General features: G+C 53.7%; 59 protein-coding genes, 1 tRNA gene and 1 other RNA gene. 33 read left to right on the plus strand and 28 right to left on the minus strand.

The annotated features are described in order from the left end of the window. Window positions 1-126 precede the first annotated feature (126 nt). From yqjA to ABK821_RS09365, 9 genes are all read left to right on the plus strand, one after another. Window positions 127-789, plus strand: coding sequence for a DedA family general envelope maintenance protein YqjA (gene yqjA, locus ABK821_RS09325; RefSeq protein ID WP_138362457.1), 663 nt, complete (start codon window positions 127-129; stop codon window positions 787-789). An 8-nt stretch (window positions 790-797) separates the two neighbouring features. Beyond that, on the plus strand, window positions 798-1175 hold the full coding sequence (gene mzrA, locus ABK821_RS09330) for an EnvZ/OmpR regulon moderator MzrA (protein WP_171034932.1): 378 nt from the start codon (window positions 798-800) through the stop codon (window positions 1173-1175). Window positions 1176-1323: 148 nt separating this feature from the next. Continuing rightward, entirely contained in the window at window positions 1324-1692 is a 369-nt protein-coding gene (locus ABK821_RS09335; RefSeq protein ID WP_343177968.1) for a DUF1090 domain-containing protein, read from the plus strand. A 44-nt stretch (window positions 1693-1736) separates the two neighbouring features. Then, the gene (locus ABK821_RS09340) at window positions 1737-2042 is read left to right on the plus strand and encodes a YqjD family protein (protein ID WP_138362454.1); all 306 of its coding nucleotides are present in this window, start codon (window positions 1737-1739) and stop codon (window positions 2040-2042) included. Window positions 2043-2044: 2 nt separating this feature from the next. Further along, the gene (locus tag ABK821_RS09345) at window positions 2045-2443 is read left to right on the plus strand and encodes a phage holin family protein (protein ID WP_138362453.1); all 399 of its coding nucleotides are present in this window, start codon (window positions 2045-2047) and stop codon (window positions 2441-2443) included. Beyond that, entirely contained in the window at window positions 2440-2739 is a 300-nt protein-coding gene (locus tag ABK821_RS09350) for a YqjK-like family protein (protein WP_138362452.1), read from the plus strand. The genes ABK821_RS09345 and ABK821_RS09350 overlap by 4 nt, the downstream gene beginning before the upstream one ends. A gap of 356 nt (window positions 2740-3095) precedes the next feature. Next, window positions 3096-3488, plus strand: a complete 393-nt coding sequence (locus ABK821_RS09355) for a DoxX family protein (protein ID WP_138362451.1) — start codon at window positions 3096-3098, stop codon at window positions 3486-3488. 65 nt (window positions 3489-3553) lie between these two features. Further along, window positions 3554-4540, plus strand: coding sequence for a glutathione S-transferase family protein (locus tag ABK821_RS09360; protein WP_343178048.1), 987 nt, complete (start codon window positions 3554-3556; stop codon window positions 4538-4540). A 126-nt stretch (window positions 4541-4666) separates the two neighbouring features. Then, entirely contained in the window at window positions 4667-5035 is a 369-nt protein-coding gene (locus ABK821_RS09365) for a DUF805 domain-containing protein (protein WP_138362450.1), read from the plus strand. A gap of 37 nt (window positions 5036-5072) precedes the next feature. Here ABK821_RS09365 and ABK821_RS09370 read toward each other — a convergent pair whose 3' ends face one another. After that, window positions 5073-5969, minus strand: a complete 897-nt coding sequence (locus tag ABK821_RS09370; protein ID WP_138362449.1) for a LysR family transcriptional regulator — start codon at window positions 5967-5969, stop codon at window positions 5073-5075. 104 nt (window positions 5970-6073) lie between these two features. Here ABK821_RS09370 and ABK821_RS09375 point away from each other — a divergent pair, with 104 nt between their 5' ends. Together ABK821_RS09375 and ABK821_RS09380 are read left to right on the plus strand one after the other, a co-directional pair. Further along, a complete protein-coding gene (locus tag ABK821_RS09375; RefSeq protein ID WP_138362448.1) occupies window positions 6074-6775 on the plus strand; it encodes a pirin family protein in 702 nt (233 codons plus the stop codon). A gap of 24 nt (window positions 6776-6799) precedes the next feature. Next, a complete protein-coding gene (locus ABK821_RS09380; protein ID WP_343177967.1) occupies window positions 6800-6961 on the plus strand; it encodes a hypothetical protein in 162 nt (53 codons plus the stop codon). A gap of 933 nt (window positions 6962-7894) precedes the next feature. Here the strand turns inward: ABK821_RS09380 and rnpB are convergent. From rnpB to garP, 5 genes are all read right to left on the minus strand, one after another. Continuing rightward, window positions 7895-8273: RNase P RNA component class A (gene rnpB / locus ABK821_RS09385), an RNA gene on the minus strand. A gap of 32 nt (window positions 8274-8305) precedes the next feature. Continuing rightward, entirely contained in the window at window positions 8306-9451 is a 1146-nt protein-coding gene (gene garK / locus ABK821_RS09390; RefSeq protein ID WP_343177966.1) for a glycerate 2-kinase, read from the minus strand. 65 nt (window positions 9452-9516) lie between these two features. Beyond that, window positions 9517-10407 (minus strand): 2-hydroxy-3-oxopropionate reductase, encoded by an 891-nt coding sequence (gene garR / locus ABK821_RS09395; RefSeq protein ID WP_343177965.1) that lies wholly within the window; start codon window positions 10405-10407, stop codon window positions 9517-9519. A 152-nt stretch (window positions 10408-10559) separates the two neighbouring features. Beyond that, window positions 10560-11330, minus strand: a complete 771-nt coding sequence (gene garL, locus ABK821_RS09400) for a 2-dehydro-3-deoxyglucarate aldolase (protein ID WP_308560535.1) — start codon at window positions 11328-11330, stop codon at window positions 10560-10562. A gap of 28 nt (window positions 11331-11358) precedes the next feature. Continuing rightward, window positions 11359-12726, minus strand: coding sequence for a galactarate/glucarate/glycerate transporter GarP (gene garP, locus ABK821_RS09405; RefSeq protein WP_343177964.1), 1368 nt, complete (start codon window positions 12724-12726; stop codon window positions 11359-11361). Between the two features lie 387 nt (window positions 12727-13113). Between garP and garD the strand changes: the two genes are divergently transcribed. After that, entirely contained in the window at window positions 13114-14685 is a 1572-nt protein-coding gene (gene garD, locus ABK821_RS09410; RefSeq protein WP_343177963.1) for a galactarate dehydratase, read from the plus strand. A gap of 50 nt (window positions 14686-14735) precedes the next feature. On the opposite strand, the gene ABK821_RS09415 is transcribed toward garD, so the two are convergent. Both ABK821_RS09415 and ABK821_RS09420 read right to left on the minus strand, forming a co-directional pair. Then, a complete protein-coding gene (locus ABK821_RS09415; RefSeq protein ID WP_343177962.1) occupies window positions 14736-15683 on the minus strand; it encodes a sugar kinase in 948 nt (315 codons plus the stop codon). Window positions 15684-15693: 10 nt separating this feature from the next. Next, complete coding sequence (locus ABK821_RS09420) at window positions 15694-16488, minus strand: DeoR/GlpR family DNA-binding transcription regulator (protein ID WP_343178047.1); 795 nt, start codon at window positions 16486-16488, stop codon at window positions 15694-15696. A 352-nt stretch (window positions 16489-16840) separates the two neighbouring features. Between ABK821_RS09420 and ABK821_RS09425 the strand changes: the two genes are divergently transcribed. The 10 genes from ABK821_RS09425 (at window position 16841) to ABK821_RS09470 (ending at window position 26477) form a co-directional block, all read left to right on the plus strand. Continuing rightward, window positions 16841-17695: a tagatose bisphosphate family class II aldolase gene (locus ABK821_RS09425; protein WP_343177961.1), complete on the plus strand. Its 855-nt coding sequence runs from the start codon at window positions 16841-16843 to the stop codon at window positions 17693-17695. A gap of 24 nt (window positions 17696-17719) precedes the next feature. After that, window positions 17720-18634, plus strand: a complete 915-nt coding sequence (gene pfkB, locus ABK821_RS09430; protein ID WP_343177960.1) for a 1-phosphofructokinase — start codon at window positions 17720-17722, stop codon at window positions 18632-18634. 10 nt (window positions 18635-18644) lie between these two features. Further along, complete coding sequence (locus tag ABK821_RS09435; RefSeq protein ID WP_343177959.1) at window positions 18645-20057, plus strand: PTS fructose transporter subunit IIBC; 1413 nt, start codon at window positions 18645-18647, stop codon at window positions 20055-20057. A gap of 10 nt (window positions 20058-20067) precedes the next feature. Next, window positions 20068-20883 carry an HPr family phosphocarrier protein gene (locus ABK821_RS09440; RefSeq protein ID WP_343177958.1) on the plus strand — a complete coding sequence of 272 codons (816 nt, stop codon included), beginning with the start codon at window positions 20068-20070 and terminating at the stop codon, window positions 20881-20883. A 176-nt stretch (window positions 20884-21059) separates the two neighbouring features. Continuing rightward, the gene (gatZ, locus tag ABK821_RS09445) at window positions 21060-22331 is read left to right on the plus strand and encodes a tagatose-bisphosphate aldolase subunit GatZ (RefSeq protein WP_343177957.1); all 1272 of its coding nucleotides are present in this window, start codon (window positions 21060-21062) and stop codon (window positions 22329-22331) included. Between the two features lie 14 nt (window positions 22332-22345). After that, window positions 22346-22813 (plus strand): PTS galactitol transporter subunit IIA, encoded by a 468-nt coding sequence (gene gatA, locus ABK821_RS09450; protein ID WP_343177956.1) that lies wholly within the window; start codon window positions 22346-22348, stop codon window positions 22811-22813. 26 nt (window positions 22814-22839) lie between these two features. Continuing rightward, window positions 22840-23124 carry a PTS galactitol transporter subunit IIB gene (gene gatB / locus ABK821_RS09455; protein ID WP_343177955.1) on the plus strand — a complete coding sequence of 95 codons (285 nt, stop codon included), beginning with the start codon at window positions 22840-22842 and terminating at the stop codon, window positions 23122-23124. A 5-nt stretch (window positions 23125-23129) separates the two neighbouring features. Then, on the plus strand, window positions 23130-24503 hold the full coding sequence (locus ABK821_RS09460) for a PTS galactitol transporter subunit IIC (protein ID WP_343177954.1): 1374 nt from the start codon (window positions 23130-23132) through the stop codon (window positions 24501-24503). 46 nt (window positions 24504-24549) lie between these two features. Beyond that, a complete protein-coding gene (gatD, locus tag ABK821_RS09465) occupies window positions 24550-25593 on the plus strand; it encodes a galactitol-1-phosphate 5-dehydrogenase (RefSeq protein WP_014226961.1) in 1044 nt (347 codons plus the stop codon). Window positions 25594-25703: 110 nt separating this feature from the next. Continuing rightward, window positions 25704-26477 (plus strand): DeoR/GlpR family DNA-binding transcription regulator, encoded by a 774-nt coding sequence (locus ABK821_RS09470; protein ID WP_014226962.1) that lies wholly within the window; start codon window positions 25704-25706, stop codon window positions 26475-26477. 64 nt (window positions 26478-26541) lie between these two features. Here the strand turns inward: ABK821_RS09470 and ABK821_RS09475 are convergent, their stop codons facing one another. Next, on the minus strand, window positions 26542-27543 hold the full coding sequence (locus tag ABK821_RS09475) for a Fic family protein (RefSeq protein ID WP_343177953.1): 1002 nt from the start codon (window positions 27541-27543) through the stop codon (window positions 26542-26544). Between the two features lie 4 nt (window positions 27544-27547). After that, the gene (rsmI, locus tag ABK821_RS09480) at window positions 27548-28411 is read right to left on the minus strand and encodes a 16S rRNA (cytidine(1402)-2'-O)-methyltransferase (RefSeq protein WP_343177952.1); all 864 of its coding nucleotides are present in this window, start codon (window positions 28409-28411) and stop codon (window positions 27548-27550) included. A gap of 63 nt (window positions 28412-28474) precedes the next feature. Here rsmI and ABK821_RS09485 point away from each other — a divergent pair, with 63 nt between their 5' ends. The 4 genes from ABK821_RS09485 to dolP all read left to right on the plus strand — a co-directional run bounded on the left by ABK821_RS09485 (window position 28475) and on the right by dolP (window position 32262). Further along, the gene (locus ABK821_RS09485) at window positions 28475-30553 is read left to right on the plus strand and encodes a penicillin-binding protein activator (RefSeq protein WP_343177951.1); all 2079 of its coding nucleotides are present in this window, start codon (window positions 28475-28477) and stop codon (window positions 30551-30553) included. Continuing rightward, window positions 30511-30897, plus strand: a complete 387-nt coding sequence (locus ABK821_RS09490) for a YraN family protein (protein ID WP_308560529.1) — start codon at window positions 30511-30513, stop codon at window positions 30895-30897. Before ABK821_RS09485 ends, ABK821_RS09490 begins: the two co-directional genes overlap by 43 nt. A gap of 189 nt (window positions 30898-31086) precedes the next feature. Further along, window positions 31087-31677: a DnaA initiator-associating protein DiaA gene (gene diaA, locus ABK821_RS09495; protein ID WP_138362424.1), complete on the plus strand. Its 591-nt coding sequence runs from the start codon at window positions 31087-31089 to the stop codon at window positions 31675-31677. A gap of 9 nt (window positions 31678-31686) precedes the next feature. Next, a complete protein-coding gene (gene dolP, locus ABK821_RS09500) occupies window positions 31687-32262 on the plus strand; it encodes a division/outer membrane stress-associated lipid-binding lipoprotein (RefSeq protein ID WP_138362423.1) in 576 nt (191 codons plus the stop codon). Window positions 32263-32361: 99 nt separating this feature from the next. On the opposite strand, the gene ABK821_RS09505 is transcribed toward dolP, so the two are convergent. Then, on the minus strand, window positions 32362-33402 hold the full coding sequence (locus tag ABK821_RS09505) for a permease (protein ID WP_343177949.1): 1041 nt from the start codon (window positions 33400-33402) through the stop codon (window positions 32362-32364). A 72-nt stretch (window positions 33403-33474) separates the two neighbouring features. Beyond that, window positions 33475-34122 (minus strand): NAD(P)H-binding protein, encoded by a 648-nt coding sequence (locus ABK821_RS09510; RefSeq protein WP_343177948.1) that lies wholly within the window; start codon window positions 34120-34122, stop codon window positions 33475-33477. Window positions 34123-34250: 128 nt separating this feature from the next. On the opposite strand from ABK821_RS09510, the gene ABK821_RS09515 reads away from it, so the two are divergent. Further along, window positions 34251-34769: a type 1 glutamine amidotransferase domain-containing protein gene (locus ABK821_RS09515; RefSeq protein WP_138362420.1), complete on the plus strand. Its 519-nt coding sequence runs from the start codon at window positions 34251-34253 to the stop codon at window positions 34767-34769. Here ABK821_RS09515 and ABK821_RS09520 read toward each other — a convergent pair. Further along, complete coding sequence (locus tag ABK821_RS09520) at window positions 34749-35192, minus strand: YhbP family protein (protein ID WP_138362419.1); 444 nt, start codon at window positions 35190-35192, stop codon at window positions 34749-34751. The genes ABK821_RS09515 and ABK821_RS09520 overlap by 21 nt on opposite strands. 55 nt (window positions 35193-35247) lie before the next feature. Between ABK821_RS09520 and ABK821_RS09525 the strand changes: the two genes are divergently transcribed. After that, complete coding sequence (locus ABK821_RS09525; RefSeq protein ID WP_138362418.1) at window positions 35248-35532, plus strand: GIY-YIG nuclease family protein; 285 nt, start codon at window positions 35248-35250, stop codon at window positions 35530-35532. Here ABK821_RS09525 and ABK821_RS09530 read toward each other — a convergent pair. Both ABK821_RS09530 and ABK821_RS09535 read right to left on the minus strand, forming a co-directional pair. Further along, a complete protein-coding gene (locus ABK821_RS09530) occupies window positions 35519-36022 on the minus strand; it encodes a GNAT family N-acetyltransferase (protein ID WP_138362417.1) in 504 nt (167 codons plus the stop codon). The genes ABK821_RS09525 and ABK821_RS09530 overlap by 14 nt on opposite strands. Continuing rightward, window positions 36016-36540 (minus strand): SCP2 domain-containing protein, encoded by a 525-nt coding sequence (locus tag ABK821_RS09535; protein WP_138362416.1) that lies wholly within the window; start codon window positions 36538-36540, stop codon window positions 36016-36018. Before ABK821_RS09535 ends, ABK821_RS09530 begins: the two co-directional genes overlap by 7 nt. 221 nt (window positions 36541-36761) lie before the next feature. Here ABK821_RS09535 and ABK821_RS09540 point away from each other — a divergent pair, with 221 nt between their 5' ends. The 3 genes from ABK821_RS09540 (at window position 36762) to ABK821_RS09550 (ending at window position 39836) form a co-directional block, all read left to right on the plus strand. Next, the gene (locus ABK821_RS09540) at window positions 36762-37757 is read left to right on the plus strand and encodes a peptidase U32 family protein (protein WP_138362415.1); all 996 of its coding nucleotides are present in this window, start codon (window positions 36762-36764) and stop codon (window positions 37755-37757) included. A gap of 8 nt (window positions 37758-37765) precedes the next feature. Beyond that, window positions 37766-38644 carry a U32 family peptidase gene (locus ABK821_RS09545; protein WP_138362414.1) on the plus strand — a complete coding sequence of 293 codons (879 nt, stop codon included), beginning with the start codon at window positions 37766-37768 and terminating at the stop codon, window positions 38642-38644. Window positions 38645-38828: 184 nt separating this feature from the next. Continuing rightward, entirely contained in the window at window positions 38829-39836 is a 1008-nt protein-coding gene (locus ABK821_RS09550; RefSeq protein ID WP_138362413.1) for a luciferase-like monooxygenase, read from the plus strand. 85 nt (window positions 39837-39921) lie between these two features. Here ABK821_RS09550 and mtr read toward each other — a convergent pair whose 3' ends face one another. The 12 genes from mtr to ABK821_RS09610 all read right to left on the minus strand — a co-directional run bounded on the left by mtr (window position 39922) and on the right by ABK821_RS09610 (window position 53589). Further along, on the minus strand, window positions 39922-41166 hold the full coding sequence (gene mtr, locus ABK821_RS09555; RefSeq protein ID WP_138362412.1) for a tryptophan permease: 1245 nt from the start codon (window positions 41164-41166) through the stop codon (window positions 39922-39924). 144 nt (window positions 41167-41310) lie between these two features. Next, window positions 41311-43224 (minus strand): ATP-dependent RNA helicase DeaD, encoded by a 1914-nt coding sequence (gene deaD / locus ABK821_RS09560; protein ID WP_142502743.1) that lies wholly within the window; start codon window positions 43222-43224, stop codon window positions 41311-41313. Next, window positions 43217-43297 carry a protein YrbN gene (gene yrbN, locus ABK821_RS09565; RefSeq protein WP_085903200.1) on the minus strand — a complete coding sequence of 27 codons (81 nt, stop codon included), beginning with the start codon at window positions 43295-43297 and terminating at the stop codon, window positions 43217-43219. Before yrbN ends, deaD begins: the two co-directional genes overlap by 8 nt. Before the next feature lie 100 nt (window positions 43298-43397). Next, a complete protein-coding gene (gene nlpI / locus ABK821_RS09570; protein WP_138362410.1) occupies window positions 43398-44282 on the minus strand; it encodes a lipoprotein NlpI in 885 nt (294 codons plus the stop codon). A gap of 107 nt (window positions 44283-44389) precedes the next feature. Then, entirely contained in the window at window positions 44390-46528 is a 2139-nt protein-coding gene (gene pnp / locus ABK821_RS09575; protein WP_138362409.1) for a polyribonucleotide nucleotidyltransferase, read from the minus strand. Window positions 46529-46769: 241 nt separating this feature from the next. After that, window positions 46770-47039, minus strand: coding sequence for a 30S ribosomal protein S15 (rpsO, locus tag ABK821_RS09580; RefSeq protein ID WP_004106090.1), 270 nt, complete (start codon window positions 47037-47039; stop codon window positions 46770-46772). A gap of 147 nt (window positions 47040-47186) precedes the next feature. Beyond that, on the minus strand, window positions 47187-48131 hold the full coding sequence (gene truB / locus ABK821_RS09585) for a tRNA pseudouridine(55) synthase TruB (protein ID WP_138362408.1): 945 nt from the start codon (window positions 48129-48131) through the stop codon (window positions 47187-47189). Next, window positions 48131-48532, minus strand: coding sequence for a 30S ribosome-binding factor RbfA (gene rbfA / locus ABK821_RS09590; protein ID WP_138362407.1), 402 nt, complete (start codon window positions 48530-48532; stop codon window positions 48131-48133). Before rbfA ends, truB begins: the two co-directional genes overlap by 1 nt. 91 nt (window positions 48533-48623) lie before the next feature. Beyond that, entirely contained in the window at window positions 48624-51314 is a 2691-nt protein-coding gene (gene infB, locus ABK821_RS09595) for a translation initiation factor IF-2 (RefSeq protein WP_138362406.1), read from the minus strand. Window positions 51315-51338: 24 nt separating this feature from the next. Further along, complete coding sequence (gene nusA / locus ABK821_RS09600; protein WP_138362405.1) at window positions 51339-52826, minus strand: transcription termination factor NusA; 1488 nt, start codon at window positions 52824-52826, stop codon at window positions 51339-51341. 27 nt (window positions 52827-52853) lie between these two features. After that, window positions 52854-53306: a ribosome maturation factor RimP gene (rimP, locus tag ABK821_RS09605; RefSeq protein WP_138362404.1), complete on the minus strand. Its 453-nt coding sequence runs from the start codon at window positions 53304-53306 to the stop codon at window positions 52854-52856. A 206-nt stretch (window positions 53307-53512) separates the two neighbouring features. After that, a tRNA-Met gene (locus tag ABK821_RS09610) sits at window positions 53513-53589 on the minus strand. 311 nt (window positions 53590-53900) lie between these two features. On the opposite strand from ABK821_RS09610, the gene argG reads away from it, so the two are divergent. Both argG and ABK821_RS09620 read left to right on the plus strand, forming a co-directional pair. Beyond that, window positions 53901-55244, plus strand: a complete 1344-nt coding sequence (argG, locus tag ABK821_RS09615) for an argininosuccinate synthase (protein WP_138362403.1) — start codon at window positions 53901-53903, stop codon at window positions 55242-55244. Between the two features lie 413 nt (window positions 55245-55657). Next, window positions 55658-56482, plus strand: a complete 825-nt coding sequence (locus tag ABK821_RS09620; protein WP_138362402.1) for a sugar phosphate isomerase/epimerase — start codon at window positions 55658-55660, stop codon at window positions 56480-56482. A gap of 155 nt (window positions 56483-56637) precedes the next feature. On the opposite strand, the gene ABK821_RS09625 is transcribed toward ABK821_RS09620, so the two are convergent. Then, the coding region (locus tag ABK821_RS09625; protein ID WP_395033930.1) for a hypothetical protein at window positions 56638-56826 on the minus strand (189 nt) is incomplete at its 5' end.

Below are 56826 nucleotides of genomic sequence, written 5' to 3' on the forward strand. Positions count from 1 at the left end.
GCTTGCTCCACTTTTAAACAGGGATCCGTTCAGAGCGCAGTAGCGGCCATAATCCAATAAAAAACAATGTCGCCATCTAAACACCGCGTTCAGACGTGCCGTTAACCGATGTACCAGGAACCATGAATGGAACTATTAACCCAATTATTGAATGCGTTATGGGCTCAGGATTACGAAACGCTTGCGAATCCATCCATGATTGGCATGCTGTATTTTGTCTTATTTATGATTTTGTTCCTTGAGAACGGTTTGTTGCCCGCCGCTTTTTTGCCCGGTGACAGCCTGTTAGTGCTGGTTGGCGTCCTGATCGCGAAAGGCGCGATGGGTTTTCCTGAAACGTTATTATTACTCACCGCGGCGGCCAGTCTCGGCTGCTGGCTAAGTTATATTCAGGGCCGTTGGCTCGGCAATACGCGCATCGTACAAAACTGGCTTTCTCATCTTCCGTCACATTACCACCAGCGCGCCCACCATCTGTTTCATAAACACGGGCTTTCCGCGCTGCTGATTGGTCGCTTTATTGCTTTCGTCCGTACGCTGCTGCCGACCATCGCCGGGCTTTCTGGTCTGAGCAGCGCCCGTTTCCAGTTTTTTAACTGGATGAGCGCGCTGTTGTGGGTGCTGATTCTTAGCTCTCTGGGCTACCTGCTGGGAAAAACGCCCGTATTCCTGAAATATGAAGATCAGCTGATGTCCTGCCTGATGCTGCTGCCTGTCGCGCTGCTGGTATTTGGCCTGATAGGCTCGCTGATTGTCCTGTGGAAGAAAAAATACAGGAGCCGGAGCTAACAATGGCGATAACACGATCCTCTCTGCGTCAAACTGGCTGGGTGCTGGGCGGCTCGCTACTCCTGTGCGGTTTATTCTGGCTCTGGATCGCCATGCAACAGCAGGAATCCACTCTGGCTATCCGCCCCATCAATCACGGTGTCAGCATGCCGGACGGCTTTTCCGTCTGGCACCATCTCGACGCCAACGGCATCCGCTTTAAAAGCATTACCCCGCAGAAAGATGGTCTGATCATCAAATTTGATTCCAGCGCTCAGGGCGCGGCGGCAAAAGAAGTGCTGGGCCGCGCCCTGCCGCACGGCTATGTTATCGCTTTACAGGAAGACGATAACTCACCGATCGCGTGGATTGCCCGTCTGCGCGACACCCCGCACAGGTTCGGGTAATCAACGAAAATTCCGAATATTTTCACCCTGTTTGGTGATTTCCCGGTTTACTTACTATGCTTACGTTACGGGAGTCATCGGGCTCTCATTTATCAACTGGATCGGGTATATCCTCAGGTATGCCCTCACACAATGGAAGGTAATATCCATGAAACACCGCGTCGCGTTGATTCTGGTTCTGACGTCACTGAGTACCAGCGCCTTTGCCATCTCCCCTTGTCAGGAAAAAGAGCAGGATATCCAGCGGGAGATTAGCTACGCAGAAAAACATCATAATCAGAACCGTATTGATGGCCTGAAACGGGCGCTTAGCGAAGTCAGGGCAAACTGTAGCGACAGCAAGCTCAAAGCTGAACATCAACGCAAAATTGCCAAACAACAAGCGGAGATAGCCGAACGGCAAAACGATCTGCGCGAAGCCAAACAGAAAGGCGATGCTGACAAAATCAACAAGCGCCAACGTAAACTTGATGAAGCTCAGCGTGAATTGAAAACGCTGCAATCTCGTGAGTATTAATCTATCGCGCAACCCCATATGGACCACTTTAACAGGAGATAAACATGGCTAAAGATAACGTTGCAGAAGACCTGCGTGCGGAACTGAAGACGCTGGCGGATACCCTGGAAGAAGTGCTGAACTCCTCCGCGGATAAGTCGAAGGAAGAGATTGGTAAATTGCGCAGTAAAGCCGAAAGCGTGCTGAAAGAAAGCCGCGTTCGCATGGGCGAAACCGGCGACGCCATCGTAAAACAAACGCGCGAAACCGCCGCCCGCGCGGATGAATACGTTCGTGAAAATCCGTGGACCGGCGTGGGAATTGGCGCAGCCGTCGGGCTGGTGCTGGGTGTTCTGTTGACGCGCCGCTAATTATGGCGAATTCTCAACACACGCAAGGGCCGGGGCAAAGCATTTTCGGCATCGGGCAACGGATCGTTACGCTGTTGGTTGAAATGGTGGAAACGCGCCTTCGCCTGGTGGTCGTGGAGCTGGAAGAGGAAAAAGCCAATCTCTTTCAGCTGTTTCTGATGCTCGGGCTGACCCTGCTGTTTGCCGCGTTCGGCCTGATGAGCCTGTTAGTCCTTATTATCTGGGCTGTCGATGCCCAGTATCGGCTGAACGTGATGATCGCCACCACCGTGACGCTGTTGCTGGCGGCGATTATCGGCGGCATCTGGACGTTACGTAAGGCCCGACGTTCAACATTTCTGCGTCTTACGCGTCAGGAACTGGCTAACGACCGGGCGTTGCTGGAGGACGATAAGTCATGAGCCGCGGCCAACAGGAACGTGAAAGGCAAAAAGCGCGCCTGCTGCGCGAAATCCAACAGCAGCGGCTGGATCTCAACGCCAGCCGCCGGCGCTGGCTGGAAGCGACCGCGCCGATAGACCGCGGCTGGCATACTTTGCTTAACCTGCGTTCATGGGCAATGGTCGGCAGCGGCCTCTTCGCCGTATGGTCAGTGCGTCATCCACGTTTTTTGCTGCGCTGGGCGAAACGCGGCGTGGGTCTCTGGAGCACCTGGCGCATGGCCCGACGGCTGCTGCCTCAGCGCTCATCTCACTGAGGCCGAATTGCGTGGGTAGGTGCACCTTCCGGGTATGACCGACCTGTCTGCCTTGTCTGGGCCTGCAGGCAATCGCGGATTGCGCAGGCCAGCTCTTCTGTTAGTCTCAGGCATATCAGGACCACATCTCAGTTAACCTTCTCACGACCACCGCTATACAACCTGCTATATCGGTTCAGTCATTCATTATCTTTTTCAATTGTTACTCAGAATCTTTGAAAAAGATCTACAGTTTTCCTTGCTAACAATTCCCTCTCAGCCTCGCTAATATTCTCTCCATCGACAGCAACCCCGCGTCATACGCTGGATTGCGCTAAAAACAAAATCGCCGCCCTTTGGGTTTTCTGGAGTAGAAAATGAAAAAATTAGAAGATGTTGGTGTACTGGTAGCGCGCATTCTGATGCCCATTCTGTTTATCACCGCAGGTTGGGGAAAAATCACCGGTTATGCGGGTACTCAACAATATATGGAAGCCATGGGCGTGCCCGGATTCATGTTGCCACTGGTTATTCTGCTTGAGCTTGGCGGTGGTCTGGCTATTCTGTTCGGTTTCCTGACCCGTACTACCGCGCTGTTCACCGCGGGCTTCTCTCTGCTGGCCGCATTCCTGTTCCACAGCAACTTTGCTGAAGGCATGAACTCGCTGATGTTCATGAAAAACCTGACCATCGCAGGCGGCTACCTGCTGCTGGCTATCACCGGCCCGGGCGCATTTAGTCTCGACCGGGTGCTGAATAAAAAGTGGTAAGCTCACTATACTGATACAAAAGCGAGGGGAGATCTCCTCGCTTTTACTATCTGAAGGAGGAGATGATGGGACAATTAATTGACGGCGTCTGGCACGATACCTGGTATGACACCCAATCCACCGGAGGGCGTTTTAAACGTTCTGTTTCCGCGTTTCGCCACTGGATAACCGCCGATGGTACGCCTGGCCCGGGCGGCGAGGGAGGATTCGCAGCAGAAAAAGACCGCTATCATCTGTACGTTTCTCTTGCCTGTCCCTGGGCCCATCGCACTTTAATTTTTCGCAAGCTAAAGGGACTGGAACCTTTTATTCCCGTTTCAGTAGTCAATCCCTTAATGTTCGAAAACGGCTGGACCTTTGACGACAGTTTCCCTGCCGCCACGGGCGACACGCTCTATCAGCACGAGTTTCTTTATCAACTGTATCTGCATGCCGATCCGCACTACAGCGGACGCGTCACGGTGCCGGTATTATGGGATAAAAAACAGCAAACCATCGTCAGTAATGAGTCGGCGGAAATCATCCGCATGTTTAATACCGCCTTCGACGCACTGGGCGCCAGGGCCGGCGATTACTACCCGCCAGAACTGCGTGAACAAATTGATGAACTGAATGGCTGGATTTACAACAATGTCAACAACGGCGTCTATAAAGCCGGATTCGCCACCAGCCAGCAGGCCTATGATGAGGCGGTCGAGGCGGTATTTAGCGCCCTGGAACGCCTGGAACAAATCCTGGGTCAACATCGCTTCCTGACCGGTAATCAATTGACGGAAGCGGATATTCGCCTGTGGACCACGCTGGTTCGTTTCGATCCTGTATATGTGACCCACTTTAAATGCGACAAGCGCCGCATCAGCGATTATCTCAACCTTTATGGCTTCCTGCGCGATATCTACCAGATACCGGGCATCGCTGAAACAGTGAACTTTGCCCATATCCGCAACCACTACTACCGTAGCCATAAGACCATTAATCCAACCGGAATTATCTCCGTCGGCCCACATCAGGATCTTAACGAACCGCACGGCCGCGATCTTCGCTTTCGCTAAGAGATTGGGTGCCATTTCAGGCACCCAACAATTCACATCATAAATATTTACCTGTATTTCATTCACGTCTATTCTTATTAAGATCGCTTTAAAAACAAGTGATTGATGATTAATTGAGGCATAAAAATGGACTGGTACCTTAAAGTCATAAAAAATTATATTGGATTTAGCGGCCGCGCCCGACGCAAAGAGTACTGGATGTTTATTCTGATCAACATCATCCTGACCGTCGTACTCAGCATGATTGATAAAATGCTCGGCTGGCAGCGTGCGGGCGATGAAGGCATTCTGACGACCATTTATGGCGTGCTGGTATTTTTACCCTGGTGGGCAGTACAGTTTCGTCGTCTGCATGACACCGACCGATCGGCATGGTGGCTGTTATTGCTGCTGATACCCGTGATCGGCTGGCTGGTGATCATTATTTTCAATTGTCAGAACGGCACTCCCGGCAATAACCGTTTTGGGCCGGATCCAAAACTGATCTCTGACTAAACAATGTGCCCCTCGTCAAAAAGGGACACATTGTGTTTTATCTACCCATAAACAGCTTCGGGATCTCCCGCAGGCACCATGACTTCGCTTCACCCATGCTGTCGCGACGCCAGGCCATAATAATATCGATCTCGTTGCTGTATTCCGGGCTGACCACCCGTAAGCGTCCTTCGGCAATATCCTGCTCAACCAGCGGATACGGCATCGTGGCGACGCCTAAACCTGCCAGCAGCGCCTGGCGTTTATCTTCAATCGTACTTACCGTTAGTCGCGGCTGTTTGTCGAGCAGTTGCACCGTCAGCACCGGGCGTTCACGGGCGGTATCGGCCACCGCGATGCCGCGATACTTCACGCGGGTCACTTCAGAAAGCGGCTCCGGCTCATGGTGAATCGGATGATCTGGCGCGGCGACATAGACGTTCATCACCGAATAGAGTTTGCGGGAGTTGATTTCCGACGATGAGCGAAAATGCATATCCGGGGCGACGACAATATCCGCCCGCCCCTGTTCAAGACGCTCCCAGGCACCGGCCAGCACTTCGGTAATAATCGATAACTGAGTGTTGGATTTGGTCGCCAGCTTTTCAATTAGCGGAAACAGGTCGGTGGTGGGCACCAGCGCTTCGGTAACAATGGTCAGATGCGTTTCCCAACCGCGCGACAACGCCTCAGCGTCAGTCGTCAGCTTATCTGCCGCTTCAAGCAAAATACGCCCGCGCTCCAGCAGCATTCGGCCAACGTTGGTGAACTTTGTTCGATGGCCTGAGCGGTCGAATAATACGACATCAAGTTCCTCTTCCAGCTTTTGCATGGTATAGCTCAGCGCTGAGGGCACACGACCAAGCTCATCGGCCGCCGCGGCAAAACTTCCGCGGCGATCAATCGCATCCATTACGCGTAACGCCTCCAGCGTTAATGCTCTCTCTTTCGCCATCACAGTCTCATTCAGGAAATTTGAACATACCGGGCAGAATATCTGGCTAACAATACAGCGTCCATACCTTTACCATTGATTTAGTGTAAAGAGAGGTCAAGAAAATGATTACAACCCGAACAGCCAAACAGTGCGGTCAAGCAGACTTCGGCTGGCTGCAGGCCCGCTATACCTTTTCCTTTGGCCACTACTTCGACCCCAAATTGTTAGGTTACGCATCGTTACGCGTGCTTAACCAGGAAGTCCTGGCCCCCGGTGCCTCATTCCAGCCGCGCACCTACCCGAAAGTCGATATTCTGAACCTGATTCTGGAAGGTGAAGCAGAGTATCGCGACAGCGACGGCAACCATATCCAGGCAAAAGCCGGCGAGGCGCTACTACTCTCGACGCAAGCCGGTGTCAGCTATAGCGAACACAACCTGAGCAAAGAGACGTCACTGACGCGAATGCAGCTGTGGCTGGACGCCTGTCCGCAGCACGAGAATCCGCTGGTGCAAAAAGTCGCTATCGCCGCCGGAACGCGGCAGCTGCTGGCTTCGCCAGACGGTAGCCAGAATAGTCTCCAGTTGCGCCAGCAGGTATGGATTCACCATATCAACCTGACGAAAGGTGAACAGCTCAATGTACAGCTTCACGGCCCGCGAGCCTACCTGCAGTCGATTCACGGGACGGTACACGCGCTTGCACATGAAGAAGAGAAACAGTCCCTGACCTGCGGTGATGGTGCATTTATTCGTGATGAAGCTAACATTACCCTTGTCGCCGATACCCCGCTGCGCGCTTTGCTGATAGATTTACCCGTATAATAACGGCAGCAAGGGAGTTTGCCTGTGAGCAAGAAGAAAGCGAAAAAAACGGTGATACCGACGCAACAACCTCAACCGGAAGACAAGATCGCAGTCAATTTTGGTTATGAAGAGATGTTAAGTGAACTGGAAGCGATCGTTGCGGAAGCTGAGATCCGGCTCCAGGATGAAGAAAGCGTAGCCTGATCCCCACCATGGCCCCTTCCGGGGCCGATGGTCAACTCACTGAATTCCTGGAATGAAATCTTTATCCCCTAAATAATTCACGTTGCAGGGCAATAATGGCAAGTGAACTCGCCCTGATGAACCAGACGCTTAACTGAATTGCCTCATTTGATGGGCTTTTTCGCAGATCATGCGGTGCGACCAGCCTCATACCCATATTCCCCCTCCCAGAACCCGCACATTCCCACGATTTCTGAACAGCGCTTATCATGCCGCCCCGGAAATCAGCAACTCTCATGGATTGATCAAGCCAACTGTAGTATCGGTATGTACCCTGCACCCCACGGATATCACGATGTTCGTCTTTTCCCTGGCACCTTACGCGCCGAATAAAGCGTGAGATTGTCTATCGATTAACCACTTGATTGATCGTTTTTTACGATCAATAATTAATTTTCAATTAAATTAATCGATCGGTCTAATGTGGCATTCAGGCGTCAGTCCGGGAGCTGAAAAATTAAAGTGGGCAGCCATTCATGTTTAAAATCATGTTATTGATGCTTCTTACATGCGGAATCCCTGCCTGTGCTGATGCGACAGAGAACATTAGCCCGGAAAAGGTACAGTCTGAGATTCGCTACGTTGGTTACGAATGCGACAAAGTAGACGATATCAGTCCCTCTTTCTCTGGCAATGAGATTACCGTAACTTGCGACAAAGTATATAAATTCCTTATCAGATATGAACGAGGCGGCGCCACAGTTGATGTCATCAGCTGAAATTCCCGCCTCAGACGGACTCATTCATCCTTCAACGTGCTGTAAACTGACTAGCAGAAAAACGGACAACCGATAAAACAAGAATCGACACAATCAGACTGTGTGCGGGGGAATGTGACAACCGTTGGCGTATCCCATTTGTATCTGAGATACACCAACGTATTGTTTTTAAAGAAGTTGAAGCTGACCGTTAAGCCGGGTTCTGTCGTGGACAGTCATTCATCTAGGCCAGCAATCGCTCACTGGCTCAAGCAGCCTACCCGGGTTCAGTACGGGCCGTACCTTGTGAACCCCTATTTGGCCTTGCTCCGGGTGGAGTTTACCGTGCCGCGAACTGTTACCAGACGCGCGGTGCGCTCTTACCGCACCCTTTCACCCTTACCTGATCCTGCTTACGCAGGCCATCGGCGGTTTGCTCTCTGTTGCACTGGTCGTGGGCTTACGCCCCCCAGGCGTTACCTGGCACCCTGCCCTATGGAGCCCGGACTTTCCTCCCCTCCGCCTGTCTCCTCCGAAGAGGACGACGACGAAGCGGCGACTGTCTGGTCAGCTTCGGCGCGCAGTATAGAGGGTTTACCGCCGATTGTCATCCTTCCGTCGCCATCCCGACCTGCAATGTCGCCGCAATATTACGCGACGCATGATAAATGTTATCCGCCGCGCCGCGAAATGCCTCTTCCAGAGTCGTTACGCAAGTCAACACGCTAAATACCGCGTCAATACCATGTTGATGAACCACGCCGACATCGCGAGTCAGACTACCGGCGATGCCGATCACCGGTTTACGATACTTTTTCGCTACGCTCGCAACGCCAACCGGGACTTTACCGTGAATGCTCTGGCTATCCAGTCGGCCTTCTCCGGTGACCACCAGCGAACAATCGAGAATATGTTCTTCCAGATTCAACGCCTGGGTCACGATTTCGATCCCACTGCGCAATTCAGCGTTGAGAAATGCCATTAGCGCCGCGCCCATACCACCTGCGGCGCCTGCGCCGGCAACCTGCTTAACGTCAACGTGTAAATCAGCTTTGATCACGTCAGCATAATGCTCAAGATTGCGATCCAGTTCGCGGATCATCGCCTCAGTAGCCCCTTTTTGTGGACCAAATATCCATGAAGCACCGTTGTCGCCGAGCAGCGGATTAGTCACGTCACAAGCCACACGGATAGTACAATCATGCAGGCGCGCATCAAGAGCGGAAATATCGATCGAACTGAGGCTATACAGACAACCACCGCCGTTGCCAATCTCCGTGCCATCGGCATCGCAAAGACGTGCGCCCAGCGCCTGCATCATCCCCGCGCCGCCGTCATTGGTGGCGCTGCCGCCAATACCAATGATGATGTTTTTCGCCCCATGATCCAGCGCGTGTAAAATCAGTTCGCCAGTACCGCGCGATGTGGTCAACAACGGATTGCGCTGTGCAGGCGGCACCAGCCCCAACCCGCTGGCCGCCGCCATCTCAATAAATGCCGTTTTGCCATCACCGGAAAGCCCCCAACTGGCATCAACCGGTACGCCCAGCGGCCCCGTCACACAAACGCTCATCCGGGTTCCCTGCGTCGCGGCAATCATCGCCTCAACGGTACCTTCTCCACCATCGGCGAGCGGGACTTTCACGTAGAGCGCATCGGGGAATATTTCCCGAAAACCTTTTTCTATAGCCTGGGCAACCTCGGTGGCCGAGAGGCTTTCTTTATAAGAGTCTGGGGCGATTACGATTTTCATAGTTATGTAGCCTGACAGTGCCGCGCAAGGCAAGAATGACAGGGCGCATATCCGCGCCCTTCTTGTTAACGTGTGACTTCCACTTTCGCCAGTTTTTCGTAGTAACATGCAAGAGCACTATGGTCGGCAGTCCCCAGACCGTCGGCGCGCAGCGCCTGCATCATTTCCATTACCGCCGCCGTCAACGGCAGCTGTGCGCCCACGCCGTGGGAAGTGTCCAGCGCATTTGCCAGATCTTTGATATGCAGATCGATACGGAAACCTGGTTTGAAGTTACGATCCATCACCATTGGCGCTTTTGCATCCAGCACAGTACTTCCAGCCAGCCCGCCGCGGATTGCCTGATACACCAGATCCGGGTTAACACCGGCTTTGGTCGCCAGGGTCAGTGCTTCAGACATCGCAGCAATATTGAGCGCCACAATGACCTGATTGGCCAGCTTAGTCACGTTACCCGCCCCGATATCACCGGTATGTACCACTGAACCTGCCATTGCTTTCATCAGATCATAATATTTGTCAAAAATCGCTTTATCGCCGCCGACCATTACCGACAGGGTTCCATCAATGGCTTTCGGTTCACCGCCGCTGACCGGCGCGTCCAGCATATCCACGCCTTTTACTTTCAGCGCATCGCTGATTTCACGGCTGGCCAGCGGAGCGATGGAACTCATGTCGATCAGAACAGTTCCCGGCTTCGCACCTTCAATGATGCCGCCTTCACCCAACGCGACCTCTTTCACATGCGGAGAGTTCGGCAACATGGTGATGATCACCTCACACTGTTCGGCGATCTCTTTCGCCGAAGTGGCCTTTTCAGCGCCTGCGGCGACCACTTCTGCAACCGCTTCCCGGTTACGGTCAGTAACCACCAACGAGTAACCTGCCTTGAGGAGGTTTTTACTCATTGGTTTACCCATGATACCGAGGCCAATAAAACCAACTTTCACTGTCATGTCTTTATCTCTCTAGTTTCGGTGGTGGTTATACCCTTCACCTTTCAAGCAGCCTCTTCGTTGGCGGCCTTTGCTCATCCCAGTCTTACTCATGTGAGATCCTGGGGATTGGCTTAGTTGCCGCCTTGATGCAGCTCGAAATTTATTGGGCATTATTTCTTAAAGGAATCAGCCAGTTTTTGCGTAGCAGAACGGAATACCCCCAGGTCGCTGCCGACGGCGACAAAGGTCGCCCCCCATTCCAGATAGCGACGCGCATCCGCTTCTACAGGCGCCAGAATACCGCTCGGCTTACCGTGCTTTTTGGCGCTCGCAAAGATGTACTGGATAGCTTTCTGCACTTCCGGGTGGGATGCGTTGCCAAGATGGCCTAAGGCGGCAGCCAGATCGCTTGGACCGACAAAAATACCGTCAACGCCTTCCGTGGCCGCAATCGCCTCGACGTTATCTACGCCCTGCTGACTTTCGATTTGCACCAGGATGGTGATATTTTTGTTGGACTGAGCAAAGTAATCCGCTACGGTGCCAAACATATTGGCGCGGTGCGACACGGAAACCCCGCGAATGCCTTCTGGGGGATAACGTGTTGATGCTACAGCATTAACCGCTTCTTTTTCAGTCTCCACAAATGGGATCAGGAAGTTATAGAAGCCGATATCCAGCAGGCGCTTAATGATCACCGGCTCATTGGTTGGCACACGCACTACCGGTGCGCTGGCGCTCCCTTTCAGCGCCATCAGTTGCGGGATAAAGGTGGAAATATCGTTCGGCGCATGTTCACCGTCCAGCACCAGCCAGTCGAAACCCGCGAGGCCTAGAACTTCAGTGCTAATAGGGCTGGCCAGCGCTGACCAGCAGCCAATCTGAACCTGATGAGCCGCCAGGGCCGCCTTAAATTTATTCGGGAAGATATCGTTTTTCATTACTTATACCTTGTCACTTAGCCGTGAGTTATTTCTGCAGTTCCATACGTTTGATGTCGCCGACGACGAACAGATAGCAAATCATCGCCATCAGAGCCGAGCACCCAACGAAGACCAGGGCTGCATTGAATGAATGCAGTTCGCTCACCAGGTAACCAATCACCAGCGGCGTTACGATGGAAGCGACATTACCAAATACATTGAATACACCGCCGCACAGGCCAACAATCTCTTTCGGCGCGGTATCGGAAATCACCGGCCAGCCCAGTGCGCCAAAACCTTTACCGAAAAAGGCCAATGCCATCAGCATCACCACCAGCGTGGTATTATTGGTGTAGTTGCACAGAATGATGGTCGATGCGAGCAGCATTCCGAGAACAATCGGCAGTTTGCGCGCCACCGTGATTGAAAGGCCGCGTTTAATCAGAGAGTCCGAAAACACGCCGCCCAGCACGCCGCCGGCAAAACCGCACAGCGCCGGAATCGAGGCCACCAGACCCACTTTCAGAATCGACATCCCCTTTTCCTGCACCAGATAAATCGGGAACCAGGTCAGGAAAAACCAGGTAATGGTATTGATAAAATATTGGCCGAAGAACACGCCAAGCATCATGCGATTAGTCAACAGCTGTTTGATATAGTTAAGTTTAGGACCTTTGGCCGCTGTACTGCCCGGCTTTTTATGGTCCATATCGACCACCGCGCCGTTCGCGGAGATAAACGTCAGCTCTTCTTTGCTCATGCGCGGATGGTCGGTCGGGTTATGAATCAGTTTGATCCACACGCCGGTCAGAATAAAACCAATCACCCCCATTACGGTAAAAACGTGTTCCCAGCCCCAGGCGAAGGTCAGCCAGCCCAGGAGAGGAGAAAACAGCGCGAGAGAGAAATACTGTGCGGAATTAAAGATAGCTGATGCTGTACCACGCTCTTTGGTCGGGAACCAGGCTGCCACAATACGGGCATTAGCCGGGAAAGAAGGTGCTTCCGAGAAGCCCAGCATGAATCGCATGAAGAACATCGAAATCCCGGCCCAGGCCAGCGGGAACATATCCACAAAGCCTTGCAGGAAAGTAAACAACGACCAGAAAAACAGACTGCATGAGTAGACTTTCTTCGAGCCAAATTTATCGAGCAACCAGCCGCCGGGGATCTGCATCAGCAAATAGGCCCAGCCAAATGCGGAGAAAATATAGCCTATTGATACCGCACTCAACTGCAAATCTTTCGCCACTGCCGAACCGGCGATAGAGAGTGTTGCGCGGTCGGCATAGTTAACAGCGGTAACAATAAAAATGAGTAGCAAAATTAAATATCGGGTTGGCACACCTTTTTTGTGTTCTATTTCTTTCTGTTCTATTTCTTCTTTATGTTCTATCGTTACATCCAGACTCATTTTATACTCCTCAGGTACGACACACCCTCTATTTATTTAGGTACGCTTTTAGTTATTCAGAAACCAATATCAGATAGTGTCGATATACTCATCCGGCGCATAGCAAGTAAGATTTAGTATAATCAGCTCACGGCCATTGAGCACTGTGCATATAAACCATAAATAATGTATAAAAATCATTATTAATGTGCATATGCCACAAACAGTGGGCGCTGATGCACAATTCCAGTGATTTCTCTCCTGGGTACGCCCCCTCCCGCCCGATGGGTGATTTAGATCACATTTTTAAATCTGAACACCTGACATTCTTTATTTCACAAAGCTGCACATCATGAATTGAATAACTGATTTTTTATTATTCGCACCTTTCCTGGAGAATACTGGACAATGGCTGACGTTGAAATTAAACAACAATCACCGGCGGCGTTTTATATAAAAGTGCACGCAACAGATAACGTGGCAATTATTGTTAACGATCGGGGTTTAAAAGCCGGCACGCGTTTTCCTGACGGGCTCACGCTCGTCGAACATATTCCACAAGGCCACAAAGTCGCTCTGAGTGATATTCCCGAGCACGGAGAAATTATTCGCTATGGAGAAGTAATTGGCTATGCTGTACGCGATATCCCACAGGGCAGTTGGATTGATGAATCGCTGGTCGAACTGCCAAAAGCGCCGCCGCTGCATACCTTGCCCCTGGCCACCAAAGTCCCTGCGCCTCTGCCGCCGCTGGAAGGTTATACCTTCGAAGGGTATCGTAATGCCGACGGTAGCGTCGGAACCAAAAATCTGCTCGGGATTAGCACCAGCGTACACTGCGTGGCAGGCGTTGTGGATTATGTGGTTAAAATTATCGAACGTGACCTTCTGCCGAAATACCCTAATGTCGATGGTGTCGTGGGTCTGAACCACCTCTATGGCTGCGGCGTAGCAATTAATGCCCCGGCCGCCGTCGTGCCAATCCGCACGATTCATAACCTTGCGCTTAACCCGAATTTTGGCGGCGAAGTGATGGTTATCGGCCTCGGCTGCGAAAAACTTCAGCCGGAACGCCTGTTAAAAGGCACCGATGATGTGAAAAGCATTCCTGTGGACAGCGCCAGCATCGTCAGTCTGCAGGATGAGAAACACGTCGGTTTTAAATCAATGGTTGAGGACATTCTGCAGGTCGCCGAGCGTCATCTGCAGAAACTGAATCAGCGTCAGCGCGAAACCTGCCCGACGTCCGAACTGGTCGTCGGTATGCAGTGCGGCGGCAGCGATGCATTTTCTGGCGTAACCGCCAACCCGGCGGTGGGCTACGCGTCCGATCTGCTCGTCCGCTGCGGGGCGACGGTCATGTTCTCAGAAGTAACCGAAGTGCGCGATGCAATCCATCTTCTGACACCGCGCGCCATCAACGAAGAGGTGGGTAAACGCCTGCTGGAAGAGATGGCCTGGTACGATGACTATCTCGATATGGGCAAAACCGATCGCAGCGCCAACCCCTCCCCCGGTAACAAAAAAGGCGGCCTGGCAAACGTGGTGGAGAAAGCGCTGGGGTCCATCGCCAAATCCGGGAAGAGCGCAATTGTTGAGGTGCTCTCCCCAGGACAGCGGCCAACTAAACGCGGCCTGATTTACGCCGCTACGCCAGCCAGCGACTTTGTCTGTGGCACCCAGCAAGTGGCTTCCGGGATCACCGTGCAGGTCTTTACCACCGGCCGCGGTACGCCCTATGGCCTGGCGGCAGTGCCGGTCATTAAAATGGCGACACGTACCGAACTGGCGAATCGCTGGTATGATTTAATGGATATCAACGCCGGAACTATCGCCACCGGTGAAGAGACGATCGAAGAGGTGGGGCTGAAGCTGTTCGAGTTTATTCTTGATGTCGCCAGCGGCCGCAAGAAGACCTTCTCGGATCAATGGGGATTGCACAACCAGCTGTCAGTGTTTAACCCGGCGCCGGTGACGTGATCGAATCAGCAATTTATCCCGCTCGTGATGCTTCAGGCGGGATACCTCTGCTATTGATGCGCGTTAAGAAAGGCCTCTATCTGCGCCTTCATGGACGTTCCCTCCATCGGGCCACGGCGGGAAATCGCCAGAGAACCGCTGGCGTTGGCCCATCTCAGTGCCTCATGCGGCGATGCGCCGGACAGGAACAGGCTGACAAAGGTCGCACCGAAGCAGTCGCCAGCTCCCGTTGGGTCCACGACCGGGACATGAAAACCGGCAACATGATGCGTTTCCCGGGCACTGAAATAGCTCGCTCCGCGCGGGCCGCGTTTAATCACCACGTGCTTAACGCCGCGCTTTAAAAGCTTATCCACCAGCACCTGTTCATCGCGCCCCGGGTTGAGGCCAAAGTAATCCAGTTCGCCATCGCTGGGCAAAAAGATATCGGTGTAATCAAGGATATACTCAAAGGCCTGCGACATTTCAGGGATATTCAGCATCTCTTTACGGATATTCGGATCGAACGAAACCGTGCCGTTGCGCGCTTTGATATTTTCAATCGCTTTACGCATCGCGTCGATCATGCGAAACGAAAACAGCGAAGAGCCCATAATGTGAAAATGGTTGCACTGGCTAAGCAGAGTGTCGTCAATATGGTCAGCGGTTAGCAGGCCGCAGGCGCTGTTTGGCATGTTAAAAATAAAATCACGCTGCGCCTGGCTGCGGTAGCTCACAAAAGCGCTGCCGGTGGTCGCCTTTTGCAGTATGGCGATGCCATTAATATTCACGCCGTCGCTTTCCAGCCGCGCGATATTCATTTCACCAAACGCATCGTTGCCAACGCAGCTAAAAAGCACCGACCCTAACCCCAGCTTTGCCACCTGATCGGCGAAAATTGCCGGCGCGCCGCTGGGATATGGCCCCCAAAACTCTCCCGGGCGCGAAAAGCCCTGGTTCTCTTCTTTTGCCAGAAACTCCACCAGTAGTTCGCCGATGGTGCAAATGGTCACATTCATCATCGCTCCTTTACTTTGCCTTTTGCAAAGCAGGGTTGAGCCATGTCAGGCACTCGTTATTGGTATAGCTGTTAGTCAGGCCGGCGGCGAGAAGGCGGGTGTGATACTCCGCGGCGACAATCTGCGGCGTCACGATGCCGCTAATTTGGTGCAAATCGCCAATCGGGTAGCGCTTGTCGCCATAGACCGGACGATGCGCGACGACCGCAATCGCCCTCTCACTTTGCTCCACCGCTTCGCTCAGCAGGCGGGCGCTGGCTTCCTGTCTGACGCTTAAGGTGCCATCTTCAGCAATGTGATCGACAGCGATCAGCGCTCGTGAGGGACGATAATGACCCAGCGCGCTCAGCGCCAGATCGCCTTCGACTATTTTGCCGCTACTCCCCAACACCCCGCCGAGCAGCACGGTTTCGCCATTCAGGAACTCCTGCGCCAGCGGCACATGCGCCAGGTCATTTAATAGCAGACAGAGCTCGTCATAACCGGCAAGGAATGGGATCACTTTGCGTAAGATTGATCCCTGCCCCAGGAACAGCGTTTCGCTATCTTCGATCTGTGCGGCGATCTGGCGCGCCATTTCGGTCTCCAGCGCTTTGTCCGTGGCAACCGGGGCTTCCTGAGCCAGAGCGACCGGAGCGCCGGCCTGAGAAGTATAGATTGCGCCGCCAAACGAGCGCTTCAGGTAGCCCTGCTGTTCAAGGTAGTTCAGGTCATTACGGATCGTTACCCCTGAAACAGCCAGCATTTCAGCCAGGTCGTCGACTTTGATCTCTCCGTTCTTGCGCACGATCTCCGCGATGTCCAGGCGCCTTTTCAGCAGACTTGTAGACGGTTTTGCCACAGTGTTGTGCCTTCTTATTTTCTCCCAGAATAACTTTCATTTTTAAATTTCCCCGCTGCATTGTCAAACGCAAGGCCTTCCACACCTGTTTCACATCGATTTAAAACCATTTAATTCAGTAAGTTAAATAAAACATCGTCGTTTAATATACTTTTAAAAAAGAAAACAAACAAGACCATATAACTTTCATTTTTAAAACAACATCACTGTTGTGTGCGATTGATCACAACAATACATCGAGACGATCGCTACATTACTTTCAAAATGAAGATTTAAAACACTAAATCACTTACAATATAAAAATAAAGGAGAACGAATGTACATTATTTCTAGTAAAAACATGCTGTTGAAAGCTCAGCGCCACGGCTATGCCGTTCCCGCCTTTAATATCCACAACCTGGAAACGATGCAGGTGGTGGTAGAAACCGCCGCCGAACTGCGTTCTCCGCTGATCCTTGCCGGCACCCCGGGAACTTATAGCTATGCAGGAACCGGGAACGTGGTGGCGATCGCTCGCGATCTGGCTAAACACTGGGATCTTCCTTTAGCGGTCCACCTCGATCACCATGAAGATCTGACCGATATCACGCATAAAGTGCAGGCCGGTATCCGCTCGGTCATGACCGACGGTTCACACTCGCCTTTTGAAGAAAACGTCGCGTTAGTTAAGAGCGTGGTTGAACTGAGCCATCGCTATGATGCCAGCGTTGAAGCCGAACTCGGCCGTCTGGGCGGCGTGGAGGATGATTTGGTGGTCGATGCAAAAGATGCGCTGTATACCAACCCGGAACAGGCGCGCGAATTTGTCACCCGCACCGGCATCGACTCGCTGGCGGTGGCTATCGGTACGGCGCACGGCATGTACGCCGCAGAACCCAAACTCGATTTTGAGCGCCTCGCCGCTATTCGCGATCGCGTTGACGTCCCTCTGGTTCTTCATGGCGCATCCGGGCTGGCCGATAGCGATATCCGCCGGGCAATCTCTCTGGGCGTGTGCAAAGTCAACGTCGCTACCGAGCTGAAAATCGCGTTCTCCGATGCCCTGAAGCAGTACTTCGAGGAAAATCCGGACGCTAACGATCCGCGTCATTACATGAAACCGGCCAAAGCGGCGATGAAGGATATCGTACGCAAAGTCATTCACGTTTGTGGATGTGAAGGACAACTGTAATTTTCGGATCGAAGGAGCAATGTCGTGATCCATACCCTGACACTCAATACGGCAATCGATATGAATATCTTTTGCGATCCGCTGAAGCCGTCGACAGTGAACCGAACCCGGCACACCGAATATTGCCCGAATGGCAAAGGAGTGAACGTTTCGCTGATATTAAATCACTATCAGCAACCCACTCACATTATGGGTATTTTCGGTGGTTTCACTGGCCGTTATATCGTGGAAGAGTTACGTCAGAAAAAAATTAAAGTGACGCCGACATGGGTATCTGAGCCAACCCGAATTAATATTTTTATAAATGACGGTGCAGAGGAATATAAGCTCGTTAACCCCGGCGCAAAAATTGATGACGAGTGTAAACAGCAGGTTATTCATCATCTGCAATGCGTCACCTCCGGGGATTATTTAGCAATCAGCGGCAGCCTGCCGCCGGGAATTGAAAGCCGGTTCTATAGCGAGATCATTGAATTATGTCAGCAGAAAGGCTGCGAGGTTATCCTCGATATCAGCCATCCGGTTCTGCGCCAGCTGCTGGAATTACGGCCATTGTTGATCAAACCCAACGATGACGAGCTGCGCGAAATATTTGGTCTCGACGTCAGCAACCATCAGCAGGTACGCGAAGCTATGCGTACCCTGCATCAGTTGGGCGCTCGCAACGTGCTGCTGACGATGGGCGCGGAGGGCCTCTACTTTTCCGATGGCGCAAGCGTGTGGTTTTGCTCCGCACCGAAAATTGAACTGGTCAGCTCCGCCTGCGCCGGCGACGCCGCGCTGGGCGCCTTTCTCAGTAAATGGCTTAACGAAGAAGATGTCGCTCACGCCCTGGCACTAGCCAGCGCGACCGGCGCCGACGTCGCCGGTTCCGCCGGATTAGGAAATTTACAACGCACAGAAGAATTATTACAGCAAATTCAGGTCGTTCAATTATAAAGGTCCGATTATGAAAAAAATTATTGCAGTTACCGGCTGCCCTACGGGTATTGCACATACTTTTATGGCTGAAGAAGCCTTAAAAACCGCAGCGAAGAAATTAAATGTCGACATTAAAGTGGAAACCAACGGAGCTTCCGGCGTTGAAAATGCCATTACCCCCGCGGATTTAGAAGATATTTATGGTGTAATTATTGCCGCCGATAAAGACGTTAACGCCGAGCGATTTAATGGTCTGCCGGTCATTGAGGTTCCGGTTAAAGAAGCCATTCATCATCCGGTCGATTTAATTAATAAAGTGATCGGCGGCCAGGCATCGCGCCGTCAGGGTATTTCTTCCTCGCCGGAGTCACAGGAGAAATACGCGCAAGAGTCTTTCGGACGCCAAGTTTATAAGCACCTGATGAGCGGCGTGTCCAACATGCTGCCGTTTGTGGTTGCCGGGGGGATTTTAATTGCCATCTCCTTCCTGTGGGGTATCTACTCAGCCGATCCGAACTCGCCGCAGTATAACGTTATTGCCGCGACGCTGATGAAAGTAGGCCAGCAGGCCTTCTCAATCATGGTGCCGATTTTTACCGCTTATATCGCCTGGTCTATTTCCGGCCGCCCCGGTATGGTTGCGGGCTTCGTCGGCGGCTTACTGGCCAACGCGACCGGCGCAGGCTTTCTCGGCGGGATTATCGCTGGTTTCGCCGCCGGTTATTTTATGTTGCTGATCCGCAATATGCTCAACGGCCTGCCGCGTCAGTATGAAGGGCTGAAATCGATCTTCATTATGCCGCTCGTTGGCGTGCTGGTAATAGGCGTGATGATGGTGCTGCTGGGTCAACCTGTCGCCGCCATCAACAACGCGATGATGAACTGGCTGAGTTCATTACAGGAAGCAAACCCGATTCTGCTGGGTATTGTGGTAGGCGCGATGTGCTCCTTCGACTTCGGCGGTCCGGTGAATAAAGCCGCCTACGTCACCGGTACGTTGCTGCTTGGCCAGGGGAACTACTTCTTTATGGCCGGGGTTTCCGCCGCCTGCATTACGCCGCCGCTGGTTATCGCGCTGGCGACAACCTTCTTCCCGAAAGGCTTCAGTGAAGAAGAGCGCGCCGCCGGGATGGTCAACTATATCCTCGGCTGCACCCATATTACTGAAGGCGCTATTCCGTTCGCCGCGAAAGATCCTTTACGCGTCATCCCCATGATGATGATCGCCTCTTCCATCTCTGCGGTTCTCAGCTATAGCCTGCAAATCCAGGTTCCTGCTCCGCACGGCGGCTTCCTGATCCTGCCGCTGGTAAGTAAACCGCTAATGTGGGTGCTGTGTATTCTCGCCGGTTCCGCCTGTGGCGCGGTCATGCTGGGATGCTGGAGGCTATGGCAAAAACGGACCCAGGAAGCAGCGACGCTTGCCGGTGCCATTAAATAAGGAGCTATTTATGCAACTGACTTGCGCAGATATCCATTTCGATCGCGCGATCAAAACAAAAGATGAAGCGCTGCAACGCGTCGTTGGCAGATTAACCGAAGCCGGGCATACCACGCCCGCTTATCTGAACGGCATGCGAGACCGCGAAGGGCAAATCAGCACGTACCTTGGCAACGGTATTGCCATTCCTCACGGCACGCCGCAGAGCCGCGATGCGGTACTGAAAACCGGTGTCAAAGTACTGGCCTGCCCGCAGGGGGTGGATTGGGGAGAAGAACAAGCGGCTTATCTGATTGTGGGGATCGCCGCGCAGGACAACGAACACCTTGATATTCTTCGCCAGCTTACCCACGCCCTGAGCGACGAACGCGTACCTGCAGCGCTATCGCGCGCTGAGAGTCCGCAGGCGGTGCTGGAGATTCTGGCCGGCAATATCTTCCCGGCCGAAGGGGAAGAGATGGAACCACCCCCGGCGTTCGATGAAGAGGCGACTTTTACCCTGCGCAATCCCCACGGACTGCACGCGCGGCCAAGCGCTGTACTGGTGAAAGCGGTGAAGCAGTGGCGATCGCAAATTCGGGTGGAAAATCTCGACACCCGTTCCGCTATTGTTGACGCCAAAAATCTGATGCGGGTGGTGTCTCTCGGCGCAAAACAGGGACATCGGCTGCATTTTATGGCCAGCGGGGAAGATGCCCATCAGGCGCTGGAGGCTATCGGTACGGCCTTTAATGCCGGATTAGGCGAAATTGCCGCTCAACCGCAGCAGGTCGTTCAGCCAGCAGAAAAGCCTAAACGGAGCTGGCTTTCACGAATATTTAGTTAATTTTCAATAGATTAAAAACGCTCTGCCGTCATCGCCAGAGCGTTTTTTTATCTTTAACTTTCGTAACATTACGTTTTATCTTTCTTTTTTTCGAGATTGATCACAAATCAAAACAAAGGAGTTTGCGGGCAAAACAAAACATAACGAATATATTCGAAAGAAAACGGAGGTTTTAAATGAAAGATATTATTTCCCGCCACAAAGCTGGCGAACACATCGGCATCTGCTCAGTTTGTTCCGCGCACCCGCTGGTTATCGAAGCCGCGCTACGTTTCGATCTGCATACCAACAACAAGGTTCTTATCGAAGCAACCTCTAATCAGGTTAACCAGTTTGGCGGCTACACCGGAATGCAGCCTGCGGACTTCCGTGATTTCGTGAATAAAATTGCCCGCGAAGTCGGTTTTCCGTCAGAGCGCATCATCCTTGGCGGCGACCATCTCGGGCCGAACTGCTGGCAGGGCGAACCCGCCGCCGAAGCGATGGAAAAATCGGTCGATCTGATTAAAGCCTACGTCGCCGCGGGCTTCAGCAAAATCCATCTCGATGCCTCAATGTCCTGCGCTGACGATCCGATACCGCTGGACCCGGCCGTCGTCGCCGAACGTGCCGCTCGCCTGTGCCAGGCCGCGGAAGAGACGGCAACCGACGCGCAGAAACGCCATCTGACCTACGTCATCGGCACCGAAGTTCCGGTTCCCGGCGGCGAAGCCAGCACCATCGGCAGCGTCCACGTGACCCGCGCCCAGGATGCGGCGGCAACGCTGGAAACCCATGAAGCCGCCTTCCGCAAGCTGGGTCTTAACGCAGCGCTGGAACGCGTCATTGCTATCGTGGTGCAGCCCGGCGTTGAGTTCGACCATACGCAAATTATTCATTACCAGCCGGAGGCCGCCAAAGCGCTCTCCGCGTGGATCGAAGGCACGCCGATGGTCTACGAAGCGCACTCGACTGATTACCAGTCTCGTCAGGCCTACCGGGCGCTGGTGCGCGACCATTACGCCATCCTGAAAGTTGGCCCGGCGCTAACCTTCGCGCTGCGCGAAGCCATTTTTGCCCTCGCGCAAATGGAAAATGAGCTGGTCGCTCCGGAATCCCGCAGCCGCGTGATGGAAGTGATTGATGAAGTAATGCTTAACGAGCCGGGCTACTGGAAGAAGTACTACCGCCCGACCTGGAGCCAGGCAATGGTGGATATCCACTTCAGCCTGTCCGATCGCATTCGCTACTACTGGCCGCATCCGCGTATTCGCCAGAGCGTGGAAAAGTTAATTGCAAACCTGACCGAAACTAAGCTGCCGCTGGGCCTTATCAGCCAGTATATGCCCGTGCAGTTTGAACGACTGTCGTTAAACGAACTCGCCGCCGTGCCGCACGACCTCATCCTCGACAAAATTCAGGATGTGCTGCGTGCCTACCGTTACGGCTGTTCATCCGAAATCGCCTGAAGTAAAGAGGATTTATGAGTCAATTGTTTGTTCGTACCGGCATTCATTTTAGTTCCAGCCGGCAGGCGCTGGAGCACATTGGCGAAGAGATGCTGGCGCGCGGCGTTGTGCACGACAGCTATCCACTGGCGCTGCTCGAACGAGAAGCAACTTTCCCCACCGGCATTGCGCTGGAGCAGCACGCGGTCGCGATTCCCCACTGCGAGGCGGTACATGCGAAGTCTCCGGCTATCTACCTGATTCGCCCGGACAACCCGGTCCCTTTTCAGCGTGCTGACGACGACGGCGAAATCGACGTTTCGTTAATCATCGCGCTGATTGTAGAAAATCCGACTGCACAGCTACAGCTGCTGCGCCGGTTATTTAGTGAGCTACAGAACTCGAACACGCTTGAAGCATTGCTGGCTGCCTCACAGGAGCAGCTGCCCGAGCTGTTTCGGCACTCTATCCTTGAGTCAGAGCCCAGCGCTCAGGCTTTATAACAGACTGATAATAAAAGGGGTACCCTATGAAACGTAAAGTAATCGTCGCCTATGGCGGCGCTGTCGCCACCTCGACCATGGCCGCAGAAGAGATCAAAGATCTGTGCGCGGACCACAGCATCGAGCTGGACCTGGTGCAGTGCCGGGTGAATGAAATCGAAACCTATATGGACGGCGCGCACCTCATCTGCACCACCGCCCGGGTTGACAGAACCTTTGGCGACATTCCGGTGGTTCACGGTATGCCTTTCATTTCTGGCGTAGGCATTGAAGAACTGCAGCAAAAAATCCTGAACATCCTGACGGAGTAACGCCCATGTTTAGCGAAATCATGCGTTATATCCTCGACCTTGGTCCAACGGTGATGCTGCCGATCGTGATCATCATCTTCTCCAAAATACTGGGGATGAAGCTCGGGGACTGTTTTAAATCAGGCCTGCACATCGGGATTGGTTTCGTCGGTATCGGCCTGGTCATCGGCCTGATGCTCGACTCTATCGGCCCGGCGGCGAAAGCGATGGCGGAGCATTTCCAGATTAACCTGCACGTGATTGATATTGGCTGGCCGGGGTCGTCGCCGATGACCTGGGCATCGCAAATCGCGCTGGTGGCGATTCCCATCGCCATCGCGGTCAACATCTTCATGCTGGTCACCCGAATGACTCGCGTCGTGAACGTCGACATCTGGAACATCTGGCATATGACCTTTACCGGCGCAATGCTGCATATCGCGACCGGTTCATACTGGATTGGGATTCTTGGCGTAGTGGTGCATGCGGCTTTCGTCTACAAGCTCGGCGACTGGTTTGCGAAGGATACCCGCGACTTTTTCGGCCTCGATGGTATTGCTATTCCGCACGGTAGCTCGGCGTATTTAGGGCCGATAGCGGTGCTGGTCGATACGATTATCGAAAAAATTCCCGGCCTGAACCGCATCCACTTCAGCGCTGACGACATCCAGAAACGCTTCGGTCCGTTTGGCGAACCGGTCACCGTCGGTTTTGTAATGGGTCTGGTCATCGGCACGCTGGCGGGCTACGACCTGAAGGGCATCCTCCAGCTGGCGGTGAAAACCGCGGCCGTAATGCTGCTGATGCCGCGCGTCATCAAACCTATCATGGATGGCCTGAACCCGATTGCCAAACAGGCGCGTAAACGTCTGCAGGCGAAGTTTGGCGGCCAGGATTTCCTGATTGGTCTCGATCCGGCGCTACTGCTTGGTCATACCTCGGTCGTATCGGCCAGCCTGATCTTTATTCCGCTAACTATTCTGATCGCGGTTGTGGTTCCGGGTAACCAGGTCCTGCCGTTCGGCGATCTCGCGACCATTGGATTCTTCGTCGCCATGGCGGTGGCGGTACACCAGGGGAACCTGTTCCGCACGCTGATTTCCGGGATCATCCTGATGGGGATAACGCTATGGATTGCGACGCAGACCATCGGCCTGCATACCCAGCTGGCGGCTAACGCCGGGGCCCTGAAGGCGGGTGGCCTAGTGGCCTCAATGGACCAGGGCGGTTCGCCGATTACCTGGCTGCTCATTCAGCTCTTCACCTGGCAAAACGTGGTGGGTTTTGCGGTTATCGGCGTCATCTATGTTGCCGGCGTGCTGCTGACGTGGCGCCGGGCGCGCAGCTTCGCCGCCGCAGAGAAAGCCGCCGTCGCGCAGCAAAGCCCGAGCGTTTCTTAATCTCAAGGGGGAGCATCCGCTCCCCCGGACATTTCTGGAGAATATTATGCAATCAGTGGTTATCCATGCTGAGGGGACAGTGCGCGTTGAAGAACGCCCGATACCGACTCTACAAACGGAAAACGATGTCCTGGTCAAAGTCGTCAGCTCCGGATTGTGCGGTTCCGATATTCCGCGCATCTTCGCCAAAGGCGCCCACTACTATCCCATCACCCTGGGTCATGAGTTCAGCGGCTATGTTGAATCTTACGGCTCAGCGGTGACCGACCTGCAGCCGGGCGACGCGGTAGCCTGCGTGCCTCTGCTCCCCTGCTTTAACTGCCCCCAGTGCCAGCGCGAATACTTCTCTCTCTGCAAACAGTACCAGTTTGTCGGTTCGCGCAGCGAAGGCGGAAATGCGCAGTACGTGGTGGTCAAACGCGCCAACCTGTTCCGTCTGCCGGACCAGATGCCGATTGATGACGGCGCGTTTATTGAACCGATGACCGTCGGCCTGCACGCCTTCCATCTGGCTCAGGGCTGCGAAGGGAAAAACGTCATTATTATTGGCGCAGGCACAATTGGTTTGCTGGCGTTGCAGTGCGCCCGCGAACTGGGCGCCAAAAGCATTACGGCAATCGATATCAACCCGCAGAAGCTGGCGCTGGCAAAAACGCTCGGCGCAACGCACGTCTTTAACAGCAAGGAGATGAGCGGCAAACAGATTCAAACGGCACTGGAAGAGATTCAGTTCGACCAGCTGGTGCTGGAAACCGCCGGTACACCGCAAACCGTGGCGCTGGGCATTGAGGTCGCCGGACCGCGCGCGCAGCTGGCGCTGGTGGGTACCTTGCACCATGACTTAACGCTGCCTTTCGCCACCTTTGGCCAGATTCTTCGAAAAGAGCTGACTATTGTCGGCAGCTGGATGAACTACTCTGGCCCGTGGCCGGGAAAAGAGTGGCAAACGGCGGTTCGCCTGCTGACGGAAAAACGCATTCAGCTTGCCCCGCTTATCACCCACATCGGCGATGCCGAAAGCTTTGCCCGCGAAGTCCAGGCGCTCAACGGTGCGCCGATGCAGGGGAAAATCCTGCTTAAACTCTCCTGACCAACTGAGCCAGCAATCAGAGCTGGCTCACATAACCTTTCGAAAATTATCGTTCAACTTTCATTACCCTTCGATTACACTAAGATCAGTTAATTATCAGGCAAATTAATATGAACTCATTCGAGCGAAGGAACAAAATTGTCGAAATGGTCAATGCGCAGGGTAGCGTATTGGTGCTGGACCTTTCGAATCTCTTTGGCATCTCCGAAGTGACGATCCGGGCCGATCTCCGTTTGCTGGAAGAAAAAGGGTTACTCACCCGCTTTCACGGCGGTGCCGCAAGGCCCGGTAGCAATTTGACCGAAGGAGATAATCTGGAAGTGGTACTTGAAGATCGTTATCAGTTGGCCAGCGATCCGAAAAAACGGATAGCCCAGGCCGCGGCGGCGATGATTAGCGAAGGCATGACGGTGATCCTGGATAGCGGCAGCACTACCCTACTGATTGCCGAGGCTCTGGTACGTATGACCAATATTACGGTGATTACTAATAGCCTGCCCGCGGCGTTTACGCTATCCGAAAACAAAGATATCACCCTGGTGGTCTGCGGCGGCACCGTACGCCACAAAACACACTCCATGCACGGCACCATCGCCGAACGTTCTCTTCAGGGCATCAGCGCCGATCTGATGTTCGTCGGCGCTGACGGCATCGATACCACCAACGGCATCACCACCTTCAACGAAGGTTACTCCATCAGCGGCGTCATGGCCGCCGCGGCACATAAGGTAATTGCCGTGCTGGACGCCAGCAAATTCAATCGCCGCGGGTTCAATCAGGTTCTACCGATGGAGAAAATAAACTGCGTGATTACCGACAGCGAAATAAATGAAGAACATCGGAAGGCATTAAAAAGTACCGGGATTGAGTTACACATCGTATAGAAAATAAGGCAGATGCGGTGACATCTGCCCTATTGACCTTCACGTTTTGTACGCTGATAACCCGCTAAAGAATGCGCCAGGCTCCCCTTTTTTTTGCGCCGGTCCGCTGTAATCTTCCCTTTTGCTGCAGCGTCTTCAGATACCGCTCAACGGTTCTGGCAGAAACATTTATTTCCTGAGCCATGTCTTTCGCGGTGCGCGTGGGTTCTTTAGACAAAAGCTTGAGGATCCGTTCCTCAACGGCCGCCAGCATTTCCACTTTTTCTTCCGACATTTCTTCCGACACTTCTTCCGACAGAGAAGCTGTTTGTCCCATGCCATCTTTCAACGCGATAACCATATTTTCCAGCATAAATTCAATAAACGGCGTGCTGTCACTCTGGCTATCACACATCCCTAAAACCTGGTAATAGCGCTCCTGCTGATAATGCATCAACGTTTCAACTGGTAGCCAGGCAAGCTCCGCGCGCCATTGGCTAAGAATTAAGGTTTGCCACAGGCGTCCCATTCGGCCATTACCATCGGCAAATGGATGGATAAACTCAAATTCGTAGTGGAAGACAGCTCCAGCGATAAGCGGATGAATGTCAGTGACTTTCAGCCATAGCAGCAACTCGTTTATCAAACGCTCGACCTGAGAGGCGGGGGGAGCCATATGAACCAGTCTGGTATCCCGGAAGATCCCTACATCTCCGTCACGCAGCTGGCCAGGGTTATCAACCAGCCCTATCATCAGCGTCCGGTGGGCAGTCAAAAGATCGGTTAACCGGTGGCTTTTCCATGTAGGCATTTTTTCATATGCCAGAAGAGCGTTTCTCACTTCCTGAATATCTTTTGCTGGCGCAAGAACACGTTTACCCTCCACTAGCGCAGTGACCTGATCGGTACTCAGGCTGTTATGCTCTATCGCCAGCGACGCCTGAATCGTACGAATACGATTCTCTTTTCGCAGAAGGGGGGAGGCTCGTCCCGTTTGAGCTGACCAGTGCCCTAACAGCTCACCAATCTCAACAACCAGATTGAGAATGGCAGGAGTAATGCTAAACGGCGGCTGGTAATGACTCATGAGATTACTCCCCCTGCTGCTCCAGCGCATACTTATACAGCGCATTTTTCTTCACGCCATGAATCTCCGCAGCCAGCGCCGCAGCTTTTTTCAGCGGTAATTCAGCCTGCAGCAGCGCCAGCGTGCGCAAAGCCACCGCTGGCAACGCCTCTTCCTGCGCTTTAAAACCTTCGACGATCAGCACCATCTCGCCTTTGCGACGGTTTTCATCCTCTTTTACCCATGCCAGCAGCTCGCCAATCGGTGCGCCGTAGATAGATTCCCAGGTTTTCGTCAGCTCACGCGCCAGCACCACGTAGCGGGATTCGCCCAGCACCGTGCAGATATCTTCCAGACTCTCCAGAAGGCGGTGGGTTGACTCATAAAAGATAATTGTGCGCGGCTCTTCTTCCAGCGCCTTCAGCGTATCGCGGCGCCCTTTTGACTTTGCGGGCAAAAAACCTTCGTAGCAGAAACGATCCGAGGGCAGCCCCGCCGCACTCAACGCCGCGATGGCCGCGCAGGGGCCCGGCAGCGGCACCACGCGAATATTGGCCTCCCGACAGGTACGTACCAGATGATAACCGGGATCGTTAATCAGCGGCGTTCCGGCATCGGAAACCAGCGCGATGTTTTGCCCTTCTTTTAACTTTGCTACCAGCGTTTCAGCCTTTTGCTGCTCATTATGGTCATGAAGCGCAAATAAACGGGCGTTAATCGCAAAATGCTGCAACAGCATACCGGTATGGCGAGTGTCTTCCGCTGCAACTAAATCAACGGATTGCAACACTTCCAGCGCACGTTGCGTGATATCAGACAGATTTCCTATCGGAGTGGGCACAATATAGAGTTGCCCCTGAGAATTATCCGCTGATTCGTGTTGTTTCATTGTTTCGTCCGTATTGCCGAATTAATATTGAGCATTGAGCCAAAAAAATATCACTGGACACATATGGTACCGTCAACATTTCTTCGTTCTAAACCCGTGCGTTGTCTGCCCGTATTGCTGGCCGCTCTGATCTTTGCCGGCTGCGGCACCCATACCCCGGACCAAAGCACGGCGTATTTGCAGGGTACGACACAGGCAGACTCCAGTTACTACCTGGAACAGATGCAGCAAAGCTCGAATGATAGCAAGACCAACTGGCAATTACTCGCCATTCGTGCACTGCTTCAGGAAGGGAAGAAGGCGCAGGCTATAGACCTCTTCAATCAATTACCTTCCAGCCTCAACACGATCCAAAGCCGCGAACAATCGCTGCTGGCAGTTGAAGTGAAGCTGGCGCAGAACGATTTCCAGGGCGCGCAGGCGCTGCTGAATAAACTCTCCCCTGCGAGCCTTGAGCAAAATCAGCAGCCGCGCTACTGGCAGGCGCAAATTGACGCCAGCCAGGGGAAGCCATCGCTGAATCTGCTGCGGGCTTTGATTGCCCAACAGCCGTTGCTGGGCCAGGTCCAACAAAAACAGAAAAATATCGACGAGACCTGGAAGGCGCTCACCGCCATGACTCAGGAACAGGCCAACGCGCTGGTGATCAACGCCGACGAGAACGTTCTGCAGGGCTGGCTGGATCTGCAGCATGTATGGTTTGACCACCGTAACGATCCAACAATGCTCAAAGCGGGCATTAAAGACTGGCAGATCCGTTACCCGCAGAACCCGGGCGCGAAAATGCTACCGACAGCACTGGTTCATATGGAAAATTACCAGGCCGCATCGACCAATAAAATCGCGCTGCTGCTGCCGCTCAACGGTCAGGCGGCGATTTTTGGCCGGACTATCCAGCAGGGCTTTGAAGCGGCGAAAAACGGCGTGCCTGCCGTCGCGGGAAGCGCTGTCCCCGTCCAGGTCGCCCAGGCGACGAATGTGACTGATAGCGCAGTGGTAAGTCCGTCGCAGGCGGAAGTCACCGATCTCACCGCCGCCAACAATGCCCCGGCCACGGCGCAAACATCCGCGCCAGTGACCGCGCCAACAACAGTGCAGGCTGCAACGCCAGAAACCACCAGCACTGACGTGGAAACCACCACCCCGTCGGCCGCGGTTCCACAGACTCAGGCGCTGGCCGCAGCCCCGGCCAACCCTTCCGCTGAACTGAAAATTTACGACACCACAACCCAGCCCATGAGTCAGCTGCTGGCTCAGGTGCAGCAGGACGGCGCAACGATCGTGGTGGGGCCGCTATTGAAAAATAACGTCGAAGAGGTCATCAAGAGCAATACCTCGCTGAACGTGCTGGCGCTCAATCAGCCGGAAAAAGTCGAAAGCCGCGCCAATCTCTGCTATTTCGCCCTCTCCCCGGAAGATGAAGCCCGCGATGCGGCGCATCACATTCACGATCAGGGCAAACAGACGCCGCTGCTCCTGGTCCCACGCGGCGCGCTTGGCGATCGCGTGGTTAACGCCTTTGCCAACGAGTGGCTCAAGCTGGGTGGCGGTACCGTACTGCAACAGCGTCTGGGCTCAACCGCCGAGCTGCGCGCTAGCGTCAACAGCGGTATCTCGTTAAGCGGTACCCCGGTCTCCACCCTGCCATCAGCGCAGGATAGCGCGCAGCCAGGCCCAGACGATGTGCCTGTCAGCAGCACAGGCAGCGTCGACGCTGCCTATATCCTGGCGACGCCGGAACAAATCGGATACATCAAGCCAATGATCGCCCTGCGTAACGGCAGCCAGAACGGCGTGACGCTGTACGCCAGTTCCCGTAGTGCCCAGGGAACCTTAGGGCCGGATTTCCGTCTGGAGATGGAAGGCCTGCAATACAGCGAGATCCCGATGCTGGCAGGCAGTAACCCGCCGCTGCAACAGCAGGCGCTGGCCGCCGTACATAACGACTATTCGCTGGCGCGGCTGTATGCTATGGGCGCCGATGCCTGGTCGCTGGCCAACCATTTCTCGCAAATGCGTCAGGTTCCAGGTTTTGAGCTCCATGGTAATACCGGCGATCTTACGGCCACGCCTGAGTGCGTGATCAACAGGAAACTGTCATGGCTCAAATACCAGGGCGGGCAAATCGTCGCAGCCAACTAAGTAAGCAGACCGGTAATGCCCGGGAAATCCAGGCTCGCCGCTGGCTGGAGAGTCAGAGTCTGCGTTTTATCGCCGCTAACGTCCACGAGCATGGCGGTGAAATTGACCTCATCATGCGCGACGGGAGCGTCACTGTATTTGTGGAAGTGCGCTATCGTCGCAGCGCAAACTACGGCGATGCCGCCTCCAGCGTCACGCAACAAAAGCAACAAAGACTGCTCAAAGCCGCTCGTGGGTGGCTTTCCCGACATAATGGGAGTTTTGAGACTGTGGATTGCCGTTTCGATGTGGTAGCCTTCACCGGAGACGACATACAATGGCTAAAAAACGCCTTTGGCGAATAGCGTATCCCCAAAATAATTCGAGTTGCAGGACAAGGCACTTGTGCTTTGAACAGCGCTGGCGCTGGCCGGGTAACGCGGCAAGCGAGAAAGTCCCGATGAGCTTACTCAAGTACGTGATCCGGGCGAACGAGCGTAGCCAACGCACAAGCAACTTGAAGTATGACGGGTATAAATGAATTAAGGGATCCCGTGCTCGACAGAATTAAAGCCTGCTTCACTGAAAGCATCCAAACCCAAATTGCAGCAGCAGAAGCGCTCCCTGACGCCATCTCCCGTGCCGCGATGACGATCGTGCAATCGCTGTTGAATGGCAACAAAATCCTCTGTTGTGGTAATGGCACTTCTGCCGCCAACGCACAGCATTTTGCTGCCAGCATGATTAATCGTTTTGAAACCGAGCGTCCTGGTTTACCCGCCATTGCACTAAATACCGATAATGTGGTCTTAACCGCAATTGCCAACGATCGCCTGCACGACGAAATTTACGCCAAGCAGGTGCGTGCATTAGGACACGCAGGCGATGTGCTGCTGGCGATTTCTACGCGCGGCAACAGCCGGGATATCGTGAAAGCCGTGGAAGCGGCGGTCACCCGTGATATGACTATCGTGGCGTTAACCGGTTATGACGGCGGTGAACTGGCAGGCCTTTTAGGCCAGCAGGATGTTGAAATCCGCATTCCTTCGCATCGCAGCGCGCGAATTCAGGAGATGCACATGCTCACCGTCAATTGTTTGTGTGATTTAATCGATAACACGCTTTTTCCACACCAGGACGACTAAGGAGAACACATGAAGGCTCTCTCGCCCCTCGCCATTCTGCTGTCTGCGCTACTGCTTCAGGGATGCGTCGCCGCAGCGGTAGTCGGCGCGGCAGCTGTCGGCACAAAAGCCGCGACAGATCCGCGTACCGTGGGAACCCAGGTTGATGACGGCACGCTGGAGCTGCGCGTCAACAACGCCCTGTCGAAAGACGAACAGATTAAGAAACAGGCCCGTATCAATGTTACCGCTTATCAGGGGAAAGTTCTGCTGACCGGGCAGTCCCCAACGTCAGCGCTTTCCGCGCGCGCGAAGCAAATCGCTTTGGGCGTAGAGGGAGCGGCGGAGGTGTATAACGAAGTGCGTCAGGGTCAGCCAATCAGCTTAGGTACCGCCTCTTCTGATACCTGGATTACCACGAAAGTCCGTTCCCAACTGTTGGCTTCCGATTTGGTGAAATCATCCAATGTGAAGGTGACAACCGAAAACGGTGAGGTGTTCCTGATGGGGCTGGTAACCGAACGTGAAGGACGCGCGGCGGCGGATATCGCCAGTCGGGTCAGCGGCGTGTCTCGCGTGACGACCGCCTTTACCTATATCAAGTAAATAACTTTCTGCGGCGGCGCTTCGTCGGCCAGGCGAGACATTCAGTTCCTCTGAATGTCTCGCCCCCAACAGACGCACTGCGCCGTTTGCAGGAGGTAATCAGATTAACGCCAGCCCACCAACCACCGCGCCGCACAGCGCAACCAGCGCGCCAGTCAGCCACAGCGCTTTCGCTGGAAACGCTTTTCGCATCATAACCAGTGACGGTACACTGACCGCCGGAAGCGTAATCAACAGCGCCAACGCCGGTCCTATGCCCATCCCCGCCAGCATCATGGTCTGAACAATCGGGATCTCCGCCGCTGTCGGAATCACGAACAGACAGCCCGCAATGGCCATAGCAATCACCCAGAACAGCGTATTCGCCACGATGCCATCGGCATGCGGGAATAGCCAGACACGCGCAGCCCCCAACACCAGCACGGCCAGGATATAAACCGGGATGGTATTCCAGAACAGCGTCCACAGCACACGCAGCCAGCGGCGCAAGAAACCGTCCCCTGTCGTCTCCGGGGTAAATTCAGGGATCGCCGTAGACTGCACAGCCGCGTCCTTCACCCATTTCTGCACCAGCGTGGCGACCAGCAGAACGGTTACCAGCCCGGCAAGCAGACGAATCAACGCGAACTGCCAGCCCAGCACAAAGCCCATAAATACCAGGGTTGCCGGATTCAGCAACGGATTCCCCATCCAGAATGCCAGCGCGCCGCCCATCGATACCTGTTGCTTACGCATCCCCACCGCCACCGGCGCGGCGCAGCAGGTACACATCATGCCTGGCAATGAGAAAATAGTACCAAGCAGCGTACCGCGAAAACGCGATTCCCCCAGCGTACGCAGCAGCCAGTCGCGCGGGATCAAAACCTGAATGAGCGATCCGAGCAGCACGCCTAATACCGCCGCTTTCCAGACCGCCAGAAAGTAGACCAGCGCATAGTCCCATGCTGCCTGCAAAGGATGAGTATCACTATCGGCAAGAATAGATTTGCCGATACCGTGCGTCTCAGCGGCGGTAAACGCTTTGCCATAATAAGGCTGCCATTTGACAAACCACAGGCCGATGATAACCACGAGAAAAAAGAGTGCGGGCTTCCACCATTGAAATGGTGATGCCACCTGAGATGAAGACTGACCAGCCATAGCATTCCCCGGAGAGTGTCATGTTAAATTGAGCACATGAATAGTACGCCTTCGGGGAAATTTTGGAAATTGTTAATCCGCCAGCCGCCCCGCCTTTTCGCGTAGCTGCGACGAGCTGAGAATATGTACTCCCTGATGCATCGGTGATAGTGCTTCCGCCAGCAACGCACTTGCCACATCCCGCGCATCAATAGCTTTCCAGCGCCCCGGCAGCAGGCGGAAAAACGGCCCAAAGAGTATTTCGCTCATACGCCGTTGCTCCCGTTTCCCTGTCAGCATAGATGGACGCGCGATCGTCAAACGTGGCCATTGCTGCGCAATAAGCGCCTGTTCCATCTCGCCTTTCACACGATGATAGAAAAAGGGGGAACGGGGATCCGCCCCCATCGCACTCACTACCAGCATATGCCGGGCACCCAGTCTTTTTCCCGTCAGGGCGGTATCGACGACCAGCGTATAATCGGCGTGCACGAACGCCTCTTTGCTTCCCGCTTGCCGCCGGGTGGTTCCCAGACAGCAAAACACGATATCTACCGGCTCAATCACCTGTGCCAGAGCATCTGTCAGTTGCGGATCGTGCGGATTAAATACGCCGGAGATATCGGCCAGAGGCCGACGGGTAGGAGCCGTAATGGATTTAATTCCCGGCTCATTAATCAGCATTCGAAGTAAGTGACCACCAACTAACCCGGTGGCGCCTGTTAACAATACCTGACTCATCAACGCTCCTTTACAGAATTTTCTACCTTGCGCTTCCGGCATCATGTTCCAGACTTGATACTCGACGAGGTAATTATCCATCATCAGCAAAGTAATGCCTCATTCCATACCAAAACACGGGAGGAAGAATGAGTAAGAAGATAGCCGTTTTAATTACCGACGACTTTGAAGATTCAGAATTCACTTCCCCTGCTGACGCCTACCGTCTGGCCGGACACAACGTGGTGACGATTGAAAAACAGGCGGGGAAAAAGGTAAAAGGCAAAAAAGGGACAGCCGAAATCGTTATTGATAAAGCCATTGATGACGTCAATCCTGCCGACTTCGACGCCTTACTGCTTCCGGGTGGCTATTCACCCGATTCTCTGCGGGGAGATGAGCGTTTCGTCACTTTTACTCGCGACTTTATCAGTAGCGGTAAACCGGTATTTGCCATCTGTCACGGCCCGCAGTTGTTAATTAGCGCCGATGCGATCCGCGGACGTAAACTCACGGCGGTAAAGCCCATTATTGTCGATGTTAAAAACGCAGGCGGCGAATTCTATGACCAGGAAGTGGTTATCGACAACGAGCAACTGGTGACCAGCAGGACGCCGGACGATCTTCCGGCGTTCAACCGCGAAGCCTTACGCCTGCTCGGCGCCTGATTCACGCAGCCAGTGCAGTTTTTTGCCAAAACCCAGCGTGTTATCTGTGAACTTAAGCTCGTCGGGGCGAATTTCCCAGACGGATGCCGAGAGCATACGGGCAACCGGGAAGCGGCGAACGTAGCGTTTGCGCATCGCTGCTTCCTCTTCTCCGGCTAAGCGGCGAATTTCGCCTTTAAACTGTACGCCACGGATCAGCGCCACGCTTTTCGGCTGGCCATTGATCGTCCCGGCAACCTTAGCGCGTTCCCCGGTCATTTGACCATGGCGCGTTTTTTCATCGCTGAGCAGATAGAACGCAACCGCCTCCGGGTCATAAACGTAAAAAGCATTAGCGCACCACAGCTCACCATCGCGGGCAACGCACCAGGTCACGACATGCTGTTTGCTCAGCCAGCGGCTGATAGCAGCGAGCGTCTCCATCTTTACTCTCCAGTATGTTATGGTGCTCACACCTTAACATAGCGACCTTTATACCGTGTGCTGGTTTCTCTATCTGATTCGTACCGCTGATAATCGCCTTTATACGGGAATTACCACCGATGTTCCACGCCGCTTTTGCCAGCATCAGGCGGGGAATGGGGCAAAGGCACTGCGCGGCAAAGGAGAGCTTCAGTTGGCCTTTAGCCATGAAGTTGGTGAACGCTCACTTGCCCTACGACTGGAGTATCGTATTAAGCAACTCACGAAGCGCCAGAAAGAGCGCCTCGTTGCCGGAGACGGTTCGTTTGAAATTCTGCTGGAAAGCCTCAAAAACGATTAAAGTGGTCGCTATACTCGACCAGGCCATGCACGCCTTCCAGCGCATCATCGGCCAGGCGATGAAGCTGGAACGTCTTATCGCTATCCGGCCAACGGCAGCGCAGGTCAAAACGCGACGCCGGTTCAAATCCCAGATGGCCGTAGAAAGCCGGATCGCCAAGCGTGACGACAGCGGCATAGCCAAACTCATTCAGCGAATCCAGACCTTCATAAACCAGCTGACGCCCGATTCCCTGACCGCGATAGCTTTCGTCCACCGCCAGCGGGGCCAGTCCGACCCACTGCAGGTCTTCGCCTTCGATGGAGACCGGACTAAAGGCAACATAGCCAACGACCTGACCTTCGTCATCCGTCGCCACGAGGCCCAGCGTGATCATCCCATCCTCACGCAGACCATGCACCAGTTGCGCTTCCGCATCGCTGCTGAAAGTTCGACGCAGTAACGCATCAATTCCCGGCGCATCAATCCCAATTTCTACTCGAATCAGCATGCCTCACCTACCGATGTCTGTTCAGGTTTCTGCGGGCCTTTCAGACCTGCTTCAACAAAATCCGCCAGTTGCAAAAGCATGATACGCAGCGCGCTGGGCATCTGCTCCAGCTCAATAGCATCCATCAGGTTTTTTACATACAGTCCCAGTTCGGTATCACCCTCAATAATCAGACGGCGCTGGAAGAACAGCGTGTCCGGATCCTGTTTACGCGCCGCAATCATCAACAGATCGCTGGCATCGGCGCTAAAGCTGACGTCTGCGTCGGCCGTTGCGCTAACCACCAGACGGCCATCAACAACCGAGGTATACCACAGCAGGCCAATATCACGCACATTAATACTTAACCAGCGCCCTTCCAGAAAATCCAGTTCCCCCTCCGCCAGTGCCTGGCGAAACTGCCAGCTTAATACTTGTTCCAGCACCTGACGCTTGAGAGCAAAAGGCGCCAGCTTAACCGGCACGCTGATGATTGACGGGCCAAAATGCACCAGTTGGGAACGCAGTTTATCCAACACAAGCTTTACTCCATGAATGCAATCGTTCATCTATTGTGCCATATCAAATAAACGACATAGCGGCGTAAATCAACAAAATCACAACGACGAATACGGGGTATTGCGCCAGTCAATACGCGTTTAACTGCCTTAAATCAAAAATTGTCACCAGAAGGTTAACTAAAATCCCAACTCATTAACTATCCAGCGTCCCTGACAGGTCGCGTTGTTCAGGAAAAATTATGGAGCTGCTCTGCCCAGCCGGTAACCTTCCGGCGCTTAAGGCGGCCATCGAAAACGGCGCCGATGCTGTCTATATCGGGCTAAAAGATGACACGAATGCCCGTCACTTTGCCGGTCTTAACTTCACCGAGAAGAAACTACAGGAAGCCGTCAGCTATGTGCACCAGCATCACCGCAAACTGCATATCGCCATCAATACCTTTGCTCATCCTGAGGGTTATGCCCGCTGGCAGCGGGCGGTCGACATGGCTGCCCAACTGGGCGCCGATGCGCTGATCCTTGCCGATATCGCGATGCTGGAATACGCCGCCGAGCGCTATCCGCATATTGAACGCCATGTTTCCGTCCAGGCTTCAGCCACCAATGAAGAGGCGATCCGTTTTTATCAGCGCAATTTTGACGTTGCCCGCGTGGTCCTGCCGCGCGTCCTGTCGATTCATCAGGTCAAACAACTGGCGCGCGCCACGCCGGTACCGCTGGAGGTCTTCGCCTTCGGCAGCCTCTGCATCATGGCAGAAGGCCGCTGCTATCTCTCCTCTTATTTGACCGGTGAATCGCCAAATACCGTTGGCGCCTGCTCACCTGCGCGTTTCGTTCGCTGGCAGCAAACGCCGCAGGGGCTGGAGTCACGCCTCAATGAGGTGCTGATCGATCGCTATCAGGAAGGGGAAAACGCCGGTTATCCGACGCTATGTAAAGGCCGTTATCTGGTCAATGGCGAGCGCTATCACGCGCTGGAAGAGCCTACCAGTCTGAACACCCTGGAGCTATTGCCGGAACTGATGGCGGCAAACATTGCATCGGTGAAAATTGAAGGCCGTCAACGCAGCCCGGCGTATGTCACCCAGGTGGCGAAAGTCTGGCGTCAGGCAATCGATCGCTGCAAAGCCGACCCGCACAACTTCGTGCCGCAATCCGCGTGGATGGACACCCTCGGTTCCATGTCCGAGGGAACACAAACCACGCTTGGCGCGTATCACCGTAAATGGCAGTGAGAAAAGCAATGAAATATTCCTTAGGGCCGGTGCTTTACTACTGGCCAAAAGAGACGCTGGAAGCATTTTACCAGCAGGCGGCGGGCTGTAGCGCGGATACGATTTATCTTGGCGAAGCGGTGTGCAGCAAACGCCGCGCCACCAAAGTCGGCGACTGGATCGAGATGGCGAAAGCGCTGGCCAGCAGCGGCAAACAGGTGGTGCTTTCCACTCTCGCGCTGGTACAGGCTTCTTCGGAACTGGGCGAGCTGAAGCGCTATGTTGAGAACGGCGAGTTTCTGATTGAAGCCAGCGATTTCGGCGTCGTCAATATGTGCGCAGAGCGTAAACTGCCGTTTGTCGCCGGTCATGCGCTTAACTGCTATAACGCGGTAACGCTGCGTCTGCTGCTTAAACAAGGCATGGTGCGCTGGTGCATGCCGGTCGAGCTTTCCCGCGACTGGTTGGTGAATCTGCTGAACCAGTGCGATGAGCTCGGCATCCGCAATCAGTTTGAAGTGGAAGTGCTGAGCTACGGCCATCTGCCGCTGGCGTACTCCGCCCGCTGCTTTACCGCCCGCTCGGAAGATCGGCCAAAAGACGAGTGTGAAACCTGCTGCATCAAATACCCCAATGGGCGGGACGTGCTCTCGCAGGAAAGTCAGCAGGTGTTCGTTCTCAATGGCATTCAGACCATGAGCGGCTACGTTTATAACCTCGGCAACGAACTGACCTCCATGCAGGGACTGGTCGACATTGTGCGCCTTTCCCCGCTGGGTACGGAGACATTCACCATGCTCGACGCCTTCCGCGCCAATGAAAACGGCAGCGCGCCATTGCCGCTGGCGGCGCACAGCGACTGCAACGGTTACTGGAAACGCCTGGCGGGTCTGGAACTACAGGTGTAACTGAACCCTGCCGGATGGCGGCATAAATACCTTATCCGATCTACGATGCATTTGTAGGCCGGATAAGCGAGGCGCCATCAGGCAGTTGTGTTTGCGCCCCGCCTTATACCGCTCACTTTGTTAACCACGGTAATCATATTTTCATGCAGTATTAAATGATTCACCGTCGACAAAGTGAGCCGTTATGACAGACAAAACCATTCCATTTTCAGTGCTCGATCTGGCACCGATCCCGCAAGGTTCCTCCGCAAAGGAAGCCTTCTCCCACTCTTTAGATCTGGCGCGGCTGGCCGAAAAGCGGGGCTATCACCGCTACTGGCTGGCGGAGCACCATAATATGGTCGGCATCGCCAGCGCCGCAACCTCGGTGCTGATTGGCTATCTTGCCGCCAATACCACCACCCTGCATCTGGGTTCCGGCGGCGTGATGCTGCCAAACCATTCTCCACTGGTGATTGCCGAGCAGTTCGGTACGCTTAATACGCTTTATCCTGGACGAATCGATCTCGGACTTGGCCGAGCGCCGGGCAGCGATCAGCCCACTATGCGCGCCCTGCGCCGCCATATGAGCGGCGACGTCGATAACTTCCCGCGAGATGTGGCGGAACTGGTGGACTGGTTTGACGCGCGCGATCCTGAGCCGCACGTACGCCCGGTTCCCGGCTATGGCGAAAGAATCCCGATCTGGTTGCTGGGTTCCAGCCTGTACAGCGCCCAACTGGCGGCGCAGCTTGGGTTACCGTTCGCTTTCGCCTCCCATTTCGCGCCGGATATGCTATTCCAGGCCCTGCATCTCTACCGCACCCATTTCAAACCATCAGAACGGCTGGCAACGCCATATGCCATGGTATGCATTAATATCATCGCCGCCGACAGCAACCGGGATGCCGAGTTCCTGTTTACCTCGATGCAGCAAGCGTTTGTCAAACTGCGTCGCGGCGAAGCCGGGCAACTGCCGCCACCGGTGCAAAATATAGACTCACTATGGTCCGCCTCTGAACAATATGGCGTCCAGCAGGCGCTGCGCATGTCGCTGGTCGGCGATAAAGCCAAAGTGCGTCACGGGCTGGAGTCTATTCTGCGCGAAACGCAGGCGGATGAGATTATGGTCAACGGGCAGATTTTCGATCATCAGGCGCGGCTGCATTCGTTTGACCTGGCGATGCAGGTGAAAGAAGAGTTGGCGGGCTAGTGCGTTGTTTTGCCCGGTGGCGTTTACCGGGCCTACGAGATCGTTCAGGCCGGATAAGGCGTAGCCGCCATCCGGCGCTAAAAAGTTACTGGTATACAGGTAACAGGTTCACGCTCGACAGAATATGCACCAGCGCGTTGCCGATACCGAATACCAGGATCAGCGCAATCATCGGCTTTCCGCCCCAGACGCGGAATTTTGGGCTGCCGAAGCGTTTACGTGATGCCCGAGCCAGCAGCGCCGGTACAATGGCTGCCCAGATAGTTGCCGCCAGGCCGGCATAGCCGATGGCATACAAGAAACCGTTCGGCCACAGCAAACCGCCAATCATCGGCGGCAGGAAAGTTAGCAGCGCCGTTTTGAAGCGCCCCAGCGCTGAATCATCAAAACCAAACAGATCCGCCAGATAGTCAAACAGGCCGAGCGTCACGCCGAGGAACGAACTGGCAACCGCAAAGTTAGAGAACACAACCAGCAGCAGATCGAGACTGCGACTGTTCAGGACGCCGCTCAGCGCCTGTACCAGCACATCGATATTACCGCCTTTTTGCGCAATACCGATAAACGCTGGCCGCGGGATATTGCCCATCGTTACCAGCAGCCAAACCCCATACAACCCCAGCGCCAGCAGCGTGCCATAGATCAGGCATTTAACGATAGTACGCGGGTCCTTGCCGTAATATTTCATCAGGCTCGGCACATTACCGTGGTAACCAAAGGATGCCAGGCAGAACGGTAGCGTCATCAACAGATACGGCATATACGACGCATTGTGTTCGGCGACGTTAAACAGGGTCGTCGGCTGAACATGCCCCAGCAAGCTGCCAAAGGTCAGGAAAAAGGTAATCACCTTCGCCCCGAGCACAATAGCCGTCATACGACTAACCGCTTTCGTACTCAGCCAGACGATAAATGCCACCAGCAGCGCAAAAGCACATCCTGCTGCCCGTGCCGGAACATGCAGCGACATTTCACCGAAGGTATGGTGCAGGATTGAGCCGCTGGCGGAGATATAAGCGTAGGTAAGAATATAAAGGACAAAAGCAATAGACACGCCATTAATCAGATTCCAGCCCCTGCCAAGCAGATCTTTCGTGATAGTGTCAAAGCTGGCGCCAATCCGGTAATTGAGGTTCGCTTCAAGGATCATTAACCCGGAATGCAACATGCAAAACCAGGTGAAGACCAGCGCCGCCAGCGACCAAAAAAACCACGCGCCGGACATCACCACCGGCAACGAAAACATACCCGCGCCAATGATTGTTCCGCCGATAATCACTACGCCGCCAAATAAGGACGGTCGGGTTGCCGTAGTGGTAAGTGTCGCCATTTGCCGAAATCTCCAGTCGAAAAGACTTTTCTCGTTATTAACGCGACGCACTGTACCAGTACGCGAGTACAAAGAAAATAAAAAAAGCCCCAGTCATTCAGACCGGGGCTGTATCATTTACTTTACGTTAGCGGTAAATATTAATTACGCATCGCCACCGAAACGACGACGGCCTGCAGAATCATCGCGACGCGGCGCAGACGCATCGTCACGGCGCGGCGCGCGGCCACCTTCACGACGTTCACCGCTGAAACGACGACCATCGCTACGGCCAGCTTCGCGGCGCTCACCGCCAAAACCACGGCCGCCTTCACGGCGCTCACCACCAAAACCACGACCACCCTCACGACGCTCGCCACGACGTTCTGGACGCGGCTGAGCATCACCCAACAGTTGCATGTTCATCGGCTTGTTCAGGATACGGGTACGAGTAAAGTGCTGCAGCACTTCGCCCGGCATACCTTTCGGCAGTTCGATGGTTGAGTGAGAAGCGAACAGTTTGATGTTACCGATATAACGGCTGCTGATATCGCCTTCGTTAGCAATCGCGCCAACGATATGACGCACTTCAACGCCATCGTCACGACCCACTTCAATGCGATACAGTTCCATATCGCCAACGTCACGACGCTCACGACGCGGACGATCTTCACGCGGGCCACGATCGTTGCGATCGCGCGGACCACGATCATCACGATCGCGGAACTCACGACGCGGGCGCATCGGCGCATCCGGCGGTACGATCAGCGGACGTTCGCCCTGGGCCATTTTCAGCAGTGCCGCGGCCAGAGTTTCCACATCCAGCTCTTCGCCTTCGGCGGACGGCTGGATTTTCGCCAACAGCGCGCGGTACTGATCCAGATCGCTGCTTTCCAGCTGCTGCTGAACTTTCGCGGCAAATTTCTCCAGGCGACGTTTGCCCAGTAATTCTGCGTTCGGCAGTTCCACTTCCGGAATGGTCAGTTTCATGGTGCGTTCGATGTTACGCAGCAGACGACGCTCGCGGTTCTCAACGAACAGCAGCGCGCGGCCAGCGCGACCCGCACGACCAGTACGACCGATACGGTGAACGTAGGACTCTGAATCCATCGGGATGTCATAGTTAACCACCAGGCTGATACGCTCAACATCCAGACCGCGGGCGGCGACGTCGGTAGCGATCAGGATATCCAGACGGCCGTCTTTCAGACGTTCCAGAGTCTGCTCACGCAGAGACTGGTTCATGTCGCCGTTCAGGGCCGCACTGTTATACCCGTTACGCTCCAGCGCTTCAGCAACTTCCAGAGTCGCGTTTTTGGTACGAACGAAGATAATCGCCGCATCAAAATCTTCTGCTTCAAGGAAACGCACCAGCGCTTCGTTTTTACGCATACCGTAAGCAGTCCAGTAGCTCTGGCTGATGTCCGGACGCGTGGTTACGCTTGACTGGATGCGGACTTCCTGCGGCTCTTTCATAAAGCGACGGGTAATGCGACGAATCGCTTCCGGCATAGTGGCAGAAAACAGAGCGGTCTGATGACCTTCCGGGATCTGCGCCATAATGGTTTCTACGTCTTCGATAAAGCCCATGCGCAGCATTTCATCAGCTTCATCAAGAACCAGACCGCTCAGTTTAGAGAGATCCAGGGTGCCGCGTTTCAGGTGGTCCAGCAGACGACCCGGAGTACCGACAACGATTTGCGGCCCCTGACGCAGCGCGCGCAACTGCACGTCATAACGCTGGCCGCCATACAGGGCGACGACGTTTACGCCACGCATATGTTTGGAAAAATCGGTCATCGCTTCAGCAACCTGTACCGCCAGTTCGCGGGTCGGCGCCAGCACCAGAATCTGCGGTGCTCTCAGCTCAGGATCGATATTGTTGAGCAGCGGTAAAGAGAACGCTGCGGTTTTACCGCTACCGGTCTGGGCCATACCCAGAACGTCGCGGCCGCCCAGTAGATGCGGAATGCACTCAGCCTGGATCGGAGATGGTTTTTCGTAACCCAGATCGTTAAGCGCTTCAAGGATGGGAGCCTTCAGGCCCAGATCTGCAAAAGTGGTTTCGAATTCAGCCATGTAGTACGTGTGCCTCAAAATTAATGGCGGCCAGTCTACATAACTCATCGTGAAAATTTACGGTAATTTTCATTGAAAAGTGTGAACCGGCTCAAAGTAGGTGTATTAACGAACAACAACGCCCTCACCCGCAAAGGTGATAGCAAACAAAAAAGGGCTGATGTGTTCGTCAGCTATTGCTGGTCCGATTCTGCCAGGTCATCTTGCTCCTGGCCCAGGAGCGATAATTCCAACAATGCATATCGGTGCTCAACGTAGTTATGAACGTTGTTTGCGACCGCCAGTTTGAACAGTGCCGTAGCGCTGTCCTTGTCCCCCAGACTTAGGTAATACTTACCTAAATAGAAGTTGGTTTCACTGAGATGCTCAGCGAGCGAGGTGTTATCCGTTGCGTCTGCCTTGAGACGGTCCATCAGCTCATTTTCGCTAATGTCCCCAAGGTAGAACTCGACAATGTTCCATCCCCATTGCTCTTTGTCCGACTTGTTGAAGCGCTGTCTCAGTGCTTCAAGCGCCTGTTTCTCATTGAGCTTACGCTCAGCAAGATATAGCCACAGACTGCGGAAAGGATCGTTGGGGTCGTCTTGATAAAACGCCAGCAGATCATCTTGCGCTAACTTAGCACGGCCACCGTAATACAGCGCGATGCCGCGATTTAAGTACGCGTAGTTGTAAGTTGGATCAAGCTCAAGTACAGAATCAAACGCTTCATAGGCAGCATCATAATTGCCTGCCTGCGTTAAATAAATGCCTAAGTAATTGAATACTTCAGGCATATCCGGTCGGATTGCCAGCGCCTGTGAAAAATCATTTCGCGCTAATGCCCTCAGACCGAGACTATCATACAACACTCCGCGCTCATATAAAAGCTGTGCGCGTTCGTCATCGGTTAAAGCCCGACTGGCAAGAATTTGTTCCATGCGCGCCAGAATGACTTCCTGCTGCAAAGTCGGTTGCAATGGCACCGCGAGGACTGCCTCCTTACGCCAGGCAGAGTTGCTGCATCCTGCCAGCGTGAGAGCTGTCGCCACGAAACACCAGCGCAGAAAAGGCTTCATTTCCCACTCCCGAAGACAACGATTGGATGAACGTCCAGTTCCCCGGTTGCAAACACGGCATCCTGCCCGCAATACGCCCTCCGCGATGCGGAGGGCAAACGGCAACCTTACTCGCCCTGCTGCTCAGCGGCCGGCGCTTCCGGCGCAGCCGCAGGCTGAGTCTGTTCAGTTGCTTCTTTGATGCTCAGACGAACGCGGCCCTGACGGTCAACTTCCAGCACTTTAACCGGCACTTCCTGGCCCATCTGCAGATAGTCAGTCACCTTCTCAACGCGCTTATCGGCAATTTGAGAAATATGAACCAGACCTTCTTTACCGCCACCAATGGCAACAAACGCACCAAAGTCAACGATACGGGTCACTTTACCATTATAGATACGACCCACTTCAATCTCAGCGGTGATCTCTTCGATACGACGAATCGCGTGCTGCGCTTTGTCGCCATCGGTTGCTGCAATCTTCACGGTGCCGTCATCTTCGATTTCGATGGTGGTGCCGGTTTCTTCGGTCAGCGCACGAATAACGGAACCGCCTTTACCGATAACGTCTTTAATCTTGTCCGGGCTGATCTTGATGGTATGGATACGCGGCGCGAATTCAGAGATATCGCCGCGCGGCGCGTTGATCGCCTGTTCCATCACACCCAGGATATGCAGACGCGCGCCTTTCGCCTGATTCAGCGCAACCTGCATGATCTCTTTGGTGATACCTTCAATTTTGATATCCATCTGCAGCGCAGAGATACCTTCACGGGAACCCGCGACTTTAAAGTCCATATCGCCAAGGTGATCTTCATCGCCCAGAATGTCAGACAGTACGACAAAGTTGTCGCCTTCTTTCACCAGGCCCATCGCGATACCCGCGACAGCAGCTTTGATCGGCACACCCGCGTCCATCAGCGCCAGAGAAGCGCCACAGACGGAAGCCATAGAGGAAGAACCGTTAGATTCGGTAATCTCCGAAACCACGCGCACGGTGTACGGAAATTCTTCGATAGTCGGCATAACGGCCAGTACGCCACGCTTAGCCAGGCGACCGTGACCAATTTCACGACGTTTCGGCGAACCCACCATTCCCGTTTCACCAACGGAGTACGGAGGGAAGTTGTAGTGGAACAGGAAGGAATCAGTACGCTCGCCCATCAGTTCATCGATGTTCTGCGCATCGCGGGCGGTTCCCAGCGTCGCGGTAACCAGCGCCTGCGTTTCGCCACGGGTAAATAGCGCGGAACCGTGGGTACGCGGCAGCACGCCGGTACGGACGTCCAGCCCACGAATCATGTCTTTTTCGCGGCCATCAATACGCGGTTCACCAGCCAGCACGCGGCTACGCACCACGTTTTTCTCGATCGCGTGCAGGATTTCACCCAGTTCGTTAGCGTCCAGGGCTTCGTCTTCAGCAACCAGCGTGGCAATGGTTTCAGATTTGATCACATCAACCTGAGCATAACGCTCCTGTTTGTCAGTGATGCGGTAAGCATCGCTCAGGCGCGCTTCGGCAAGTTGAGCAACGCGCGCGTTCAGCGCTTCGTTGACGGCTTCCGGATGCCAGTCCCAACGCGGTTTACCGGCTTCTTTGACCAGGTCGTTGATCGCCTGGATAACCACCTGCTGCTGTTCGTGGCCGAACACGACTGCGCCCAGCATCTGGTCTTCACTCAGCAGTGCGGCTTCAGATTCCACCATCAACACAGCAGCCTCGGTACCTGCGACAACCAGGTCCAGCTTGCTGGATTTCAGCTCTTCCTGGGTTGGGTTCAGCACGTACTGGTCATTGATGTAACCTACACGCGCGGCGCCGATTGGGCCGTTAAACGGAATACCGGACAGAGACAACGCGGCGGAAGCGCCAATCATAGACACGATATCCGGGTTAACCTGCGGGTTAACGGAAACCACGGTGGCAATAACCTGAACTTCGTTAACGAAACCTTCCGGGAACAGCGGGCGAACCGGACGGTCAATCAGACGCGCAATCAGGGTTTCGCCTTCGCTCGGACGGCCTTCACGACGGAAGAATCCCCCCGGGATTTTACCTGCCGCGTAAGTACGTTCTTGATAGTTAACAGTCAGTGGGAAGAAATCCTGGCCTGGCTTCGCTTTTTTCTGACCAACAACGGTAACGAATACCGCAGTGTCATCCATGCTAACCATAACGGCGGCCGTTGCCTGGCGCGCCATCATGCCGGTTTCCAGCGTTACGGTATGTTGGCCGTACTGGAATTTACGAACGATCGGATTAAGCAAAATTCTGTCCTTATATCTATAGATGATGTCATATCCATGATATGACATCTGATGACCCGATCTTCTGCATCCTCGCGACTAATGACAACCCTAACCCGCCCCTGCGAATCAAGCCTCTCATTAGCCGCGCGAACCTCTGCACGAAGATCATTAATAGCAACAATACATGAGTTTTTAGTGAATTGCTGCCGCCCGGTCGAAAAAAGGGGCCGTGAGGCCCCTTCTTCTGAAACTCGCAGAATTAGCGACGCAGACCCAGACGCTCGATCAGCGAAGAGTAACGTGCAACATCTTTACGTTTCAGGTAGTCGAGCAGTTTACGACGCTGAGAAACCATGCGCAGCAGACCACGACGGCTGTGGTGATCTTTTTTGTGCTCTGCAAAGTGGCCCTGCAGGTGGTTGATCTGCGCAGTCAGCAGTGCGACCTGAACTTCAGTTGAACCGCTGTCGTTTTCGCCACGACCAAACTCAGAAACGATTTTTGCTTTAGCTTCAACGCTTAGAGACATTTTAGAACTCCAAAATTAAAAGAAAGAAAGGGTGCCGATCTCTAATTCAGCAACCCCTGATATAACACCCGAAAATGTTGCAACACTTTAGCGGGCATTAAGCGGCAATATTCTACTCGCAGCGGCCTTTTATCGCAAGAAAAGCACTCATAGCGGGTATTCAACCACCAGACGACGAGGGGCCACACGGCCTTCGTCATCAATTTCCCCCATACCCAGAAACTTACCTTCTTCCCCCTCAGTGACACGAACCAGCCCCTGTAGCGGCGCCCCCGAGGTGCGAACCGGGTTACCATTCTTAAAGTAAACAGCCGAGGTTTGCGGAATATTAATCAGTGGATAATCCGCCGCCGGACTATCCATAGGCATCAGTAATGGATCCAGCAACTGCGCAGCCGGGATATCCAGCACACTGGCTTGCTCAACCAGCGCCTGCAGTTGTTCCAGCGTCACCATCCGTTCAACGGGATACTTACTGACCGCCAGACGGCGCAGGAAAATAACATGCGCTCCACATCCCAGTTTCTCACCTAAGTCATCGATAATCGTACGAATATAGGTGCCCTTAGAACAGTGAATTTCCAGTTCAAGCTCATCGCCTTCATGGCGGATAAACAACAACTCGTAGACCGTAATCGGCCGGGCTTCCCGCGGCACTTCAATCCCCTGACGGGCATATTCGTACAGCTTTTTCCCTTGGTATTTCAGTGCCGAATACATCGACGGCACCTGTTGGGTTTCCCCGCGAAAGCTATCTAACGCCGCGGCCAGTTGCTCCGCGCTAAAGGCCAGAGGACGCTCCTCCACCACGTGCCCGTCGGCATCAGAAGTATCGGTACGCTGGCCAAGTTTGGCGATCACCCGGTAGCGCTTGTCTGAATCCAGCAGATACTGAGAAAACTTCGTCGCTTCTCCCAGGCAAATCGGCAACATGCCCGTCGCCAGCGGATCCAGCGCACCGGTGTGCCCTGCCCGGTTAGCGTTATAGATACGTTTAACTTTCTGTAGCACGTCGTTGCTGGATGCATCTTGGGGTTTATCCAGCAACAGAACGCCGTGAACATCGCGACCGCGACGACGAGGACGGCTCATCACTCCTCCTTGCTGTCGTCCGGATTCACGCGACGCTCATCATCATGTTTCACCACGCTGGTCACCAGGTTCGACATACGCATCCCTTCAACCAGTGAGTTATCGTAGAAGAACGTCAGTTCCGGTACGATGCGCAGGCGCATCGCTTTGCCCAACAGCGAACGGATAAAACCAGATGCTTCCTGTAATGCCTTGATGCCCGCTTTCACCGCGGCTTCATCGTTATCGTTCAGAAAAGTCACATACACTTTGGCATAGGCCAGGTCGCGCGACATTTCAACACCGGAAACGGTGGTCATCATTCCCAGACGCGGGTCTTTAATTTCGCGCTGCAGGATGATGGCGATCTCTTTTTGCATCTCCTGAGCCACGCGCTGCGGGCGACCAAATTCTTTCGCCATAATAAATTCTCCAGACAAATAAGGGGGCCACGCGGCCCCCTTTAATTTTGTATTACCGGGTGGCGCTGCGCTTCCCCAGTCTACCAGGCAATTAATCGATGGTACGTTGGATCTCGATAATTTCGAAGACTTCGATCATATCGCCAGCGCGGACATCGTTGTAGTTCTTAACGCCGATACCACACTCCATGCCGTTACGGACTTCGTTAACGTCATCTTTGAAGCGGCGCAGGGACTCCAGCTCACCTTCATAAATCACAACGTTGTCACGCAGAACGCGGATCGGGTTATGGCGTTTAACCACACCTTCGGTAACCATGCAGCCTGCGATAGCACCAAATTTCGGCGATTTGAAGACATCACGAACTTCAGCCAGGCCGATGATCTGCTGTTTCAGTTCCGGAGACAGCATGCCGCTCATTGCCGCCTTCACTTCGTCGATCAGGTTATAAATGACGGAGTAATAGCGCAGATCCAGACTTTCCGCTTCAATCACTTTACGCGCAGAGGCATCGGCACGCACGTTGAAGCCAACCAGGATCGCGTTGGATGCCGCAGCCAGGGTTGCGTCGGTTTCGGTGATACCACCTACGCCGGAACCGATGATCTTCACTTTCACTTCGTCGGTAGAAAGTTTCAGTAAGGAGTCGGAGATCGCTTCCACAGACCCCTGAACGTCCGCTTTGAGTACGATGTTCACTTCATGAACTTCGCCTTCGGTCATATTAGCGAACATGTTCTCAAGTTTAGATTTCTGCTGACGCGCCAGTTTGACTTCACGGAATTTGCCCTGACGATACAGCGCAACTTCACGGGCTTTTTTCTCGTCGCGAACGACGGTCACTTCATCACCGGCAGCCGGCACACCGGACAGGCCAAGGATTTCCACCGGAATGGACGGACCCGCTTCCAGCACTTCCTGACCCAGCTCGTTACGCATCGCACGAACGCGACCATATTCGAAGCCACACAGAACGATATCGCCCTTATGCAGAGTACCTTCGCGAACCAGAACAGTCGCAACCGGACCGCGACCTTTGTCGAGGAAGGATTCGATAACCGCGCCGCTCGCCATACCTTTACGCACCGCTTTCAGCTCCAGGACTTCAGCCTGCAACAGAATGGCGTCCAGCAGGTCATCAATACCGGTACCCGCTTTCGCCGATACGTGGACGAACTGGCTCTCGCCGCCCCACTCTTCCGGCAGGATGCCGTACTGGGACAGTTCGTTCTTAACGCGATCCGGATCGGCTTCCGGCTTATCGATTTTGTTCACTGCAACCACTACCGGCACACCGGCCGCTTTCGCGTGCTGGATAGCTTCAATGGTCTGCGGCATCACGCCGTCGTCAGCAGCAACAACCAGAACAACGATATCCGTTGCCTGCGCGCCACGGGCACGCATGGAGGTAAATGCCGCGTGGCCTGGGGTATCCAGGAAGGTGATCATACCGTTGTCGGTTTCAACGTGGTACGCACCGATATGCTGAGTAATACCGCCTGCTTCGCCGGAAGCGACTTTCGTGGAACGAATGTAGTCCAGCAGAGAGGTTTTACCGTGGTCAACGTGGCCCATGATGGTCACAACCGGCGCACGTGGTTCAGCCGCAGCGCCCGTATCACGGTCGCTCATTACCGCTTCTTCCAGCTCGTTCTCACGACGCAGGATGACTTTGTGGCCCATCTCTTCGGCCACCAGCTGTGCGGTTTCCTGATCGATAACCTGGTTGATGGTCGCCATCGCGCCCATCTTCATCATCGCTTTGATGACCTGAGAGCCTTTGACCGCCATCTTGTTCGCCAGATCGCCCACGGTGATGGTCTCACCGATGATGACATCGCGGTTAACGACCTGAGCAGGCTTCTGGAAGCCTTGCTGCAGGGCTGAACCTTTACGGTGTTTGCCGCCTTTACCGCCGCGAATCGCCGCGCGGGCTTCTTCACGATCGGCTTTCGATTCAGCGTGTTTATTGCCTTTCTTCGCCGGACGGGCGGCTTTGGCGTTACGCCCACGACCACGCCCACCTTCAACTTCACGATCGTTATCATCCTCTGCCTGGCGCGCATGCTGAGAGGTCGTTACATGATAATCGGCGGTTTCTTCTGGAGCTTCTGATGATTCAGTCCAGTTTTTTTCATTTTCTTGAGCCATACGGCGTGCTTCTTCCGCGACGCGACGCGCTTCTTCTTCAAGTTTACGGCGCGCTTCTTCTTCCGCTTTACGCTTCAGTTCTGCTGCTTCTTTCTCGCGGCGGAGCTTTTCAGCCTGGGCGGTTTTGGTCATATCGTCAGTTTGTTGATTGCTCACTTTGTTTTTTTCCGCGGCTTCACGTTTCGCTTTTTCAGCGAGTTCACGTTTAGCTTGTTCTGCGGCCTCACGTTCAGCTTTTAATTGCGCTTCGCGTTTGGCTGCTTCTTCTGCCTCACGTTGCGCCTGCTCTGCCGCTTCACGCTGCGCCTGCTCTTCCGCAGCGAGGCGTTCGGCCTCTTGCGGATCGCGTTTCACAAAAGTGCGTTTCTTGCGGACTTCGATTTGTACCGATTTACTCTTCCCACCGGTACCTGGAATATTTAACGTGCTGCGTGTTTTACGCTGCAGCGTCAACTTGTCGGGCCCTGAGCCGTGTTCACGGTTCAGATGCGTCAACAAGGTTTGCTTCTCTTGCGCGGTCACAGAATCATCAGCCGACTTGCGGATCCCTGCATCAGCAAATTGCTGTATCAGGCGATCCACAGAGGTCTGAATCTCCGAGGCCAGCGCTTTAATAGTCACATCTGTCATGCTGTTCCTTCCTGCTACAGTTTATTACGCTTCGTCGCCGAACCAACAAATATTTCGCGCGGCCATGATCAGTTCTCCGGCTTTCTCGTCGGTCAAGCCTTCGATATCAGCCAGCTCATCAATGCCCTGCTCGGCGAGATCTTCCAGCGTACAAACACCACGGGCAGCCAGAGCGAATGCCAGAGTGCGATCCATACCCTGCAGATTCAACAGATCATCAGCAGGTTTGCTGTCCCCCAGGCTTTCTTCTTTGGCCAGCGCCAGCGTGGTCAGCGCGTTTTTCGCACGCTCACGAAGTGCTTCAACGGTGGCTTCATCCAGACCGTCAATTTCCAGCAGCTCTTTCATTGGCACATAGGCCAGTTCTTCCAGCGTCGCGAAACCTTCCTCAACCAGCAGTGTGGCGAAATCTTCATCAATATCAAGATACTTAGTAAACGTATCGATAGCAGCATGGGCTTCAGCCTGATGCTTAGCCTGTAGATCGTCCACGGTCATGACGTTGAGTTCCCAGCCGCTCAGTTGCGAAGCCAGACGCACGTTCTGACCGTTACGACCAATCGCCTGCGCCAGGTTGCCCGCTTCTACCGCAATATCCATCGTGTGTTTGTCTTCATCCACTACGATAGACGCGACATCAGCCGGCGCCATGGCGTTAATCACGAACTGCGCCGGGTTATCATCCCAAAGAACGATATCAATACGCTCGCCGCCCAGTTCAGTAGAGACGGCCTGCACGCGCGCACCGCGCATACCGACGCATGCGCCAACCGGGTCAATGCGCTTGTCATTGGTTTTCACGGCGATTTTGGCACGGGAGCCCGGATCGCGAGCCGCCGCTTTAATTTCGATAACTTCTTCGCCAATTTCCGGTACTTCAATACGGAACAGTTCAACCAGCATTTCCGGTTTAGAGCGCGTCACGAACAGTTGAGCACCACGCGCTTCCGGACGAACGGCATACAGTACACCACGAATGCGATCGCCAGGACGGAAGTTTTCACGCGGCAGCATATCTTCGCGCAGAATAACGGCTTCCGCATTGTTACCAAGATCCAGGGTAATGTTGTCGCGGTTCACTTTCTTCACCACGCCAGTGATAATTTCGCCTTCGTGCTCGCGGAATTGATCAACGACCATGGCGCGCTCGGCTTCACGTACTTTTTGTACGATAACCTGTTTCGCCGTCTGGGTCGTGATACGGTCAAAGGTGACAGATTCAATCTGGTCTTCAACGTAATCGCCAGGATTCATGCTTTCGTCTTCGAAGCGCGCAGCTTCCAGCGTGATTTCACGCGTCGGTTGAGTGACTTCTTCAACGACCAGCCAGCGACGGAAGGTGTCAAAATCACCGCTCTTACGATCGATCTCTACGCGAACGTCGATTTCTTGCTCGTATTTTTTCTTGGTAGCCGTTGCCAGCGCACTTTCCAACGCTTCGAAAATCTTCTCACGCGGCAGCGCCTTTTCGTTGGAAACGGCTTCAACAACAGCCAAAATTTCTTTGTTCATCGGGGCCTTTCACCTCAATCCAGACTGTTAAAAGTGGGGAACCAGGTTCGCCTTCTGGATGTTACTCAGCGCGAACACTTCATCTTTGTCTTCGACGGTTACCGTGATCATCTCACCGTCTACCGCTTTGATAATGCCCTGCCATTTGCGTCGATTTTGTACCGCCATACGCAGAACCAGCGACACTTCCTCACCGATAAAACGCGTATAGTGCTCTGCGGTAAACATAGGACGGTCAAGACCAGGCGAAGACACCTCCAGGTTATAAGCGACGGTAATCGGATCTTCGACATCCATGACAGCACTGACCTGGTGGCTCACATCAGCACAATCATCAACATTGATGCCATCTTCACTATCAATATAGATGCGCAGTGTGGATGTGCGACCGCGAATAAATTCGATGCCGACCAGCTCAAAGCCAAGCGCTTCAACTGGCGCAGTGAGCATCTCTGTCAATTTTTGCTCTAATGTGGACAAACCCACCCCCAAGACATAAAAAAAGGGCGTATAGCCCAGTTATTCTGCAGTCAGATAACAAAAAACCCCGATAAATCGGGGCTTTAGATAACTGAACCCTGAGATCGCAGTCGCGATCTGGAACACTTTCCAGAAGAATTCTTTCAAATTCGGCTACGAAGGACCCGGTCCTCACAGTATATTTGAAAAAGTACTTAATGGGAAAGTGGTTGCGGGGGCCGGATTTGAACCGACGACCTTCGGGTTATGAGCCCGACGAGCTACCAGGCTGCTCCACCCCGCGCCTGAAACAAACGTGGCGCATTCTACTCGTTTTGAGCAAAAAACGCAAATACTGCTGGGATTTGGTACCGAGAGACGGGACATAAAATCGTGGTGTATTGTATTGATACAGCATATATTTTGTCAACATGAATTTCACAGCGCAGGTTTCAGTCACGCGGGTATCTCAGGGGATTTTTAGCAAAAAGATCATCCTCCTCTTCCTGTTGCCAGCAAAAAATGATTAAATGAAAACTCACAATTAATGCATAAAAATGCAATAAAGATTGTTGAGTCGAACTCACCACAGTCTATCTAGCAGGGTTTTATTTTATGACGACGATTCTCAAACATCTCCCGGTTGGTCAACGTATTGGTATCGCTTTTTCTGGTGGACTGGATACCAGCGCCGCCCTGTTGTGGATGCGTAAAAAAGGCGCAGTTCCTTATGCATATACCGCTAATCTGGGCCAGCCGGACGAAGACGATTACGACGCCATTCCTCGTCGCGCCAAAGAGTATGGTGCCGAAGGGGCTCGTCTCATCGACTGCCGTAAGCAACTGGTTGCGGAAGGTATTGCCGCCATCCAATGCGGCGCGTTTCATAACACCACCGGCGGCTTGACCTACTTTAACACCACTCCGCTGGGCCGCGCCGTGACCGGTACCATGCTGGTCGCCGCCATGAAAGAAGATGGTGTCAATATCTGGGGTGATGGCAGTACCTATAAAGGTAACGATATTGAACGTTTCTATCGTTACGGCTTGCTGACTAACGCCGAACTGAAAATTTACAAACCCTGGCTGGATAGCGACTTTATTAACGAGTTAGGCGGCCGTCAGGAAATGTCCGAGTTTATGATTTCCTGCGGATTTGATTACAAAATGTCCGTAGAAAAAGCCTACTCCACCGATTCCAATATGCTCGGCGCGACCCATGAAGCAAAAGATCTGGAATTCCTGAACTCCAGCGTCAAGATTGTGAACCCGATCATGGGCGTCAAATTCTGGGATGAGAACGTCAAAATCCCTGCTGAGGAAGTCACCGTGCGTTTTGAACAGGGTCACCCGGTTGCGCTGAACGGACAAACCTTCAGCGACGACGTTGAGCTGATGATGGAAGCTAACCGCATCGGCGGTCGTCACGGTCTGGGGATGAGCGACCAGATTGAAAACCGTATTATCGAAGCGAAAAGCCGCGGTATTTATGAAGCCCCGGGGATGGCGCTGCTGCATATCGCTTACGAACGTCTGCTGACCGGTATTCACAACGAAGATACTATCGAGCAATACCATGCGCATGGCCGCCAGCTTGGGCGTCTGTTGTATCAGGGCCGCTGGTTCGACTCCCAGGCATTAATGCTGCGTGACAGCCTGCAGCGCTGGGTCGCCAGCCAAATCACCGGTGAGGTCACGCTTGAACTGCGTCGCGGCAACGACTACTCCATCCTGAATACCGTCTCTGACAATCTGACCTACAAAGCAGAGCGTCTGACAATGGAGAAAGGTGATTCGATGTTCTCCGCGGAAGACCGTATCGGTCAACTGACCATGCGTAATCTGGATATTACCGATACCCGCGAGAAGCTGTTTGGCTACGCGCAGTCTGGCCTGTTGACCGCCTCTTCCGCCACGGGTTTACCTCAGGTGGAAAATCTGGAAAACAAAGACAAATAACGCTCCGAATAAATCGCAGGCCGCGTAAGCGACCGCGGATTGTGACCCTCGCGTAAAAACGTGAGGGTTTTCTTTTACGGCAAAAACAGATTGCATGAGCGATTTTGCCGATTACCACTCAACGCGATTACCTGACCTTCCTCTCCCCGCCTCAACGCAGATCAAACAAACATAAACATTTGAATTAAAAGTAATTTTTACACATAGTCATCACAGACAACATGTGCAGCCCATCGTTTATTGACGATGTGATCAATCTAAAGGAATTTAAATTTCATTAATATATATAATGAATTAAATATTTCAAAATCAATGCAAGATTTTGTCCTCGCTGTTCGTGGTTCCTGAGCATTAGATCGGTTAAATCTCACTAGAGAGTTTAAAATTAACAAACTGAATTTTAGGAAAAAAAAATGAAAACAGCACTACATGGTGTCTCAGTATGGTACAGCAATGCCGTCACCCAGCTAAGCATTGCAAAAGAGAGCGGATTCGATGCGCTGGAGATCCTGCCGGAACATCTTTTTCGTTACCTCGATAATGGCGGGACATTCGAGGCATACCGACATTTGATGCAGCACTATGACATTGAAGTCAGTTGCATTAATGCCCTGAAACGCATCGGGCGGTATCAGCCCGGTGAACGGGAAGAGATGCTGAGGGAGGCCGAAAAAATTAGCCATGCCGCTCAGGAACTGAAATGCCCGGTAGTGCAGATTATGGCGCTGACCGAACTGGATCATCTCAGCGAGGATGAACGTAACGATATCCTGGTCAGGAACATTCGTGATATTGCGGATATTGGTAAACAATACGGTGTCAAATACCAGATTGAGATTGTTGCTTTCACTCGTTTCAATACGCTGCGCCAGGCGCTGGAGATTATTAAACGTGTTGGCCGCGACAATATTGGCCTGGTCATTGACTTCTGGCACCTGCATGCCGGCGGCGGTACGACCCCAGATGAAGTGGCCAACATGGACGTAAATCTTATTTATGGCGTTCATTTCTGCGACGGACGCGCCGCGAAGCCAGGTGAAGCCTGGGACGAGTGGGTGCAACGCGACTACCAGCCAGGCGAAGGCGATGTGGATATTGCCGCATGGATTAAGGCTGTTAAAGCTACCGGCTACAACGGCGTATGGGCGCCAGAGCAATTGAGTCCCACGCACTGGGAGGATGATTTATATCAGATTGGTAAAGATAATTACCAAAGCTTAATTGAATACACGGCATAAGGAAGAAGACCGCTAACAGACGAACCGTGTGTGAAACATATTACTGAATCGTCAGTCAGAGACTGTCATTTAAATTGAGTCATCGGCGTTGTCGTCCGTTTCATTGGCCAACGGCAATCGCATTATCGGTGGTTTAAACGAAAATCTGATTCGGTTTATTCGCTTACTGAGCTGATACGGGCTGAATGAAATATAAAGGATATAACTTTTTTATGACTTTCAGCCTCTGAAAAGCCACTGACGAATAACGGACTCACCGCATGGGGGTTGGGCGCATCAAGGAAACCTGGCGAGAACGCAGGCGCGCATCCAGGACTGGCCGCCAGGACGGCGGCCAGAGGGCG

It is taken from the genome of Klebsiella sp. KE9456 (genome assembly GCF_043832615.1).
GTDB classification, from domain to species: domain Bacteria; phylum Pseudomonadota; class Gammaproteobacteria; order Enterobacterales; family Enterobacteriaceae; genus Klebsiella; species Klebsiella indica.

Excerpts from the sequence above, each read along its gene's own strand:
- yrbN (WP_085903200.1), bottom strand. The coding sequence starts at position 43,297 with ATGAAAATTACCGTAAATTTTCACGATGAGTTATGTAGACTGGCCGCC.
- garL (WP_308560535.1), bottom strand. The coding sequence starts at position 11,330 with ATGAAAAACGATATCTTCCCGAATAAATTTAAGGCGGCCCTGGCGGCT.
- ABK821_RS09335 (WP_343177968.1), top strand. The coding sequence starts at position 1,324 with ATGAAACACCGCGTCGCGTTGATTCTGGTTCTGACGTCACTGAGTACC.
- ABK821_RS09515 (WP_138362420.1), top strand. The coding sequence starts at position 34,251 with ATGAGTAAGAAGATAGCCGTTTTAATTACCGACGACTTTGAAGATTCA.
- deaD (WP_142502743.1), bottom strand. The coding sequence starts at position 43,224 with ATGGCTGAATTCGAAACCACTTTTGCAGATCTGGGCCTGAAGGCTCCC.
- ABK821_RS09620 (WP_138362402.1), top strand. The coding sequence starts at position 55,658 with ATGAAAACAGCACTACATGGTGTCTCAGTATGGTACAGCAATGCCGTC.
- dolP (WP_138362423.1), top strand. The coding sequence starts at position 31,687 with ATGAAGGCTCTCTCGCCCCTCGCCATTCTGCTGTCTGCGCTACTGCTT.
- garK (WP_343177966.1), bottom strand. The coding sequence starts at position 9,451 with ATGAAAATCGTAATCGCCCCAGACTCTTATAAAGAAAGCCTCTCGGCC.
- ABK821_RS09475 (WP_343177953.1), bottom strand. The coding sequence starts at position 27,543 with ATGAGTCATTACCAGCCGCCGTTTAGCATTACTCCTGCCATTCTCAAT.
- ABK821_RS09460 (WP_343177954.1), top strand. The coding sequence starts at position 23,130 with ATGTTTAGCGAAATCATGCGTTATATCCTCGACCTTGGTCCAACGGTG.
- ABK821_RS09365 (WP_138362450.1), top strand. The coding sequence starts at position 4,667 with ATGGACTGGTACCTTAAAGTCATAAAAAATTATATTGGATTTAGCGGC.
- argG (WP_138362403.1), top strand. The coding sequence starts at position 53,901 with ATGACGACGATTCTCAAACATCTCCCGGTTGGTCAACGTATTGGTATC.
- ABK821_RS09340 (WP_138362454.1), top strand. The coding sequence starts at position 1,737 with ATGGCTAAAGATAACGTTGCAGAAGACCTGCGTGCGGAACTGAAGACG.
- ABK821_RS09345 (WP_138362453.1), top strand. The coding sequence starts at position 2,045 with ATGGCGAATTCTCAACACACGCAAGGGCCGGGGCAAAGCATTTTCGGC.
- ABK821_RS09540 (WP_138362415.1), top strand. The coding sequence starts at position 36,762 with ATGGAGCTGCTCTGCCCAGCCGGTAACCTTCCGGCGCTTAAGGCGGCC.
- ABK821_RS09510 (WP_343177948.1), bottom strand. The coding sequence starts at position 34,122 with ATGAGTCAGGTATTGTTAACAGGCGCCACCGGGTTAGTTGGTGGTCAC.
- ABK821_RS09435 (WP_343177959.1), top strand. The coding sequence starts at position 18,645 with ATGAAAAAAATTATTGCAGTTACCGGCTGCCCTACGGGTATTGCACAT.
- ABK821_RS09350 (WP_138362452.1), top strand. The coding sequence starts at position 2,440 with ATGAGCCGCGGCCAACAGGAACGTGAAAGGCAAAAAGCGCGCCTGCTG.
- ABK821_RS09415 (WP_343177962.1), bottom strand. The coding sequence starts at position 15,683 with ATGAATGTGACCATTTGCACCATCGGCGAACTACTGGTGGAGTTTCTG.
- ABK821_RS09505 (WP_343177949.1), bottom strand. The coding sequence starts at position 33,402 with ATGGCTGGTCAGTCTTCATCTCAGGTGGCATCACCATTTCAATGGTGG.
- gatB (WP_343177955.1), top strand. The coding sequence starts at position 22,840 with ATGAAACGTAAAGTAATCGTCGCCTATGGCGGCGCTGTCGCCACCTCG.
- truB (WP_138362408.1), bottom strand. The coding sequence starts at position 48,131 with ATGAGCCGTCCTCGTCGTCGCGGTCGCGATGTTCACGGCGTTCTGTTG.
- ABK821_RS09490 (WP_308560529.1), top strand. The coding sequence starts at position 30,511 with ATGGCTCAAATACCAGGGCGGGCAAATCGTCGCAGCCAACTAAGTAAG.
- garR (WP_343177965.1), bottom strand. The coding sequence starts at position 10,407 with ATGACAGTGAAAGTTGGTTTTATTGGCCTCGGTATCATGGGTAAACCA.
- ABK821_RS09360 (WP_343178048.1), top strand. The coding sequence starts at position 3,554 with ATGGGACAATTAATTGACGGCGTCTGGCACGATACCTGGTATGACACC.
- rbfA (WP_138362407.1), bottom strand. The coding sequence starts at position 48,532 with ATGGCGAAAGAATTTGGTCGCCCGCAGCGCGTGGCTCAGGAGATGCAA.
- ABK821_RS09530 (WP_138362417.1), bottom strand. The coding sequence starts at position 36,022 with ATGCTGATTCGAGTAGAAATTGGGATTGATGCGCCGGGAATTGATGCG.
- nusA (WP_138362405.1), bottom strand. The coding sequence starts at position 52,826 with ATGAACAAAGAAATTTTGGCTGTTGTTGAAGCCGTTTCCAACGAAAAG.
- gatZ (WP_343177957.1), top strand. The coding sequence starts at position 21,060 with ATGAAAGATATTATTTCCCGCCACAAAGCTGGCGAACACATCGGCATC.
- ABK821_RS09520 (WP_138362419.1), bottom strand. The coding sequence starts at position 35,192 with ATGGAGACGCTCGCTGCTATCAGCCGCTGGCTGAGCAAACAGCATGTC.
- infB (WP_138362406.1), bottom strand. The coding sequence starts at position 51,314 with ATGACAGATGTGACTATTAAAGCGCTGGCCTCGGAGATTCAGACCTCT.
- ABK821_RS09370 (WP_138362449.1), bottom strand. The coding sequence starts at position 5,969 with ATGGCGAAAGAGAGAGCATTAACGCTGGAGGCGTTACGCGTAATGGAT.
- rpsO (WP_004106090.1), bottom strand. The coding sequence starts at position 47,039 with ATGTCTCTAAGCGTTGAAGCTAAAGCAAAAATCGTTTCTGAGTTTGGT.
- ABK821_RS09470 (WP_014226962.1), top strand. The coding sequence starts at position 25,704 with ATGAACTCATTCGAGCGAAGGAACAAAATTGTCGAAATGGTCAATGCG.
- ABK821_RS09375 (WP_138362448.1), top strand. The coding sequence starts at position 6,074 with ATGATTACAACCCGAACAGCCAAACAGTGCGGTCAAGCAGACTTCGGC.
- gatA (WP_343177956.1), top strand. The coding sequence starts at position 22,346 with ATGAGTCAATTGTTTGTTCGTACCGGCATTCATTTTAGTTCCAGCCGG.
- ABK821_RS09485 (WP_343177951.1), top strand. The coding sequence starts at position 28,475 with ATGGTACCGTCAACATTTCTTCGTTCTAAACCCGTGCGTTGTCTGCCC.
- garP (WP_343177964.1), bottom strand. The coding sequence starts at position 12,726 with ATGAGTCTGGATGTAACGATAGAACATAAAGAAGAAATAGAACAGAAA.
- garD (WP_343177963.1), top strand. The coding sequence starts at position 13,114 with ATGGCTGACGTTGAAATTAAACAACAATCACCGGCGGCGTTTTATATA.
- mtr (WP_138362412.1), bottom strand. The coding sequence starts at position 41,166 with ATGGCGACACTTACCACTACGGCAACCCGACCGTCCTTATTTGGCGGC.
- ABK821_RS09440 (WP_343177958.1), top strand. The coding sequence starts at position 20,068 with ATGCAACTGACTTGCGCAGATATCCATTTCGATCGCGCGATCAAAACA.
- rsmI (WP_343177952.1), bottom strand. The coding sequence starts at position 28,411 with ATGAAACAACACGAATCAGCGGATAATTCTCAGGGGCAACTCTATATT.
- yqjA (WP_138362457.1), top strand. The coding sequence starts at position 127 with ATGGAACTATTAACCCAATTATTGAATGCGTTATGGGCTCAGGATTAC.
- nlpI (WP_138362410.1), bottom strand. The coding sequence starts at position 44,282 with ATGAAGCCTTTTCTGCGCTGGTGTTTCGTGGCGACAGCTCTCACGCTG.
- gatD (WP_014226961.1), top strand. The coding sequence starts at position 24,550 with ATGCAATCAGTGGTTATCCATGCTGAGGGGACAGTGCGCGTTGAAGAA.
- ABK821_RS09545 (WP_138362414.1), top strand. The coding sequence starts at position 37,766 with ATGAAATATTCCTTAGGGCCGGTGCTTTACTACTGGCCAAAAGAGACG.
- ABK821_RS09355 (WP_138362451.1), top strand. The coding sequence starts at position 3,096 with ATGAAAAAATTAGAAGATGTTGGTGTACTGGTAGCGCGCATTCTGATG.
- ABK821_RS09550 (WP_138362413.1), top strand. The coding sequence starts at position 38,829 with ATGACAGACAAAACCATTCCATTTTCAGTGCTCGATCTGGCACCGATC.
- ABK821_RS09425 (WP_343177961.1), top strand. The coding sequence starts at position 16,841 with ATGTACATTATTTCTAGTAAAAACATGCTGTTGAAAGCTCAGCGCCAC.